Below are 57671 nucleotides of genomic sequence, written 5' to 3'. Positions count from 1 at the left end.
GCTCGTCACCTCCGCCACGCTGCCGGACACCAGCACCCTGCCCTTGTCCAGGATCAGCACCGAGGAGCACACCTGCTCGACCTCGGGCAGCGTGTGCGTCGACAGCACCACGGTCGTGCCGCGTGCCTCGGCGATCGTCCGCACCAGCACGAGGATCTCGCGCTGCCCGGCGGGATCCAGGCCCAGCGTCGGTTCGTCGAGGAACACCACCGACGGGTTGTTCACCAACGCCCGTGCGATGCCGAGGCGTTGCCGCATACCCCGGCTGTAGGTCGCGATCCTCGACTGCGCGCGGTCCGCCAGGCCCACCTGACCGAGCAACCGCACCGCGGTCTGCCGGGCCTCGTCGCGGGACAGTTCGAAGAGGCGCCCGTGGTAGATGAGGTACTCCAACCCCGTCTGGTGCCCTGGATAACCCGCGCTCTCCGGCAACACGCCGATCCGGGCCCGGATCTCGGAGGGCCGGGACGACGGGATGCCCGCGACGGAGAACGAGCCTCCTGTGGGGTCGAGCACCGTCGACAGCATCCGGATCGTCGTGGTCTTGCCCGCCCCGTTGGGGCCGAGCAGACCGATCACCTCTCCCTCGTGCGCGGTGAAGCTCACCGAGTCGACGGCCGTGCGGGACCCGAACCATTTCGACAACTCACGAGCCTCGAGAGTTACACCCGGCATGGCATCCCCTCCTCATTTGGAGTAAGTGCCATAAGTCGAGCCGATGGGCATAAGAGAACCATGAGAACACAACTCAGGAAATCAGACCGATGGGTCTCTACCTGCGGCGATTGGTCGAGCACTGGCAGTGATTCGTGCAAATGGCGTGAAACGGAATACATGACTCGACCGATTCACGAGCAGGGGTTACCGCCGCCGGGGAGGGGGCGCCGTGGACTTTCAGCTACTGGGTGCCGTTGAGGCATGGGAACAGAAGTTGCAACTTGATCTCGGGCCGCGAAAACAGCGGTTCGCGTTCGCGATACTCGCGCTGCACCCGAACCAGCTCGTATCCGTGCAGCGGCTCGTCGACCTCACCTGGCCGTCGCACCCGCCGCGCACCGCGCAGCACGCGATCCATGTCAGCGTGTCGCGCCTGCGCAAGGCGATCGCTGATGCGAGGACCGGCCAGAACGACGCGGACATCGTCACACGCGGCAAGGCCTACATGCTGAAGGTCAACCCGCTGTCGATCGACGTGCACCGGTTCCGCGCCGTCGTCACGGGTGCCCGGCAGGAGACGGACGACGCGGTCAGGGTGTCGCTGCTGCGGCACGCGCTGTCGATGTGGCACGGTCCGCCGCTCGCGGACGTGACCACACCGGACGCCGCAGCCGTGCTGTGTCAGGGACTCGAACAGGCTCGGCTGGCAGCTCTGGAGGAATGCCTGGACGCCGAACTGCGCCTCGGCAGGCACGCCGCGGTGGCCGACGAACTGACCGACCTCGTCGCGCAACACCCTGACCGCCAACGCCTGCAGGCGTTGCTGATGCTGGCGATGTACCGGTGCGGCCGGGTCACCGATGCGCTCGAGGTCTATCGCGCCGCCCGAGCCCGGCTCGCCGACGAGCAGGCGCTCGAACCCGAGTCGCGGCTGAGCGACCTGCAAGGTGCGATCCTGCGTGCCGACCCGGCACTCGACGCGCCACTCGTGCGGACCCGCGGGAGAAACCAGCTGCCACATGAGATCTGGTCGTTTGTGCGCACCAACCGGCTGTCCGACGAGATCGCTGTCGAAGTGCGTGACCTCTCGAAGTCCTACGGCACCTTGCCTGCGGTGGACGGCATCAGCTTCACCGCGCGCAAGGGCGAGGTGCTCGGCCTGCTCGGCCCGAGCGGCGCGGGCAAGACGACGACCCTGCGCATGCTGTCCACTGTGGTCACTCCGACCGGCGGCGAGTTCTCCGTCGCGGGCGTGCCAGGCACACGGCATCACGAGGTCCGCATGCTCATCGGCGTGCTGCCGGAGGACGCGGGGTATCCCGGTCACCAGACAGGTCTGGAGTTCCTGACCTACCACGGGCGGCTCTTCGGTCTGTCCCGCGGCGAGGCCCAGGAGCGGGCCGCGCGGTTGCTCGGCCAGGTCAGGCTGAGCGACCATGCCTCCGCGCGGATCGCCACGTACAGCCGAGGCATGCGGCAACGCCTGGGGATCGCGCGGGCGCTGGTGAACAACCCGGTCGTGGTGCTGCTCGACGAACCCACGCTCGGGCTCGACCCACCCGATCAGCGGGACATTCTCACCCTGGTGCGCACGATCGCCGAGGTGCGCGGCATCACGGTCGTGTTGTCCACGCACTCGCTGCCGGAGGTTGAGCGGATCTGCACGGGTGTGCTGATACTGGAACGGGGCAGGCTCGTGTCCAGTCAGGTGATGACATGACCCGAACAGGCCGGGTGCTGGTGATCGAGGACGAGGCGTCGTTCGCCGACGCGCTCGCCGAAGGCCTGCGCCAGGACGGGTTCGAGGTGGAGACCGCGAACGACGGCCTGCTCGGCCTGGACGCCGGGCTCACCCGCCGGTTCGACGCGATAGTGCTCGATCTGATGTTGCCGAGTCTGTCCGGTCTCGACCTGTGCGCACAGCTGCGCCGTGCGGGGATCAGAGTGCCCGTGCTCGTGCTGACCGCCCGCGACGGCGAGCTGGACCAACTGCGCGCACTGCGCATCGGTGCGGACGACTTCCTCACCAAACCGTTCTCGTACCGGGTGTTGCTGGCGCGCCTGCACGCCCTGCTCAGACGGACCGGTCTGCAACTGGCGGACGTCCTGACCGCGGGGGACCTCGCGCTGGACCGAGTCGCTCGGCGCTGCCGCCGGGGCGAGGCGGCGATCGAGCTGACGCCACGCGAGTTCGCGTTGCTGGAGCTGCTCATGTCGCGGCCGGGTCAGGTGGTGACGAAGCGGTTCGCGTTGGACGAGGTGTGGGACTCGGCCATCCCGACGCAGTCGAACGTGGTGGAGGTCTACGTCGCCTACCTGCGCCGGAAGATCGATCTGCCGTTCGGCAGGCACGCCGTCGAGACCGTCCGGGGGACGGGCTACCGGTTGGCGGCCGATGGCGGTTAGGCGTCGGGCGGGTGTCCGCGTCCGGCTGACCGCGCTGGCGGTGCTGGTCGTGGGACTCGGGCTGGTCGCGGGTGGCGCCGCAGCGCTGACCCTGGTCCGCGACCAACTGACCGGCAACGCCGAGGAGGAGGCCCTCCGTCAGGCTGAGTCGTTCGCCTCGATGATCACCGGCGGCTTGCCGGCGGCACTGCCCTCGCTCATCCAGGTCGTCGAACGCGACGGCAGGGTTCTCGCCGCCGGCGCCGAGGTCGCGCACACCCGGCTGCTGGCGCTGGTGCCGGAAAGCGGTGTGGTGACGGGAACAACGCGATTGCCGGACGGGGAGCACCACACTGTCGCCGGTGTCGGCGCGACGGTGCGCGGCCAACCCGTCGCGGTCTACGCGGCCGCGCCGCTGGAACGCGTCGACGAGGGCGTCGAGGCGGCCACGACGGCGTTGGCCATCATCGTGCCGATCCTCCTGATCGCGGCCGGTGGCACCGCGTGGCTGGTGGTGGGCCGCGCATTGCGTCCGGTCGAGGCGATCCGGGAACAGGTCACCGAGATCACCGCGAGCCGGCTCGACCGCCGCGTACCGGAGCCACCGGCCGACGACGAGGTGGGCAGGCTGGCCCGCACCATGAACGACATGCTGGCTCGCCTCGAAGAGGTGCACGAACGGCAGCGCCGCTTCGCCGCCGATGCCGCGCACGAGCTGCGCAGCCCACTGGCGAGCCTGCGCACCCGCCTGGAGATCGGCCTCGCGCACCCGTCCCGCACGGACTGGGTGCGCGTCGCGGGCGACCTGCACCGCGAGGCGGTCCGGCTGGGCGATCTGACCGACGAGCTGATCGTGCTGGCGTTGGCCGACGGCGTCTCGGAGCCCGTCGAGTGGGTGGATCTGGACGAGGTGGTGCTGGCCGAGATCGACGCGGTCCGCAGCCGCGGCGTCGTGGACGTCGAGCTGTCCCCGTTCTCCGCCGCCAGGCTGCGCGGCCGGGCGGGCGAACTGAGCCGCGTGGTGCGCAACCTGCTGGACAACGCCGAACACCACGCCCGGCACCGGATCACGGTCGGTCTGTGGTCGGCGGAGTGGTTCGCGGAGCTGGTCGTGGCCGATGACGGCCCGGGCGTCCCGGACGCGGACCGCACGAAGGTGTTCGAACGGTTCTTCCGCTCACAACGCGCCCGTGAACGCGACTCCGGTGGCGTCGGCCTGGGGCTGGCGATCGTGCGCGAGGTGACCGAGCGGCACGGCGGCCTGGTGTGGCTGGCCGACTCGGCCGAGGGCGCGTGCTTCCACGTCCGCCTTCCCCTGGCCGTGGAGCCTTCGGCCTGATCTTCACGATCCTCTAATCATCCCGCTGCACTGTTGTGAGGATGAGATTCCGCACGTCGACTGATGCCAGGTTCGGCATCCGATCCGTGCTGGCGCTGATGGCCTTGACGATGGTGGCCGTCCCGTTCGGCCTCCTCTTGCTCCTGGTACGAGCCAAGTGGACGCCGCTGCTGTCCGTGGACAACGGCGTCCGTGACGAGCTGCACCGCTACACCGTCGAGCACCCCGCGTTCGCCATGACCATGAAGGCGACGAGCACGGTCGGTTCTGCACCGGTCTATCTCACCGTGTTCGCCCTTGTGGCAGCGTGGCTGCTGTACCGGCGACACCCGAGGTCCGCGGCGTTCGCGGTGGTGACCGTGGCAGGCAGCGCCGTGCTCAACGCGGTGGTCAAGAGGGTCGTTCAGCGAGCCCGTCCGGTGGTGGCCGACCCGCTGACCACCGCTACCGGCCTGAGCTTTCCCAGCGGCCACGCCCAGTCCGCCGTGGTCACGTACGCGACGCTGTTGTTGCTCTTCTGGTCCGCGATGCGAACCGTGTGGCGCCGAGTCGCGGTGACCGTCGCGGCGGTGATGGTGCTGGGCATCGGCTTGTCCCGAGTCGCCTTGTCGGTGCACTACGTCTCCGATGTGCTCGCGGGATACGTCCTCGGTCTGGCCTGGGTAGGCGCGATGGTCGCGATGTTCAGCGCCTGGCGGCAAGAGCTCCGCCGAGGGTTCGCTGAACGATGACGTCGCTGCGGTTGTTGATGGACTGGAACTCGCGGGTGAGGCCGGCGACGGTCACCGAGAAGATCGAGGACCGTCTTCACTTCGGATCCGGTGACGTTCCCACTGCGGTTTCTCTCGTGTGCACCGACGATGCCAGGTAACCGGCACGCCGTCGAGCTGAACCGTTCCCGAGAACGGCTTGTGCAGCAACGCGAGAACGCTGGCCAGTGTGGACTTGCCGCGGCTGCGTGACACCAAGCCCGAAGCGGTCGACGGCAGCGCCATCGACCGCCTCGAGCAGTTGGTGCGGGGCAGTGTGAGCGTACTGGTCGAGCAGCTTTCGTTCGTGACGCTGCGGTTGCGAGTACGTGGCAACAGTGAGACGAACGACCAGGCGTCGGCCAGCGGGTCACCGGCGGTCGATGACCCGCTGGAGCTTCCCGGAGGACCGTTCCAGGGTGCCCGGCGGCAGGATCTCGACGCTCACCGTCACGCCGATGTCGTTCTTGATCTTTGCGGCTATCTCGTTGCCGGACATGGCTTGCACGGCCTCGACCCGCACGGTGAGGTGGTCCATTCGGTCCGCTTTGGACAGCACGAGCTGGAAGTGCGGCGCGGTGCCGGGCGTGGTCAGGACGATCTCCTCGATCTGGGTCGGGAACACGTTGACGCCACGCAGGATGATCATGTCGTCGGTGCGCCCGGTGACCTTGGTCATCCGGCGAAACGGCGGATGGGCGGTACCGGGCAACAACGTCGTCAGGTCGCGGGTGCGGTAGCGGATGATCGGCATGGCCTGCTTGGTCAGCGACGTGAACACCAGCTCGCCCTGCCCGTTCACCGCGTCGACCACCTCGGGGTAGAAGTGGTCCTCCCAGATGTGCAGGCCGTCCTTCGTCAGCGAACTCTCCTGCGCCACACCGGGACCGATCACCTCGGACAGCCCGTAGATGTCGACGGCGTCCAACGCGAACCGGCCCTCGATCTCGGTTCGCATCTGCTCGGTCCACGGCTCGGCGCCGAACACTCCGATCCGCAGCGAACTGGCAGCGGGGTCGAGGCCGGCGCGTTCGAACTCGTCCAGCAACGTGAGCAGGTACGAGGGCGTGACCATGATGACGTCCGGCTTGAGGTCGGTGATCAGACGGACCTGCCGCGAGGTCATCCCACCGGATGCCGGGATCACCGTGCAGCCCAGGCGCTCGGCGCCGTAGTGAGCGCCGAGGCCTCCGGTGAACAGGCCGTATCCGTACGCCACGTGCACTTTGTCGCCGGGACGGGCTCCCGCCGCCACCAGCGACCGGGCCATCACGTCCGACCAGGTGCTGATGTCGGCGGCGGTGTAGCCGACGATGGTCGGCTGCCCGGTCGTGCCGCTGGACGCGTGGATGCGGCTGACCTCGTGCTCCGGCACGGCGAACATGCCGTACGGGTAGCAGTCGCGAAGGTCCTGCTTGGTGGTGAACGGGAACTTCGCGAGGTCGTTGAGGCTGCGGCAGTCGTCGGGATGCACTCCGGCCGCGTCGAACTTGCGCCGGTAAAGCGGAACGTTCGTGTACGCGTGCCGGAGTGTCCACTGGAGACGCTCGAGCTGGAGCGCGGCCAGCTCGTCGGTGCTGAAGGTGGGAATCATTTTTCGTGGGGTGCCTTGTAGGTCTTGGCCTGGTCGGCCTCGAACAGTTGCTGCACGTACTTCTGGCCGCCCGGTGCCGAGGCGTCGGGCTGGGCCACGTACACCTGACGGGTCGCGGGTGCGCCCGCCTTGCCGAAGTCCAGTGAGGCGACCAGGTCACCGGTGTCGGCGGAAGTCGTCTGCTGCATCGCGGCGTGGATGCCGTCGCGGGTCAGGTCCTTGTTCTCACAGGCCTTCTTGAGCACAGTGCCCCAGACCTCGGCGACGGCATATCCGTACGGAACGCCGGCGTGCGGCGGTTCCTTGAACCCGGCCGCGGTGTACTTGGCCGCGATCTCCTTCGCCTTCGCGATGTCGGCGGAGAACGGTACCGTGCTGGCGACGACGTACATCTTGTCCAAAGCCCCGGCGGCGGGGCTCTGGTGCAGGACCGGGTCGAAACTCGGGTTGTTGCCCAGGATCGGGACGTTCAGCCCGAGCGCCTTGTTCGCCGCGGCGACGGAACCGGTCTGGGTGGGCGTGGTCGTCAGCAGGATCGCCTTGACGCCCTGGCCCTTGAGGCCGGTGACCACGTTGGTCAGGTCGGTGTCGGTCGACGTGATCTTGACCTCGGAGAGTTTCAGGTTGTGCTGCTGGGCGTAGTACTTCGAGCCGCGCAGGCCGTTCGCGCCGTACTCGCCGTCGACGTAGATGTGCCCGACCGCGTCACCGTCGGCGATCATGCCCTGCTTCTGCAGGTAGCTCAGGCCGTCGATCATCTCGACGTCGTAGGTGGTGCCGACGATCATCACGTACGGGTTGCTGAGCAGTTCGGACGACCACGAGGCCGGCGTGGTGGTGAGCTTGTCCGCCTCGAGGTTCTTGCCGAGCGCGGCCATGATCGGCGAGCCGACCAGCTGCACGAACCCGAGCACCTTCGGCTCGATCTGCGGGTAGAGCGTCTTCGCTGTGTCGGCCTTGTAGCCGTGGTCGACGATCTCCAGCTCGACCTGGCGCCCGCACACGCCGCCCGCCGCGTTGAAGTCCTTGGCCCACAGCTCGTTGCCGTGGGTGATGGCGGTCGACAGGCTCTTGAACGGCCCGGTCTGATCGGTCATCACACCGAGCGTGATCTCGGTGTCGGTCACGCCGACGCCGGATTTCACCCCGCCCGAGCTCGTGTCCGTCGCGGTGCCTGCTTTCGTGCTGCACGCGGTGAGCAGCAACAGCGATGCCACCAGCACTCTCTTCATCGTCTCAACTCCTTGAGTCTGCGGCCGAGGGCAGCGAGCCCGCCGGGTTCGAACAGCACGACGAGCACGATGGCGGCGCCGTAGACGAAAGAACTGACCAGAACCGGCGTGATCGAACCGGTGAACCAGCCGAGGTCGGTGGAGTACAGCGTCAGCAGCTGCGGCAGGCCGAACACGACGAGCGCGCCGACCACCGCGCCCGTCACGGAACCGAGCCCGCCGATGATCACCATGGCGAGGAACGCGATCGACGTGTTCACGCCGTAGGTGCCGAACTCGCTCTCATCGGGTTTGAGAATGTCGAACCACAGCACCGTCATCACGCCTGCCAAGCCCGCATATGCCGACGACACCGCGAACACCGCCGCCTTGGTGCGTGCGACGTCGACGCCCATCGCGGTGGCGGCGGCCTCGTTGTCCCGCACCGCCCGCCAAGACCTGCCGACCCTCGTGCGGACCGCGGTGCGCGCGAGCACGTACGAGATCCCCAGCAGCGCCAGGAACAGGTACCAAATGCGCTCGGCACCGCGGATCGGCACACCCGCGAGCACGAACTCGCCGGAGTTGGAGAACGAGAACCCGAACAGCTCGAACGCCGCCGGGGCACGCCCGGTGGAGGTGCCGCCGGTCAGCGTCTCCCACTCCTGCCCGAGGTAGAGCCCCAGGAACACCAACGCGAGCGAGGCGACGCCGAGGTAGATCCCGCGCAGACGCCCGGCCACCGGGGCGAACGCCATGCCGGTCAGCGCCGTGACCACCACCGCGCCGATCAGCGCGAGCAGCGGATCCAGTCCCAGGCCGACCAGGTTGTCGCCCGGTCCGGAAAGGACGGTGTAGGAGGTCGCGCCGACCAGCAGGAAGAACCCGTGTGCCAACGACAGTTGCCCGGCCTGACCGGTTAGGAGCGTCAGCCCGATCGCGCCCACCGCGCCGATCATCATGTACTGACCGGCCTTGAGCCACTGCGCTTCGAGGTAGAGCGGCAACGCGAGCAGCACCAGCACGCCCGCCAGCCACAGAAGTCGTCTAGACACGGGTTGTCTCCCTCGTGCCGAACAACCCGGCCGGCCGCGCCACGAGAACCACGAGCATCACCAGGAAGATCGCGCTCTTGGCGAAGGCGAACGAGATGTAGTGCGTGGACAGCGCGTCGACCAGTCCCACGGTGATGCCGCCGACGATCGCGCCCGCCGTCGAGTCGAGACCGCCGATGATCGCGGCCGGGAAGGCCGCCAGTGCGATCGAGTGCGTACCGCGGGACAGGCCGGAGCCGGAGAAGTCCTGGGTGGCGATGAACAGCACCGCGATCCCGGCCAGCAGCCCGGCGACCAGCCAGACCGACGCGGTGACCCGTGCGCTCCGGATCCCTGCCAGCGCAGCGGCCTCCCGGTTCTCCGACTGGGCGCGCATCGCGATGCCCCAGCTGGAGTACCGCTGCAGCAGGAAGAACGCGGTGATCAGCACGGCCGCGACCAGTAACGCCACCAGGTGCGTGCGGAAGAGCGTGATGCCACCGATCTGCAGGGGCTGGGCGTCCCAGGCGTCACCGATGAACGGCAGCGAGACGCCCAGTCGCCGCACCACCTCCTCGGTGATGATCACGTCGATTCCGATGGTCAGCAGCGCGAGGCTGAACGGGTCGGCGTGCCGGGACCGGGCCAGCAGCAACCGTTCGACGGCCAGGGCCAGCATCCCGGCGCTCAGGATTCCGACGACCGCCGCGCCGGCCCAGCCGAGCGTGTCCTTGGTGACCAGCACGAGATAGCCGCCGAAGAGCACGAGCGAGCCGTGGGCGAAGTTCACCACCTCGGTCGCCTTGAAGATCACCACGAACCCCAGCGCGAGCAACGCGAACACCGCGCCTTTGCCGAGTCCGTTCACGAGCAACTGCAGGAAGGTCGTCACGTCGTCACCCCGAGATAGGCCTTGATCACGCCGGGATCGTTCTGCACCTCGGCCGGGGTGCCGTCGGCGATCACCCGCCCGAAGTCGAGCACCGTGACCCGGTCGGCGATGCCCATCACCAGCTCCATGTCGTGTTCCACCAAGAGGACGGCGATGCCGAGATCGGCGCGGATCTGGCCGATCGTGGCCGCGAGTTCGGCGGTCTCCTCGAGGTTCAGCCCGGCCGCGGGTTCGTCGAGCAGGAGCAATGACGGCTCGACGGCCAGGGCCCGTGCGATGTCCACCTTCTTCACCACGCCGTAGGGGAGTGCGCCGACGGGCTGGTCGACGGTGTCACCGATGCCGAGGAAGTCGCAGATCTCCCTGGCACGCACCGCATGTCGCCGTTCCTCCCGCCGGGTCAGGCCGAGCCCGCACGCGAGGAACCCGCCGCGGGTGAGCACGTGCCGGCCGAGCAGCACGTTGTCGAGCACCGTGGAGTGCGAGGAGAGCGCGGTGTTCTGGAAGGCTCGGCCGACCCCCAGCCGGGCGAGCCGGTGCGGCCGGACCCTGGTCAGGTCCTCGTCACCCAGCCTGACGATCCCGGAGGTCGGCCGGTAGAGACCGCTGATCACGTTGAAACAGCTGGACTTCCCGGCGCCGTTCGGGCCGATCAGCGCGTGCAGCGAACCGGGGGAGACGGTGAACGAGACCCCGTCGAGCGCGACGAGACCGCCGAATCTGAGGGTCACCTCGTCGACGTTCAGCATCACGACCACCTGGCCAGCGACTTGCGGTCGTGCGCGGGCACACCCAGGTAGTGGTGGTGCACGTGGTCGGCGATCTCGGCGGACGACCCGGACGCCGCGACGGTGCCGACGTTCAGCACGACAGCGCGGTCAGCGACCTGCAGCGCCATCGCGGCGTTCTGTTCGACGAGGACGACCGCGGTGCCCTGGGCGTGGATCTCCCGGATGGTCTGGCCGATCCGCTCGACCATCTTGGGCGCCAGTCCGAGTGACGGTTCGTCGAGCAGCAACAGCTTCGGTCCCGACATCAACGCCCGGCCGATCGCGAGCATCTGCTGTTCGCCGCCGGAGAGCAGGCCGGCTTTCTGGGACGCGCGGTCCGCCAGCACCGGGAAGAGCGCGTGCACCCGTCGCCCAGCCGCCGCCCGGTCCGCCGCGGACCGGGCAGCGACCCCTCCCGCACGGAGGTTCTCGGCGACGGTCATCCGACCGAAGATCTGACGCCCTTCCGGAACGCCGACCACACCGAGACGGACGATCTCAGCAGGATCGAGCCGGTCGGTCCTGCTGGATCCATAGTGGACGGTTCCGGCGAGCACCGAACCCCGGTGCAGCCGCAGCGTTCCCGAGATCGCGCGAAGCAGAGTGGACTTTCCCGCGCCGTTCGTGCCGAGCACCGCCAGCACACCGTCGCCGGGAACGTCGAGATCCACGCTGTGCAGCGCCGTCACCGAACGGCCGTAGCGCACCCGCAGATTCCGGACTGTCAGCACTGACATCCCTCCGCTCCTGTCGGCCGACAGTCTGCGGAGAACCCCGTGCGTCTCCACACCCCCAGGTGGAGACGTCGGTTATAACAAACCGGCCTCGCTGGCCTTGCCGATGGCCTCAATCCTGTTGCGGGCGCCCAACTTGTGCAGCGCGGACTGCAGATAGGTCTTCACCGTGTTGCGAGTCAGACCGGTCGACTCTGCGATCTCCGGGTTCGTGCGACCCTGCGCCGCGAACCGGAGCACCTCGTATTCGCGCCGGGTCAACCCGCTGCGCGCCAACGCTTCCGAACGCTGGGCGTGGTGTGGCGTGATCCGCGGATCGATGATCCGCTCGCCGCGCAGCACCTGTCGCAACGCGGCCATCAGGTCCGTACCTGCGACGTCCTTGACCAGTGCGCCGTTCGCACCTGCCTCCAAGGAAGCCGTGATGCCGTGGTGATCGGCGTGCGCGGTGAAGACCACGATCTTGCCCGGCGGGTGGACCTTGCGCAGCTCCGCGATGACCTCTGGCGCCAGCATGTCCGGCAGCCGCAGGTCGAGCAGCACGAGGTCGGGCTTCAGGTGGGTGATCCGCTCGATCGCGGCGCGCCCGGACTCGGCGGAACCGATGATCCGCAGCGTCGGATCCGACCGCAGCAGCAACGTCACCCCGTCGCGCACGACCGGGTGGTCGTCCACCACGAACACGCTCGCCGTCATCGCGGCAGCCAGCCGCGCAGCGTGCAGCCTCCGTCGTCGTCCCGAACAAGGCTCACGTGCCCGCCCAGGCGCACGGCACGTTCGGCGAGAGTCCTGATACCGAGGCCGCTGCCGGGCGTGGCTGTCGCGTCTCCGGTGCCGTCATCCGCGACGACCACGTGCACACCGCCGTCCTCGCACGAGCCGAGACTGACGATCACGGACTGCGGGTTGGCGTGCTTCTCGACGTTCAGCAGGCCTTCCCTGACCACCGCCACGAGCAGCGTCGTGCGCTCGGCGTCGAGAGGTGCCACGTTGCCCAGCTGGACGAACCGCGCCGGCACACCGGTGCGGGCTTCGAACGACCGGGCGTACTCGGCGATTTCCACTGGCAGCGCTCGCTCGGGTGTCGTCTCGGCCATCACGAGCAGCGACTCCCGCAACGCGTTGGAAGCCGCGGAGACGTCGCACTCCAGCTTCCGCAGCCGATCGACCATCGCCGGATTGTCCTCAATGGACCTGTGCAGGTCGCGGACCTGGACCCCGATCAGGAACAACATCGCGCCGACCGAGTCGTGCAGGGCGCTCTGCATCCGCTGGCGTTCGGCGGCGACCGCGTCGGCCTCGCGGGCCTCCGTCGCGTCGGCGATGCGCAGCGCGGTCGCGGCCTGTCCCGCGATCTCGTGCATCCGGTCGACCGCGAAGTCCCCGAACGTGGCGGACTTGCGCATGGCGGCGTAGGCGATCGCGAGAGTCTGACCCTCCCGGTCGATGATCGGCACCGTGAGCATCCCGCCGATGCCCTCATGCCGCACCTGCGCGTCGAAGTGATGCGTGATGGCGGGTGAGCTGACGTAGTCGGTGACCCGCACGGCGGTGCCCAGCGCGAGCGCCCGGCCGCCGATGCCCTGGCCGATCGGCACGACGAGGTTCTGCAGCTGGTCGGTCCTCGTGCCGGACATCCACCTGACGACGGCTCGGTCCGGGGCCTCCACGTCCGCGACGAACCCGGAGTCGGCGCCGACCATCGTCCGGATCAGCCTGGCGGTGCCGTGCATGGCCACCACCCGGTCCATCACGGTGAGCAGCCCGTCGCGCTCGCGCAGCAGCTCGTCGAGCGCGGTGAGACGCTCGGCGACCCGGTCTGCGGCACGCTCGGCGGTCATCCGGTGACCTTCGCACATAGGGGTTCGATCACGGTATCTCCAGGTGGAGGTGCTCCTCAGTGGGTCATCCCGCCGTAGATGAACGCCGCGAGCGCGTCCTCGTCAGCCTTCGTCGTGCCGAGGTGCAGGGAGTTGTAGCAGTAGAGCTCCAGCAGACTGATGATCATCGTCGCGATTCCCGCCGCGTCGGCGATCGGCCTGCCGAAGTGGGCGCGCGTCTCGGCGACGTGGTCACGCCAGATCTTCAGGTCGCCCTCGCGGATCTGTTCGCGCAGGACAGCGAACTGGGGATCGGACGCGGCCGCCTCGTAGATCGCGACCATCTCCGGCAGGTAGTCGCGATAGGTCTGGCAGTAGGCCCTGATGTGCTTGCGGACGTCTTCTTCCGTCGTCATCGTGTGGTGATCGCCGGACGAGTGCACGACGTGCGAGCGCCGCGCGGTGAGGAAGTCGTCCGCTAGTGCCTTGAGCAGGGCAGACTTGGACTCGAAGTAGCGGTAGATCCCACCGGTGGCCCTGCCTGCCTCCTCGGTGATGTCGGTGATCTTCGTGATCGTGTAGCCCTGCCTGGCGAACACCCGCCGGGCGGCGTCCTTGAACTCCTCCGCGGCCATGGTCATGAGAAGAACAGTTCGGTGGGGGAGTCGACCAGGATCCTGCGCAGATCGGCGGGTGCCCAGCGGGTGAGCAGGTTGAGCAGCTCGCCGGTGTCCCGCTGGCCGTCTGGCAGGTGCGGCCAGTCCGAACCCCACACGAGCCGGTCGGGCCGGGCGTGGACCAGTGCGGCCACCAGTGGTTCCACAGTGGACAGCGGGAGGTTCTTGGCCAGCCGGTACGCGCCGGACAGCTTGATCCAGCAGTTGTCCTCCGCCAGCAGCCCGAGGAGCTTTGAGGTGTCGAGCCCGTAGCCGATGTGGTCGACGACGTACGGCACGCGCAGGCGTGGCAGGAAGTCCAGCAGCCGCTCCAGCACCGCGCCCGGCGTGTAGAACTGCAGGTGCCAGCCACGCGGCAGGGCCCGTTCGGCCATCCGTTCGACGTAGGCGGTCAGGTCGGCGACCGGCCAGTCGGCCCGCGCGAAGAGGTCGAGCCGGATCGCCCGGACACCCAGCTCGTGGAACCGGTCCAGCTCGGCGTCGGGCAGGTCCTCCTCGATCCGCACGACCGCGCGGCACCGGTCACCGAGCTTGCCCAGCACGTCGAGGGTGAGGCTGTTGTCGTTGCCGTAGAACGTCGGCTGCACGAGCACCATTCGCTCGATGCCGAGGAACCGCGTCACGGCGAGGTACTGGTCGAGCGTGCCGTCCGGGAACGTGTACTGCGGCTCGTCGACGTGCGGATAGCCGGCCTCGAACACGTGGAAGTGCGTGTCGCAGCTGCCCGGCGGGAGCACGAACGCAGGCCTGGAGTTGCTGTCCGCCGGACGCATCGGCGTGGTCTGGGCGATCGTCATGAGAACTCCTTCAGAACCAGTCCGGCCCGTGCGGACGCGCCGGCGTACAGGAGATCGGTGTCGGTGCCGGTCATGAACAGCGGGCAGACGCCCAGGGGGAGCAGCGACTTCAGCAGCTGGAGATCGCCGACGCCGCCGAGCTGCAGCAGCTTGCCGTGCTCCCGGCACGCCTGCGCCACCTCGGCGACGTGCGAGCGGATGCGGGTGTGGTCGCCGGGAGATCCCAGCTCCGCGGTGAGGTCGTTCGCGCCGATGCCGAGCATGTCGACGCCGTCGATCGCGGCGATCTCGTGCGCGCCGGCGACGCCGTCCGGGGTCTCGACGAGGATCTGCACGATCGTCGACTCGTCCAGCCACGGGTTGAGCTCGGCCGCGGGCGTCGGGCGCATGTCCAGCATCGGCACCATCGCGAGCTGGGAGCGCTGCCCGCGCGGCGGAAACCGGCAGGCACGGGCGACCGTCCGCGCCTCGAGAGCCGTGTCGACGCGTGGCGCCACGATGCCCTGCGCCCCGCAGTCGAGGAGCCTGCCGATCGCGCCGTACTCGCGTTCCTGCACCCGCACGAACGGCGTGAGCCCCAGGTCGGCGGCGGTCGCGCAGAGCTGCGCGGCGACGTCGAGCGACATCGTCGAGTGCTCCAGGTCGATCATCACCGCGTGATGCCCGGTGGCCCTGGCGATCCGCACCACGTCCGGGGTCCGGCCGCTGCGGATCGACAGCATCAGCGTCGGCCTGCCCTCGTGCAATCGCTGCAGGAACGAGCTCACGGTGTGCCTCCCCGATCGTTGCTTGCGTCACAGCCAGGCTCGACGCTACCGTGAAAATGAATTCAGATTCAACACTGCGAACGAGGTGGTGCGGGTGGCTCTCCTGACCGAGTTGTGGCGGATACCCACGTCGGGCGCCCGTGGCGTCACGCCGTTCACGATCGGTGACCGCGAGTTCCTGGCGATCCCGCAGCTCGCGATGGACGCCGAGGGCACCCCGCCCGGCATGAACGGCGGCGACAGCGACACGGACCTGCTGGTGCTCGTCCGTGAACCCGGCGGGTACGCCGAGTACCAGCGGATTCCAGCACCGGGAGGCGAGGACGCCGAGGTCTTCACCATCGGCGACGCCGTCTACCTGGCGGTGGCGAGCATCCGAACGGGCGGCGGGCCTTATCAGTACGCGACCAACTCGGTGATCCACCACTGGGACGGCGAGAAGTTCCAGCCGTTCCAGGAGATCTCGACATACGCGGCCAAGCAGTGGAGGCACTTCCGGATCGATGACCGGGACTTCCTCGCGCTGGCACAGGGCGTCACCGTGCGCCCGGAGGAGAACCGGCCGTCGGTGATCTTCGAGTGGAACGGCGCGGAGTTCGTCCCGTTCCAGGTCGTCGACTCGCAGTGGTCGTACAACTGGCACCACTTCGAAGTGGACGGCGAGCACTACCTGGCGCACGCGGACCACGCCGCGCGATCGGTGCTGTTCCGCTGGACCGGCGATCGGTTCGTCGAACACCAGCCCCTGGCGCCCTCCGGCGGCCGGGCGTTCGCGACGTTCGAATCGGACAGCCTGCTCTACCTGGCGGTCGCGGTGATCGATCACGACTCGCTGCTCTACCGCTGGGACCACGGCGTTTTCACGCTGCACCAGGTCCTCGGCGGCCCGGGCGGCCGTGAGTTCGCCATGTTCGGCAGCTACCTGATCCGCGTCAACTTCATCACCGGCCCGCGGGAGAACCCCGTCACCCGGCAGGAGTCGCAGATCTACGAGTGGGACGGAGAGGTGCTCGTCGACGTGGCGCACTTCCCGACGTCGGGCGGCACGGCCGTGTCGGTGATCGGTGACCTGGTCGCGGTGTCCAACAGCCTCACCGAGGACGTCAGGTTCCGCACCGACACGGTCATCTACCGGTGGACACCGTGACGAGCCCCGAGCTCACCGCGCTGTTCGAGACCTACACCGGCGGCCCCGACAACATCGGGGCCCGGCTCGCGCAGGCGCACCGGGAGCGGGCGTGCAACGACCCGCTGATCGTCGCGACCGGGCGTGACCTGGCGTTGTTCCCCGGATCCGGTTGGCCGCCAGAGGTCGAGAGCTTCCGGCTGGGCGCGCGCGGGTTCAAGGAGCTGACCGGGATCTCGCACCTCGGCCCCGCGGTCGGCTCACTCGTGATGATCCGCGAGATGCGCGGTGACGCGTGGCGGCAGGACGGCGAACAGCTGCTGGCCGATGTGCGGAAGGCGCGCGAGGCCAACAGCGTTGGGCTCTGGCAGGACGTGCTGGCCGTGGACGCGTTTCGCGGCCTCGAACAGCAGATCGCCGACATGGTCGACTACTCGTGCGCCGTCACCGCCAGATACCTCGAGCGTGCACTGTCCGAAGAGGACTATCTGTCGGCGGAGACGTTGCACCGCGACTACCTCGACGGTGGGCCCGTCCCGATCAACCACATGATGGTGGCGACGTTCTTCCTGGCCGGCATGGACGCGGCGCACCGCGTCCTGCGGTGGCTCGACGAGTGGGACCTCGACTGGCCGAACGCGATGGTCCTCATCGCGGGCAGGCAGGGCAGACCCACCGCCGGTGTCACCTGGAACACCAGCAGCGTCGCGACGTTCATCCTCGGCGCCGCCCGCGGCAAGCTTCCGCTCGAACGGCTCTACATGGCGCCGCACGCGCCCGTGTTCGACACTCCCGTCAACGGCGACGTCTCGCAGGTGGCGGCGATGGAGACCGGCCTCCGCACGCTCTGGTCCAGCATCAGGGCGACCGTGGAACTCGGCGGCACGATGTTCCCGGGCCACCCCCGGTTCGAACCCGACGGCCACACCCCGTCCGTCATCCGCTCCGCCGACGACTTCTCCGCGCTCGTCGGCAGGCTGCGCCTCGTGCTCGAGGACCCGCGTCAGCTGCTGTCCGCGGCGGTCACCGACTTCGCGGTGGACCAGCTGGTGGCGAACGACAACGACCCGGCGAAGGTGATCGTGCCGGGGCTCACCGGAGTGCACTACCCGACCCAGCTCTGACTGGAGACTCACATGCAACGGCGCATCCCAGAACTCAGCAGGCGAACCTTTCTCCTCGGCTCCGGCGCCGTGCTCCTGGCGGCGTGCAGCGGTGGCAACGCGGGCAGCGGAGGCGCAGGACCACTCCGGATAGGCGCTTCGCTGCCGTTGACCGGCCCGGTCGCGGACGTGTCCAAGCCCGGCTACCAGGGCTACCAGGCGTGGCAGAAGAAGATCAACGCGGCCGGTGGGCTGCTCGGCAGGCAGGTGGAGTTCGTCGTGCTCGACGACGGCTTCGACCAGAACACCGTGGTGGCCAACTACAACCGCCTGATCAGCCAGGACCGCGTGGATCTGCTGCTGGGCACCTTCTCGTCGTTTCTGAACCTGCCGGCGTCCACCATCGCCGAGCGGCACGGCATGCTCTACATCGAACCCTCCGGCGGTGCCGCGGAGATCTTCGAACGCGGCCTCAAACGGCTGTTCTTCGCCCAACCCGGCACGACCAAGGACGTGCCCGACCGGTTCGTCGACTACATCTCGGCGCTGCCACCGGGCGATCGGCCGCAGACGGCCGCGTACTCGACGCAGAACGACCCGAGCGCGGACGTTCCGGTGCAGATCTTCCAGCAGAAGTTCGAGGCGCTCGGCATCAGGACAGTGCACAGCACGAACTACCCGGCGGACACGGCGAACTTCGACGCCATGGCGTCGATCATCGCGCAGGCGGCCCCGGACCTGGTGGTGCACGGCGCGGTGACCGCGGACGGTGTCGGCATGATCAGGTCGTTCCAGAAGGTCGGGTTCAGCCCGAAGTTCCTGTTCCAGACCAAGTCGCCGTCCGATCCGCTGACGTTCCCAGACGGCATCGGCAAGGGCAACACCGAGGGCATCTTCACCACCGCGGCCTGGCACCCGAAGGCCAGGACACCGGGCAACGCCGAGTTCGTCGAGGCGTACAAGGCACAGTTCAACGAGGAACCGACCGAGGACGCGGCCTCTTCCTACACGGCGACCCAGGTGCTGGAAGCCGGCGTGAAGGCCGTCGGCAAGATCGACCAGGACGCCATCGCGCAGTGGCTGCACGCCAACTCGGTGCCGACGGTCTCCGGAACCCTGGCGTGGGACGAACGCGGCGTGCCCAAGGCGTCGATGCTGCTGGTGCAGTGGCAGAAGGGGCAGATCGAGGTGGTCGCGCCGTCCGAGGCGGCCACCACCCAGAACGTCGTGCGCCCGAAGCCGGGGTGGGCGTGACGTGGTCACCTTCGTGCAGTCACTGGTGTTCGGGGTGCTGGTCGGCGGGGTGTACGCGCTCGCGTCGTCCGGTCTCTCGCTGATCTTCGGCGTGATGCGGATCGTGAATCTCGCACACGGCGGCCTGATGGTCGCCGCCGCGTTCCTCACCTACACCGTCTGGAACTCCACCGGACTCGACCCGTTCCTCGCGATACCGCTGGTGTGCGCGGTGCTGTTCGCGCTCGGATGCCTGCTCTACCAAGGGGTCATGCGGTTCGCCTGGCGCGGCGGAGAGGCGTCGATCATCCTGGCGACGCTCGCGCTGGCGATGATCATCGAGGGAGTGCTGGCGCTGGTGTGGGGTGCTGAGCCGCACAACGTGTCACCGTCCTATGTGAACTCCTCGTTCCGGCTCGGGCCGATCGTGTTCCCGACCGTGCAGGCGATCGGGTTCATGATCGCCTGCGGGCTGCTCGGCGGGTTGTACCTGCTGCTGAACGGAACGTGGCTCGGCAGGGGAGTGCGGGCCGCCGCGGCGAACCCGACGGGCGCCACGCTGACCGGCATCCGGGTGGAGCGGGTCAACGTCGCCACGTACGCGATCGGTGTCGCGCTGACCGGTGCGGCCGGGGCGATCGTCTCGGTGCTCGCGCCGTTCACGCCGGACTCCGGTGACCGCTGGATCGGCATCGGCCTGGCGATCGTCGTGCTGGGCGGCATGGGCAGCCTCGCCGGTGGCCTGGCCGGCGCGTTGCTGTTCGGGATCGCGGAAACCATGACCACGACGTACGTCTCGACGGCATGGGCCACCGCCGTGCCGTTCGTGGTGATCATCGTCGTGCTGCTGGTGCGCCCGCAGGGGATCTTCGGGCGCGCGGTCCGGAGGGACGTGATGGCCGGATGAGGAAACTTCTCCCAATCGCTGTCTTGGTGATCGCGTGTGTGCCGCCGTTCTTCGTGGACAGCTACTACCAGAACATGCTGATCATGGTGTTCCTGCTGGCGATCATGGCCAGCGGCTGGAACGTCATGGGTGGCTACACCGGCTACATCTCGTTGGGGCAGAGCGCCTTCCTCGGAGTGGGCGCCTACACCACCGGCATTCTCGCGAACTCCTGGGACGTGTCGCCGTTCCTCACAGTGCCGTTGGGCGGTGTCGTGGCGGGCATGCTGGCGGCGTTGCTCGGCTTGGTGACCGCACGGGCCCGCGGCACGGTGTTCATCATCGTGACGTTCGCACTGCTCGCTTTGCTCGGCATCGTCGCGGTGAACTGGTTTTCACTGACCAACGGCAGCCATGGCCTGGTCCTGGCCATCCCGACCTGGGACGCCGCCTACGCCAACTGGCCCTTCTACTACGCACTCCTCGGGCTGCTGGCGCTGACGTTGCTGATGTCGTGGGCGATCCGCCGGAGCAGGTTCGGGATCGGCCTGCTGGCGATCCGCGACGACGAGGAGAAGGCCGCGGGCCTTGGCATCAACACCGCATGGCACAAGCTGCTGGCGTTCGTCGCGAGCAGCGTGCCGATCGGTGTCGCCGGTGGCATCTACGGCTACTACCTGTCGTTCCTCGACCCTCGCGCGATGTTCACGATCGTCGCGAGCATCACCCTGGTCCTCGCCGCCCTGCTCGGCGGCGCGGGCACGCTGTGGGGCCCGGTCATCGGCGCCCTGCTGGTCGAGCCGTTCTCGCAGTGGACCAACCAGCAGTTCACCGGTCCGGACGCGGGTGCGTGGCGGTTGGTGCTGTTCGGCGGGGTGCTGCTGTTGGTCGTGCTGTTCCTGCCGCACGGAATCCTGCCGGAGATCCAGAAAGGCCTGAAGCGGGCGCCCGCGACGGCACCAGTCGGCAAGCGCCTCGACCACCTGCCGGTCGCGCGGCCGTCCGGCCCCAGGACGTTCGGTCCGCCGCTGCTGGAGGTCATCGACCTGCACAAGAGCTTCGGCGGGCTGCGAGTGCTCGATGGGTGCTCGTTCGACGTGAAGCGCGGCTCGATCACCGGCCTGATCGGTCCGAACGGCTCCGGCAAGACCACGGTGTTCAACCTGGTCCACGGAACCCTGCGTGCCGACTCCGGCACTGTCTCGCGGCCGGCTCGTCTCGCCCGCACCTACCAGCTGACCCGCCTGTTCCCACGGCTGACCGTGCGCGAGAACCTGTTCGCCGGTGCTCGCCGGCCGGAGAAAGCCGTGGAGCTGCTGGAGTTCATCGGACTCGCGGACTACTCCGACAAACCGGCCGGCAGCCTCTCGTACGGCCAGCAGAAGCTCGTCGAACTGGCCCAGGTCCTCATGCCCGACCCGGACCTCGTGCTGCTGGACGAACCGGCCGGTGGCATCAACCCGACCCAGATCGAGCAGATGGCCGGTCTGATCCGGCAGCTCAACTCGTCCGGAACCACCTTCCTGATCGTGGAGCACAACATGCCACTGGTGCTGAGCCTGTGCGACGAGGTGCACGTGCTGGCGAACGGCCACCGCATCGCCTCCGGCACCCCGCAGGAGATCCAGCGGGACCCGCTCGTGCTCGACGCCTACCTGGGCGCCGACTTCCGGGAACTCCACGGGACGAACTCATGATCACCATCGAGGGCGTGTACGCCGGATACGGATCCGGCGATGTGCTGCAGGGCCTGGACCTCGCCGTCGAAGAGGGCTCGGTGACGTGCGTCGTCGGCCCCAACGGCGCCGGGAAGTCGACGGTGCTGCGCACCTTGAGCGGCCTGCTGAAGCCCCGGCTCGGCCGCATCAGGCTGGGAGACAAGGTGATCAGCGGCCTGCACCCCGCCGACGTGCTGACTGCGGGCGTGGTGCAGGTACCACAGCAGAACGGGCTGTTCCCCGAGATGACCGTGCGGGAGAACGTCCTGCTCGGCGGCTACGTGCGGCGGCGCGACAAGGAGTTGTTGCGCCGCCGGTACGACGAGCTGACCGCGATGTTCCCGATCATCGCCGAACGAGCGGCCGACCCGGCCGGCAACCTGTCCGGCGGCCAGCGCCGGATGGTCGAGTTCGCCCGCGCGCTGATGATCGACCCGTGGGTGGTGCTGCTCGACGAACCGTCACTAGGACTGGATCCGAAGGCGCTCGGACTGGTTCGCGACTCGGTCGAGGCCATGCGGTCGTCCGGGATGACGGTCTTGCTCGTGGAGCAGAACGTGCGGTTCGGGCTGGGCATCGCGACCCACGGCGTCGTAATGGAGAGCGGCAGGGTGCTGCTCACCGACACCGCCGAGGGGCTGCTGGCCAACCAGGAGATCGGGGAGCTGTTCCTGGGAGGTGTCCCGCGTTAGCGCGTGATGCCGCCGTAGACGAACGAGGCGAGCGTGTCGACGTGCTTCCGCGCCGCCTTGCCCTGCCGCAGCGTCGTGTAGCAGTAGCTCTCCAGCAGGCTCACCACCATGTCGGCCAGCACTCCGGAGTTGGTGGTGGGGACGCCGAGGTGCGCCCGCAGCTCTTTGATGTGGGCACGCCAGATCGTGAGGTCCTTGGCGCGGATCTGCTGCTGGATCTCGGCGAACTGCGGATCGGACGCGGCCGCCTCGTGGATCGCCACCATCTCGGCCAGGTAGTCCTGATAGGACCTCCAGTACGCCCGCACGTGGTCGCGCACGTCCTGCTCGGTCTCCATGGTGTGGCCGTGGCCCGACGCGTGTACGACCCGCTCGCGCCGCGCCTCCAGGAAGTCGTCGGACAGCGCCCGCAGCACCGCGGCCTTCGAGTCGAAGTACCGGTAGATGCCGCCGGTGGCACGGCCGGCCTCCGCGGTGATGTCGGTGATCTTCGTGGCGGTGTAGCCCTGCCTGGCGAACACCCGCCGGGCCGCGTCCTTGAACTCCTCGGCCGCGCGGTCCGACTTCGACGTGGTCACCAAGGCCTCCTGTTGAAAGTGACGTCACTTTCAACTGTACGTCTTGGCCACCAGGGTCAGGACGTCGTAGGTCGCGACCGGCGCGTCGTTCTGGTTCGTGACGACGGCGTCCCAGCGGACCTCGCCGTAGTCGGCGTTGGTGCGGGGCGTGATCTGCTTGACCGTCAGCTTCACCGCGATGGTGTCTCCGGCCTTCACCGGCGTCAGGAACCGCAGGTGATCGACGCCGATGTTGGCCAGCACGGGACCGGGCCGGGGTTCGACGAACAACCCGGCCGCCAGCGACACCACCAGGTAGCCGTGCGCGACGATGCCGCCGAACAACGGGTTGGCCGCCGCCGCTTCCGGATCGGTGTGGGCGTAGAAGGTGTCGCCGGTGAACTCGGCGAAGTGGTCGATGTCGGCGAGCGTGACCTGCCGGGTCGCGGACACGACCGTGTCGCCGATCCTCAGTCCCGCCAGGCTCTTCCGGAACGGGTGCACCTCGTCCACGACTCGCTTCGACCCGGCTGTCCACCGCCCGGTGATCGCGGTGAGCATGTCCGGGGAGGCCTGCACGGCGGTGCGCTGCATGTGGTGCAGGACGCTGCGGATGCCACCCAGTTCCTCGCCGCCACCCGCGCGGCCGGGGCCGCCGTGCACCAGCATCGGCAACGGGCTGCCGTGCCCGGTCGACTCGGCCGCGTCGTCGCGGTTGAGCACCAGGATCCGGCCGTGCCACGGCGCGGTGCCCAGCACGATCTGGCGTGCCACACCGGGATCGTTCGTCACGAGCGACCCGACGAGGCTCCCCTTGCCGCGCGCTGCCAGCTCGACGGCCTCCGAAGCTGTGCGATAGGTGAACACAGTGCTGACCGGCCCGAACGGCTCGATGTCGTGCGGCTCGGTGGCGCCAGGCCGAGCGCGGAGCAGAACGGGGGAGAGGAACGCACCGCGCTCGGTGTCAGCGTCGATCAGGTCGGCCGGGTGGTCGCCGAACACGACATCGGCGGTGTTGCGCAGGGACTCGATCGCCTTGCGGACGTCCTGACGCTGACCGAGCGACGCCAACGGACCCATCCGCACGCGCTCGTTCGCCGGGTTGCCCACGGTGATCTTGGCGAGCCGTGCGGTGATCGCGTCGATCACGGCGTCCGCGATCGGTTCCGGCACGATCGCGCGCCGGATCGCCGTGCACTTCTGGCCGGCCTTCACGGTCATCTCGGTGACGACACCCTTGACGAACAGGTCGAACTCGGGGTGGTCGGCCGTGACATCGGGCCCGAGGATCGAGCAGTTGAGCGAATCCGCTTCCACACCAAGGCGTACGCCACAGTGCTGCACGTTCGGGTGGTTGCGCAGAATGCTCGCTGTGTGTGCGGAACCGGTGAAGGCAACGGAATCCTGCTCGTTCAGTTCGTCGAGCAGGCCGCGCGGGCTGCCGGACAGCAGCTGCAGCGAGCCTTCCGGGAAGATGCCGGACTCGACGATTCGCCGGACGACGGCCTCGGTCAGGTAGGCGGTCTGGCTCGCCGGCTTCACGATGCTGGGCAGCCCGGCGAGGAACGCGGGCGCGAGCTTCTCCAGCATGCCCCACACCGGGAAGTTGAACGCGTTGATCTGCACCGCGACGCCCGGCCGCGAGGTGTAGAGGTGCTGGCCGAGGAACGTGCCCTCGCGCCCGAGCCGCTCCAGGCCGCCGTCCAGCACGACGGTGTCGTTCGGCAGTTCGCGCACACCTTTGCTCGCGTAGCTGAACATCGTGCCGAACCCGCCGTCGATGTCGACCATCGAGTCGCGCTTCGTCGCGCCCGTGCGGAACGACAGCTCGTACAGGAAGTCCTTGTCCGCGCTGAGGTGCCTGGCCAGCTCTTTGATCAGCAGGGCGCGCTGGTGGAACGTCAACTCTCGGATCGCCGGGCCACCGACGTGCCGAGCGTGCTCGACCATAGCCCGCAGATCGAGCCCGTCGCTCGACAGGCTCGCGACCACCTCGCCGGTCGTGGCGTCCAGCAGCGGTTCGCCCTCGTTGCGGGCACGGAACCAGCTCCCGGCGGCATAGCTCTCCAGCAAAGCGGTCACGGTCGAGAGTCCTTTCCCGGGAGGCGGCCGCCCAGGTATAACAGAACGATCGGTCAGTAAATCACCCCCAGAAGGAGACCCCCGATGACAGTTCCAGCCGTGGTGGGTGTCTACGGGGGTGGCCGGATGGGCGCCGGAATCGCCCACGCGTTCGCGGTCGCGGGCAGCGCTGTCACCGTGGTCGAGAACGACGACCGCGCCGCGGCGGCCGCACGAGCCCGCGTCGAGAAGAGTCTGGCGAAGTCGGTGGAACTGGGCATGACCGTCACCGGCACCGTCGAGGTGGTCACCGGCGCGGAGGCGTTGGTCGCCGCGAGTCTCGTGATCGAGGCGGTTCCCGAACTGCCAGAGGTGAAGCACGCCGTGCTCGCGACGGTCGCCCGCTGCGCGCCGGACGCGGTGATCGGCACGAACACCAGCTCGTTGCCCATCGACGCCCTCGCCGGCGCGCTGCCCGACCCGTCCGTCCTCATCGGACTGCACTTCTTCAACCCCGTCCCGGCCAGCGATCTCGTCGAGGTCGTGGTCGGCGCCCGCACCGCTCCCGAGCTCGTGGTGAGGGCGCAGGAATGGGTGGAGGGCTTGGGCAAGCACACGATCACCGTGCGGGACTCACCGGGATTCGCGAGCAGTCGTCTCGGCGTCGCGATCGCGCTTGAGGCGATGCGGATGGTCGAGGAAGGCGTAGCTACCGCAGAGGACATCGACAACGCCATGACGCTGGGCTACCGGCATCCGGTCGGCCCGTTGCGCACCACGGACATCGTCGGCCTGGACGTGCGGCTGGCCATCGCCGAGCATCTCTCCCGCGAGCTGGGCCCCCGGTTCGCCCCGCCACAGGTGTTGCGGGACAAGGTCGCGGCCGGGCACCTCGGCCGGAAGACCGGTGAGGGGTTCTACCGGTGGTGACGACCAGGCGGCGCGGCCGGCCGGGCTACGACCAGGAGTCGCTGCTGAGGGCGGCTGCCGAACTGTTCTACGAGCGCGGCTACGACAGCACGAGCATCCAGGACCTGGCGACCCGCCTCGGTGTCGGGAAGTCCGCCATCTACCACCACGTGCCGAGCAAGGAGTCGCTGCTCGGGCTTGCCGTCGGCCGCGCGCTGGACGGCCTGTTCGCCGAGGTCGCGAAGCTCGGTGACGGCCGCGCTGTCGACCGGCTGGAGCAACTCGTCCGCGGCAGCGTCACCGTGCTCGCCGAGGAACTGCCGTTCGTCACCCTGCTCCTGCGGGTGCGCGGCAACACGGAGACCGAGCGTGCCGCACTGGTCCGCCGCCGCGAGTTCGACGGCATCGTCACGGACCTCGTCACCCAGGCCGTGGCCGAGGGCGATCTGCGCGCCGACGTCGAACCGGCCACGGTCACCAGGCTGCTCTTCGGCATGGTGAACTCGCTCATCGACTGGTACCGGCCGAGCGGCGGTCTCACCGCCGCCGACCTCGCCGACACGGTGATCGCCGTGGCACTGGACGGCCTGAGACGGAGAGGCGCCTGATGGGCGGACGCAGCCTCATCGGCCGTGACGACGACCTGACCGCCCTGCACGCGTTCGTGCACCGGGCGTTGGCCGAAACGTCGGCGCTGGTGCTCGCCGGTGATCCCGGCGTGGGCAAGACGGCGTTGCTGGACGCGGCGGCCGCTCACGCCGCGAGCCTGGGCATGCGGATCCTGCCGATGTCGGGCGCGGAGTTCGAGGCCGAACTGGCGTTCGCCGGCCTGCACCAGCTGGTCAGCACACTGCCGGGGGCCGAGGTCGCGTCCCCGCTGGCGGTCGCGCTGGGCATGGCCGAGGGACCGCCACCCGGCCGGTCCGAGGTGGTGGACGCGGTGGCAGCCCTGCTGTCGGCCGCCCAGCCGCTGCTGGTGACCGTGGACGACCTGCACTGGCTCGACCGGCCGAGCGCCATGGTGCTGGACGAGGTGGCGCAGAGACCGTTGGGCCGCGTCGGTCTTCTCTTCGCGATGCGGGGCGAGCAGGCCGGTCACGTCGCCGGCGCGGAGGTGCGCGTGGTCCGCCCGCTGTCCGACGACGCGGCGGGAAGGTTGCTGGAGGAGCGGTATCCGGCGATGACCTCGGCCGTGCGCAGGCGGCTGCTGGACGACGCTCGCGGGAACCCGTTGGCGCTGCTCGAACTGCCGGCCGCGCTGACCTCGGCCTCGCCACAGGTCGGTGACACGGTGCCGGAGCGGCTGCGTGAGGTGTTCGCGGCACGGGTGAGCGCGTTGCCGGACGCCACGAGACGGGCGCTTCTGCTGGCAGCGCTGGAAAGTCCCGCGCCGCTGGAGCTGTTCGAGTCCGCGCGGGACCTCGCCCCCGCCGAGCGCCTGGGCCTGGTCGACCTGACCGGGGACGCCGTGGTGTTCCGGCATCCGCTGACCCGCTCCGCCGTCGTGGCGGTCTCGACGAGCGACGAACGGCGGCACGTGCACACCATGCTCGCGGAACGGATGCGCGGTCGGCTCGACCGGCACGCCTGGCACCTGGCGCAGACCGCGGCCGAACCGGACGAGCACATCGCGTTGCTCCTCGAGGACGCCGCTCTGCACGCCCGCAGGCGCGGTGACACCGCCGGTGCCGTCTCGGCGCTGATCAGGGCGGCCGAGCTCAGCGGATCGACCAACGATCGCGGCCGCCGGCTCGCGGACGCCGCGTACATCGGCGCGCTGGCCGACGGGCAGCTGCGGCGAGTGCCCGAACTGCTGGAGGAAGTGCGGACCGGTGACGAACTGCCGTCGCTGGAGATCGCCGTCGCCGCCGCCCACTACCTGCTCTTCAGCGGTGAGGGCGACATCGACACCGCGCACCGGCTGCTGGTGGGTGCGTTGGAGATGCAGAAACTCGACGAGCCGGACGACACCGTCACCGATGCGGTGATCACGCTGGGCTGGGTGTGCTATTTCGGTGGCGGGCCGCGGTGGTGGGAGGCGTTCCACCACATCACCTCGCGGATGGGAGAGCTGCCGCCGCTCGTCGAGCGACTGCGTGCGTTCTGCGCCGACCCCGCGCGGACCGCACTGTCCACACTGGATGATCTGGACCGGGTGATAGCCGGATGGGACGACCACGTGCCGCCGGTGGACCTGGTGCGCACCGGACTGACCGGCGTCTTCGTCGACCGGCTCGCCGCCTGCCGGGAACCGTTGCTGCGGCTGCGGAAACGGCCAGGACTGCCGGCGACCGCGGAGCTGCACACCGTGTCGCTGCTGGCGTTGGAACGGATCGCGGCCAGCGCGTGGGACGAGGCGGTGGAGTTCGCGGACGAACACGTGCGACTGGCCGACGCACACGGCTACAGCCTGCTGCGTTGCCTCGGGCTCTACCCGCAGGCCATGGTCGCGGCCGGGCGGGGCGACGACCATGCCGTCATCGAGCTGACCAACCGCATCATCGGCTGGGCGGCACCGCGCGGCGCCATGATGCTGTCGACGCTCGCCGCGCAGGCGCTGTCGCTGGCCGCGATCGGGCGCGGCGACCACGAGTCGGCCTACCGGCACGCGTCTTCTGTGTCGCCGGCAGGAGAGCTCGCGTCGCACGTACCCGCGGCGCCGTTGTTCGTGCTGGACCTCGTCGAGTCGGCGTTGCGACTCGGCCTGCGGGACGAGGCGGTCGCCCATGTGGAGGCGGCGAGGGCGGCGCGTCTGGAGGAGATCTCACGTCGGTACGTGCTGCTGGTCGGAGCGGCCGCGGCTCTGTGCGGGTCGGCATCGTTCGAGGAGGTCCTGGCCAGACCAGGAGTGGAGGTGTGGCCGTTCGAGCACGCGCGGGTTCTGCTGCTGCACGGCGAGCAGCTGCGGCGGGCCAGGAAGAACCAGCTCGCACGGGTGCAGCTGGCTCGGGCTCAGAAGATCTTCGCCGGCCTCGGTGCCGGGCTCTGGGTCGCCAGGGTGGAACGTGAACTCCGTCCCGCGGACGCGCATCGGCCCGGCGGCGAGCTGACGGCCCAGCAGCTCACCATCGTCAGAATGGCGGCGGAAGGGTTGACAAACAAGGAGATCGCGCAACGGCTCAACCTGTCCGCGCGGACCGTCGCCACCCACCTCTACCAGGTGTTCCCGAAGCTCGGGGTGTCCTCGCGCGCGGGATTGCGGGACGCGCTCGAGCGGTTGGACCGAGCATGAACCTGCTCGCCTTCGTCGACGACGCCGCCGAGTCCGGGGGAGTGTTCCTGCTGCACGAGGCCAGGCTCCTGGACGTGGCCGTGGCCCACGCGTCGGCCGCGGGTACCGAGGTCCTGCACCTGACCGGCGCGGACTTCGGCGGACAACTGGGCGACCTTGCCGAAGCGCACCACGCGTTGGCACGGCTCACCGCCGCGGCAGCGGGTGGACCGCTGCTGGTGATCGTGGACGACGTCCAGTGGACGACCGCCAAGGTGCTTCAGTTCGTCGCACGACGGGTGACCGGAACGAGAATCGGCCTGCTCGTCGTCACTCGCGAACCCGGTGATGCGCACGATCTCCCAGCGTCCCCGGAACTGCTGGAGATCGCTGAGACGACGTTCGGTGACCCGGCCCGGTCGACACAGGCGGTCCTCGACCGGCTGGACGTCGTGCTCGCCGACCTGGCCCACGAGACGTCCCCGACCCGGATCGTGCGGGCCGGAGCCGCCGCGATGTACGTCGACCGGTTGCCCGTGTGCCGCGAGCCGCTGCACCGCGTGGTGAGGCGAGGCCCGGCCGCGAAGGCCGCCGAGGCGAGGTTGCTGCTGGCCACCGATGCTTTCCAGACCGGCCAATGGGATGAAGCGGGGGATTCCAGCCGGTATCTGCGTGCGCTGGTGGCAGCTGCCCGAGGCGAAACGACGGAGAAGGGGCTCGTTCAACACCAGGCGTGGCACGTCGACGCGCTGGAAGCCCTCGGCAGGCGTGACTTCGAGACGGCTTATCGATGCACGGCCTCGATCACCCCACCTGGCACGTTCGCGCCGCACGCCCCGCAGGCGCTGTGGACGATCCTCGACCTCGTCGAGTCCGCGGAGAACTCCGGCAGGCACGCCGAAGCCCGAGCCCACGCACTCGCCGCACGGGAGATCGGCGCGATCTCACCACGTCTGGACTTCGTCGGCCGCGTGGCGGAGGCGATGACGTCGGAGCAGGGACTGTTCGCCGAAGCGCTGGCCGCACCCGGTCTGGAGCGGTGGCCGTTCGAGCTCGCCCGCGCGGACCTGTACTTCGGGGAACGCCTGCGTCGCGACAGGGACCTCGTTGCCGCCCGCCGCCACCTCGCCGCCGCTCTGGAACGGTTCGAGCGGCTCGGCGCGCAGCCGTGGGTGGTGCGAGCCCGTGGCGAACTACGTGCCACCGGCGCGCGGTCCGACCAGCCACGACCAGCCGTCGTGCTCACGGCACAACAACATCACATCGCCACCCTGGCCGCGGCGGGCCTGACGAACAAGCAGATCGGCGCCCGCCTGTTCCTCTCGCCGAGAACGGTCGGCGCGCACCTGTACCAGGTGTTCCCGAAGCTCGGCGTCACCTCCCGCGCGGCCCTGCGCGACGCGCTGACCGAGCTGGACGCACAGTCATTTGACTGAATCGCGGCCACCCGAGACCGACTTACCGTCGCCACGCATCACCGACCCCGAGGAGGAAAGATGAGTGCGCGCAACGTCGTTCTCGTCCATGGCGGTTTCGTGGACGGCGCGGGCTGGCAGGCGGTCTACGACCTCCTGGTGGCGGACGGCTACCGGGTGAGCGTCGTGCAGAACCCGACCCTGTCGCTGGAGGGGGACGCGGCCGCCACCCGGCTGATCCTCGACCAGCAGGACGGCCCGACCGTGCTGGTCGGCCACTCCTACGGCGGTGCCGTGATCAGCGAGGCGGGCACGCACGGCAACGTCGCGGCCCTCGTGTACATCGCGGCCTTCGCCCCGGACAAGGGCGAGTCGGTCAACACGCTGATCGCCGACCCGCCGCCCGGTGCCCCGGTACCGCCGATCCTGCCCCCGCAGGACGGGTTCCTGTTCCTGGACAAGGAGAAGTTCCACGCGTCGTTCGCCGGTGACCTGCCGGAGGGCCGCGCGAGGTTCCTCGCCGACTCGCAGGTCCCGTGGGGCGTCGGAGCACTGGCGGGCGCGGTCAGCGAGCCGGCGTGGCGGGTCAGCCCCAGCTGGTACCTGGTCGCGACGGACGACAAGATGATCCCGCCGCCCGCACAGCGTCAGATGGCCGAGCGGGCCGGCGCGACGGTGACCGAGGTGGCCGGCAGCCACGCGATCTACGAGTCGCAGCCGGGCGCCGTGGCCGAGCTGGTCAAGCAGGCCGCCGAGGCGGTCTGACTCATGCCTCCGGGGACCCGGACATCCGCTCGCTGCGCTCGCGTTCCAGCGCGGCGATCTGCGGGCTGGTCAGTCCGGGCTCCGGAAGCGGGGTCGGCGCCTTGCGCGACGGCCTGATGCCGTCCAGTAGAAAACCGATCATCCGCTTGTACAGCAACGGATGCGTAGGGCCGCCGAACTCGACCGCGGTCTGCACCGCCATCGACAACAGCAGCAGGTCGCCCGCCACGAGGTCGTCGCGGACCACGCCGGCCTCGCGAGCGCGTTCGACGAGCCGTTCCAAGTGCTCGCCCGTGTGGTTGTGGCTGTCCTCCACCAACTTGGCCAGCCGATGTGGTGTGCGTGGCCGTGACCAGCCGAGCGTCTCGCTGTAGGAGCCGCTCAGCAACTCCCGGAAGCCCTTGTCCGCGGCCAGCGTCGGCACCGACTGCTCCAGGTGCGCGACCACCCCGTGCCACGGGTCCGAATCATCACTCGCCGCCTTCGCCTGCTGCTGCGCCTCGGTGATCTTCGGCTCGTACACGGCGTAGATCAGGTCGTCCTTGGTCTCGAACGTCCGGTACACCGTCCCGACGCCGACCCCGGCCACCTTCGCGACGTCGGCCAGCGTCGCCGAACAGCCGCGTTCCGCGAAGACCTCGGCCGCGGCGGCGAGGACCCGCGCGAGGTTGGCCTGCGCGTCACGGCGGCGGGGCGTGCTCATCTGACCGATGCTAGCCGCGACCGCACACGAAGCTGATCACGGCCTCGGCGAAGTGCTCTCCGTCGACCACCTGCGCGAACCGGGCACGCGGGGTAGCCCTGCGCCCTGCCCTGACACGCGATAGTTGACCGGACTCCATCCCCGGTCTTGGGCCTGCGTTGATCCACTGATCGCTCCAGCTCTGCCTTTGGCCTCCGAAGCTGGTGCGCCGTGGTTGGCGCCCACTTCCGTCAGCACCGCGCTCGTGGCCTTCCTGCTGTGCCTCGGCGACGAGCTCGTCGCACACTCTCGCGGGACCGAAGCGCAGATGTGCGCGCTGGCACATCGGCAGGCCCTCGGTTTGAGCGCGGCGACTACGACAGATGTGCCTTGAGGAAGTCCGTCATCACGGTGGCCACCGGCTCGGTCGCCCAAGGGGACGCCGCGTTCGGGTCACCGGCGAACGCGAGGTCACCGTGGTCCGCACCGCGCACCACGTAGCGGGTGCTGTTCCCGCCCGCCTTGGTGACACCGTTGTGCAGCAACAAGGTCTGGCTGGGGGAGATGAGCTTGTCGCTGTCGCCGTGCAGGATCAGCAGTGGCGGGTCGCCCGGTCCGGCGTGCGTGACCGGGTTGGCCGCGACGACCGCTTCGGGACTGGCCGCGAGGGTCTTCCCGGCGCTTCCGGTGATGTACTGCGCGATCGGGTTGGGCGAGTTCGCGAAGCCCTGTTCGGCCTCAGGACCGTAGTCCGCCATGAGCTTCGTGAAGTCCGAGGCTCCGAACTTGTCGATGACGGCCTGAACGCGGCTGTCCGCGTCCGCGTCCGTCACGCCCGCCATCGATGCGAGGTAGCCGCCGGCCGACTCGCCCCACAGCGCGACCCGGTCAGGGTCGATGCCGTAGGTGGAGGCGTTGGCACGCAGGTAGCGCACTGCCGTGCGGATGTCGGCGATCCCGTCGGTGTACACCGCGCCGTCGGGCCGCACGCGATACTCGATGCTCGCCACCACATACCCGGCCTCGGCGACGAACGTGCGCAGGTTCAGCGTCTGCTTCCGGTCGGCCGAGGAGAAACCGCCGCCCGGGACGTAGATCACGAGAGGCTTCGCGCCGTCGCCCGCAGGTACCTGGATGTCGACGTGCAGCGGCTTGGCAGCTTCAGCCGTGGTGTACACGACGTCGTTGGTGGCGGTGAGCTTGGTCCGTCCACATTGGATCTGCTTGGCGCCTGCCGGGTCGATCACCTTGCTGGTGCTGGTGTCGACGGGGACTTTGAGCTCGGCCGCCTGCGGAGGCCGCTGGCCCTGGCCTCCCTGCACGACGCTCGACGGGCAGGCTGCCAACGCGGGGGCGCTCGACGGCGCCGGGTCAGTGGACGAACACGCGCTCACCACCAGTACCAGCGCGCACATCGCTACAACTGTCTTCACAACGCTCCTCTTACTCAACGGGCAGGCTGAGAGCTGATCCCGCGCAGTCGACCGTGTAGTGGCTCGGCTCGGGGTTGCGGGCGAAACGCGGGTAGGCCCCGCCGGAGATCTGCAGACGAACGCGGTGACCGGCGCGAAACCGGTGCGCGCACGAGCCGAGCGACAGCTCGACATGTCCTCTTGCGGGGTCGAAGCGGCTGAACGCCTCGGTGACGTTCCAGGACCGGCCGCGGGCGTCGACCTCGCAGAGCCGGACGAAGAGATCCGGCGTCGCACCGGTGACCTCGAGCTGAAGGACCACCTGAGGTGCACCGACGACGTCGAGCGGCTGGTCGAGCGCGGCGGAGGTGAAGGTGACGACGTCCGCACGGCGTTCGATCGAACGGTTGTCCTGTCGTCCCGCCTTCGCCGACATGTGCCGCCCACCGAGCGAGGGCGTCGGGTCGGCCGGGTCGTAGCCGAATCCGACGGTGCCGGAGCCGGGTTTCGTGCCGAGCAGCCTGCTCGCGTCGAGCGTCAGCGTGAGCTCGTTCGTCGACGGTGGCCAGGTCGGCAGCGCACGCCATTGCTCCGCACCGGTCACGTAGACGCGCACCGGCGCCTGCCGAGTGCGGCCGCGGTTGGCGACGTGCTCGTCCAACCACGCCAACGCTTCGGTGTCGGCCACTCTGGCGGCCTTGACCGTGGTGTCCATGTGGGTCCACGGGCCGATCGTCATCCCGATGCCGACCTGGCGGCTTTCGAGAGCGCGGAACTGCTCGAGCGTCTGATCGACGAAGACGTCGTGCCAGCCCCCGATCAGCAGCGTGGGCACCGCAGTGGTGCTGAGCGTCGCAGTGGCGTTGTACTGCTGCCAGAACGGGTCGGCAAGGTCCGGGTGGGCGAGCCACTCGTCGAACCACGTCTGGTCCCCGAGCGCGGAGGCGGCGGCGAGTTCGGGCGTCGGCTCGCGCAGTGCGGCCTTCACCCGCCGACCGGCCGTGACCATCGCGCTCATGCCGCCGCTGTTCAGCGCCTTGACGTTGGCGCTCCAGCCGAGGAAGTCGGCGAGTGCGAGCGAGCCCGTGCCGTGGATGGCGCGGGAGAAGTCGTGCGGCCCGACGAGGACCACCGCGGCACGCAGTTCCGGCGGGGGATCCTGCAGCAGCGCCCACTGCGTCCAGCCGAGGTAGGAACCGCCGAGCGTGGCCAGCCGTCCGCTGAACCACGACTGCTCACGCAGCCACACGACGGTGTCCTGCGAATCGGAGGTCTCCTGCGCGATCGGGCGGAATGTGCCCGTGGAGCCTCCGGTTCCACGCACGCTCTGGATCACGACCTGGTAGCCGTGGTCGGCGAACGCCCGTCCGTGGAACAGACTCTCCGGCAGGCCGCGGCCGTAAGGAGAGCGGATGAGAACCGTGCCGCGAGCTTCGCCGACTGGCAGGTAGAGATCGGTGACCAACTGCGCGCCGTCGGCGGTGGGAACGAGGACCCCACGTTCCACCGTGTACGGCACGGCTCCTGACGGCAGGCCGATCGCCTTGCGGTGGACGGCACTGACGACACGCGTGAAGAGGCCTGGAGACTTCGTCATGACCCGCTCCTCACCGGAGCTGGTTGGTCGATGGAGGCCGAACGCCGCGGATACAGCACGGCGGCGATCACCGCGGCGAGCGCGAGTGCGGCGGCCGCACCCCAGAACGCCGCGTGGTAGCCGGCCATCTCGCCGCCCGACCGCGAGGCCGACAGCGACAGGCTGGTGAGCACGGCGATGCCGATGGAGCCGCCGATCTGCTGGGTGGTGTTGACCGTCGCGGACGCGATGCCGGCCTGTTCCGGCGGAACCCCTTCCGCGCCCGAGCTCATGGCCGAGCCGAACACCGCGCCGAGGCCGAGCCCGGCCATGATCAGTCCAGGAAGGACGGTGGTGGCGTAGTCACTGCCGATCCCGGTGAGATAGAGGAACCCGGCCGCGGCGAGCGCCGAACCTCCGGCGACAGGCATCCGGATGCCGAACCGCGGTACGAGAGCCGCACCGGAAGCCGCAGATCCTATGGCGACCGAGACCGCCATCGGCAGGAAAGCGACACCGGCGAGCACGGGCGAGAACCCCAGCGTGCGCTGAAGGTAGTAGGCAAGGAACAGGTACACCGAGAACATGCCGACAGCGGCGAGCGACATGACCAGATAGGACGTTCCGCGAACACGTGACCGCAGGATCGAGAGCGGTAGCAACGGTGTCCTAGTCCGAGACTGGACGAGCACGAACGCCACCAGCAGCACGGCTCCCGCCGCGAGAGAACCGATCGTCGTGGCGTTGGCCCAGCCGAGCACCTCTGAGCGACCGAACCCGAGCACGAGCACGAACAGGCCGGTGACCACCAGAACCGTGCCCAGCCAGTCGGTTCGTTGTGAAGTGGCGCGCGTGGTCGTGGCAGGCAGGCACACCAGCGCGCCCGCGATGACGACGACCGCGATCACGACGTTGACGTACAGGCACCACCGCCACGAGATCAGGTCGGTGAGGACACCGCCGAGCAGCAGTCCGATCGCACCGCCGCCACCCGCGACCGCACCGTAGACGCCGAAGGCCCGGCCCTGGTGCCTCGTGCCGCGGAACGTCGTCGACAGCAACGACAGCGCGGCCGGCGCCAGCAGTGCACCGAACACGCCCTGTGCCGCGCGTGCCGCGACCAATGTCGTCAGACCGTCCGCCCACCCGCCGACCGCCGAGGCGATGGCGAAGCCGGCGAGGCCGATGACGAACCCCGTCCGCGCGCCGAGACGGTCGTTGAGCCGCCCTCCGACGAGCAGCAGGCTGCCGAACGCGAGAGAGTAGGAGATCACCACCCACTGCCGGTCCCCGTCGCCGAACCCCAGGTCCGCCTGCGCGGCGGGCAGCGCGATGTTCACGATGGTCGCGTCCAGCACCACCATGAGCTGCGCGAGCGCGACGACCGTCAGCACCCACCAGTGCCGTCGATCCGGTGTCATCTCCACCTCCGTAGCGGAATAGCTATTCCGGATAGTAGCACCGGGTGGAGGTCGTGAGATGGACTCGAACGTGTGACCTCGGGTCTCAGGCTTCGTGGCGCGGCGGCGCGGTGGTCGCCCGGATGATCAGTTCCGGGTCGAACAGCAGCTCGCCGGTGGGCACCTCGCGGTTGCTCATCAGCGCCAGCACCGCGTGACCGACGTGGCCGGCCAGCCGATCCGAAGGCTGCCGGACGGTGGTGAGCGGCGGGTCGACGAACTCCGTGATCATGGTGCCGTCGTAGCCGACGACGGACAGGTCATCGGGAATCGCCAGACCGAGCCGCCGGGCACCGCGGACGATGCCGAGCGCCATGAAGTCGCTGGCGGCGACCACGGCGGTGGCGCCCGCGTCGACGAGCCGGGCGCTCGCGGCCTGCCCGCCTTCGACGGTGTAGGCCTGGCGCAGCACCCAGTCCGAGGCGTCGGTGCCGCGCTTCTCCATCGCTGAGACGAAGCCGCGGACGCGACGATCGGCCGGTCCGTTGCCCTTGGGGCCGGAGACCATGGCGATGCGCCGGTGGCCGAGGCGGTGCAGGTGGTCGACCGCGATCTCGGCGGCCAGATCGTCGTCGGTGGAGAACACCGGGACGTCGTGGCCTCGCACGCCGCCGTTGATCGCCACGAACGGGATGCGTCGGGTGCGGAGGATCTCGAACGTCTCGGGGTCCGCGCTGTCCAGGGTGTTGCTCGCGGAGAGGAACACGGCGGCGCCGATGCCGCGGTCGGCCAGCTCGGCGACGAACTCGCGCTCCTGCACCCCGCCGGGGAACGCCGGACACAGGATCACCTTGAGCCCGTGCGGGGCGAGGGCCGACTCGATGCGTTCGGCCAGGTCGGCGAAGAACGGGTTCGAGACGCGTTCGGTGATCACGGCGACCAGGGGGCTCGGCGCGGTGCGTTCGTAGCCGAGCTCGTCCATCGCGCGCTCGACCGCGTCCCGGGTCGCCTGGGCGACGCCCTTGCGCCGGTTGATCACCCGGCTGACGGTCGCCTCGCTGACGCCCGCGCGGTCGGCGATCTCAGTGATTCCGATTTTCATGTGGCCCTCCGCTTGCAAGTTTCGCATGAAAGGTTTCAGTATGTTTGCAGCAACTCCGCCCCTGTCCGGAGGAACCAGATGCGTCGCTCGCTGTTGTGCGTCGCCGTCGCGACGTTGCTGTTCTCGTCGTTGCCGGCCTCGGCCGCTGTTCCCGCCCCGCTCACCCTCGTCAACCGCGGTTTCGAGAACGGGCCGTTCGGCTGGCAGTTCAGCGAGGGGACCGGCACCGCGACGAACTACCCGCACACCGGATCAGGGCTCGCCTACCTGAACGGCGGGACGGGCAGGAGGATCAGCCAGTCGATCACCGCTCACGCCGCGGGCTCGTACACCGTCTCGGCGTGGATCGCGGCCCTGGCACCGGACGGCAGGTTCGCCGTCCGCGTGAACGGGGCCGAGGTGGCCTCGATCCCCGTCCTGGCGCAGACCGCCTACACCCGTTACCGCACGTCCACGATCACCGTCGCGCCGAACGACGTCATCGAGGTGGCCGTCGAGTCCGGCCAGTCGTGGGTGAACGTCGACGACGTGATGATCGAACCCGCCGTCGCCCCACCACCGCTGTTGCTCACCAACCTGGGCTTCGAGGACGGCACGGCAGGCTGGCAGCTCGGCCCGGGAACCGGCATCGCCACCAACAACCCCCACGGCGGCGCGAAACTCGCCTACCTCGACGCCGGCGCCGGCAAGTCGATCAGCCAGACGACCACCGCGATCGCATCCGGCCGGCACGTGGTCTCGGCGTGGATCGCCACCGGTGGCAGCGGCGGAACAGTGGCGGTCAAGGTCAACGGAAAACTCAGCGGCACCACGAATCTCGCCGGCCGCGACTTCTACGCGCGCTACTCCGTCGGCCCGTTCGCGGCGAAGAAAGGCGACCGGGTGGAGATCCTGGTCGGCTCCGGCACGTCGTGGATCAACGTCGACGACCTGATGGTGTCACCGGCCTCGCCCGCCTCGCCCACGATCAGCTCGTCCGCCCCGGGGGTCGTGGAAATGTTCAACTGGGCCAAGGCGAAGGCGAACAGCTGGGTGATCGGGCCGGGCACCGTCGGGCCGGTCAACGTGGACGAGGGCCGCCCGGCGGGAACCGGAACGAACACGTACCAACCGTCGTACTGGGCGGGTTACGCCCACCGCACGGCGTACTACTCGCGCGACATGGCCCACCAGTTCGGCGGCGCCCAGGTCCTCGGCCTCAACGACGAGAACCTGTCGATGATGCACGCCTTCGCCGCGTCGTCGACGCCCGAGCACAAGTACTACCCGGTGTGGGCGATCAACTTCGACAACGACACCTATCTGCGGATCGACTACAACAACCCGAACTCGTTCGTCCGCGAGGTCCCGGCGACGTTCGAACTGGTCGAGAAGGCGAACCAGGCCTACCAGTGGAGCGGCGACCCCCGCTACGTCCAGGACCCGGCGCTCTGGGAGTTCTACCGCAAGGCGACCGACGAGTTCATCGCGCTGCACGACGGCGCGAAGCCCAACGGCGTCGCGGAAGGCACCGGCAAAGGCATCTTCCAAGGGGCAGCCAGCTACAACGAACAGAGCGACGAACCGCTCGCCGAGGCAGGCGACTCGATCGCCTCGCAGTACCAGGCATTCCGTGCGATGGCCTCGCTGGCGCGCGGACGCGGCGACAACGCTCTGGCCGAGAAATCCGACCAGGCGGCCGAAAAGCTGAAGGCCTACTTCAACTCGACCTGGACCGGTCCAGGTTCCGGCGAGGCGATGGTGCGCGGCTACACCGTCGACGGGCAGGCGTTGACGGGCTGGGGCAAGGAGAACAGCTGGTTCATGCCGATGAAGCAGATCCTCGACCCCGGACCGCGCAGGCAGGCCTACCTCGGCTACATCGACCAGCAGGCCAGGGGAGTGGGCAAGCCGGGCAACATCGAGGCCATCACCTACCTGCCGGACACGTTCTTCAACAACAACCAGCCCGACACAGCCTGGTACTGGATGAACTACGTCTACAACGCGCGCGACACCAAGCACCCGTCGTCCCGGCAGGGTCCCAACGGCGACTACCCCGAGGTGTCGTTCACGTTGCTGTCCCAGGTGGTGGAGGGGTTGCTCGGCGTCGTGCCGAACGCTCCGCAGCGCCGGTTGGCGACGCAGTCCAGGACGCCGTCGGGGATGGGCTGGCTCCAGGTGGCCGACATCCCTGTCGGACAAGGGAAGTTCACGGTGCGGCACGACGGCTCGAGCAAGACGACGGTGACCAACCAGGGCGGCGACGGCGCCTACGTCTGGGAAGCGAGGTTCCCTGGTGTCCATCCCAAGGTGAAGGTCAACGGCGCGAGGCGGCCCGCCCAGACCCGCACCGAGAACGGCGCCACCTACACCTACGTCACGGTTCAGGTCAGGCCCGGCGCGACCGCGGTGGTGGAGGCAGTTCACCGCTGAGTCCTTGCGCCGCCCCTGAAACGTGACATGGGCCCTGATGCACGGCATGATGCAGCTCATCGTGGATGTGCCGGTCAGCGCCCTTGCTGAGGTGCACGTGCCGCAAACTCGTTGCTCTCCAGGGGAGAAGTTCCTGCGGGTCGGCCCTGGGTTGGAGGAGTCGTGACAGCCTGGTCGACGTTCGCGCACGAAGCTCCGATTCTGGCCGCTGTCGTCCAGGAACGGATCCTGGACCTGCGCATCGCGTATCTGGCAACCACTGCACGGGACGGTGCGCCGAGAGTGCATCCGGTGTCCCCTATCGTCACAGAGCACGGGCTGTACGTGTTCATGGAGCCCACTTCGCCCAAGGGACACGATCTGCGCAGGGATGGGCGCTTCGCGTTGCACGCCCCGGTCGACGCACCGGTTCCGACGGTTGCCCAGGTGTTCGTTGCCGGTCGTGGGCGGGTGATCGACGACCTGGACGTGCGCGAGGCCGTTGTGCGAGCGGCCGGCTATCCGGTGCTCGATCGTTTCGTGCTCTTCGAATTGGGCGTCGAGAACGTGATGTGCACGAGGCCGGGAGTGGACGATCCGTTCGAGGTGACCCGTGAGTTCTGGCCACCGAGGTGACCAGACGGGCTGACCTCACCCAGGAAGCCCGACCCGCTCCCGGCCGCGTGCGTGCGGAGATCGAACGCGGCGGCCGCGCAAGGTCGGGAACGTGTTCAGCTCCTCGAAGTGCTTGGCCGCCCCCAGCTCGTGGTCGTCCTCGACGAGCAGCACCCGCACGAGGCGCGAGCCTGCACATCCGCGCCGCACTGCGCCACGTCACCGGCGCCGCTCGCGAGGACTTCGTCACACGCTAGGGGGTCAGGTAGCAGGACTTCGGCACGCCGTTCAGCGGATCGGTGCCGAACGCCGTTGCGGTGCAAGGCGTCCCTCCCGTGAAGGACCTGTAGACGAACGCACCGCGGGCACCGAACGCCACCGTGCGCTGCCCGCTGAACCCACAGGTGCTTCCCTCCGCCGCGCACGATGTGCCGTAGCCGGGTGGGGCCCCTTCCCTGGTGTAGCACGCCTTCGACTCACCGGAGATCGGATCGCCACCGAACGTCGCGTTCGAGCAGACCACCGGACCCGTTGCGGTGATCTGGCTGAACGCGCCGTAGGCACCGTAGGAGACCGGCTGTCCGCTGACGGCCGGGCAGGTTCCACCTTCGCCCGCGCATCGGGTCCAGCCACCCGCCGGTGGACCGTCCGGTGCCAGGTAACAGGCCTTGGCGACGCCTGCGATCGGGTCGCCGAAGACTCCGTTCGTGCACTGCGTGCTTGAAGTGAAGACGCGCTGCACAAAGGCTCCGTTGGCGCCGTAGGCCACTGTCCTGCCGTACCCGGTGAAGGAGCAGGTGCCGTTCTCGCCCGCACATTGGGTGTATCCGGCCGGGCCGCCGAGCGGGGCGACGTAACAGGCTTTGACCAGGTTCTGGGCCGGATCGCCGCCGAAGGCGTCGTTCGTGCAGTCGGTCGCCGAGGTCGCGATCCTGAAGCTGTAGCCACCGGCTCCATAGGCCACGCTGCGGGTGCCGCTGAAGGTGCATCGACCCGATTCGCCTGCGCAGTGGGTGAATCCGGCCGGGAGTCCGGCCGCGGCCGGAGGTTGCGGCGGGACCGGGTTGCCGAGTCCGGAGGCCGTCACGTCGTAGGTGCCCGCGGCCACGCCGGTCAGGTACACGTAGTCGGCGTCCTGGGAACCGCCGCCGATTCCGGGGCGCGGGGTGAAAGTCCCGTTGCGCCACACCTCCGCGCCGTTGACGGACACGGACACGTTCGTACCACTGAGCTTGGGCACCCCGATCCGGCCGGTCGTGCCGCCGGGACTCGTGAGCCGGGCGGTGTAGGTGCCTGCCGCGGGGTTGCGAACCCAGGAAGCGTTGAGCTGTCCCTGAGGCAGGGTGATGCGTCCCTCCGCACTGGTCAGGTCGCCGGGGTGCGGGACGAACCGGTACTGGCCCACCTGGGGTTCCGGTGCGGTGCCGAGCACGTGGAACGTCAGCGCGGAGGTCGGGCCGCTCGACCAGCCGTGCGCCAGGCTCATGAACGAACCGCCGTAGGCGAAGCTGCCGTCGGCGTTCATGCCCTCCCAGAAGGTGCTCCTGGTGCCGATCGGGCTGTCCAGCATGTAGCCCCAGGTGCGGCGGATCTGGTCGAGTGCGGTGAAGTCGTCGTTGGCGGTGAAGCGTGCGTGCAGCTCCATGCCGCCGGTGAACGGGTGCACGCCTCCGCCCCACTCGGGCGTTGTCGCGCCCAGGGTGTTCCACCGGCCGCGGAGCCTGCTGACGATGGTGGTCGCCTTCGCTGAGGAGTCGGTCAGGCCGAACCAGACGGCCAGCGAGTTGCCGTCCTGCGGATACAGGTTGCTGGAGGGGTTGTCGCGGTACAGGCCCGCGTTCGCGTCCCAGAGCCGGGCGTTCGCGGCGGCCTTGAGTGCGGCGGCCCGACCGGCGTAACTGTCCGCGAGCGCGTTGTCGCCTTTGACTCTCGCGAGGGTGACGCCTCCGGTGAGTGCGGCGTAGAGCAGCGCGTTCGCCTGGATGTTCTCGCCGCCCTGGCCACTGCGCGCCCAGTCCTGGGTTTGTGTCACGTTCAGCAGGTTGTTGCCGCCGATCTTGGCGATGATGAACCGCATCCCGCGGGTGTAGTTCTCCCACACCGAGTCGAGCCAGGCCCGGTCGGCGGAGTAGTTGTAGTACAACGAGGTTCCGTACAAGGTCCACGTGTGATAGGTGTCCGACCCCTTGAGGTTGAACGGCGGGCCGGACCACGGGATCTCACCGTTCCCGGCCTGCACGTTGTACATCGTGGACAGTGCGTTGCGCGTGGACTCCAGCTCGTGCATCGACGCGTAGGCGGTCGGGACCGCCAGGCCGAGGTCGCCCGGCCACACCGTCCGGTCCCGTTTCGCGCCGTCGACCAGCACGCTGTTCCCGACGCCGACGGTCGCGCTGTTGTCCCATTCGGACGGTGGTGGCGGCCAGGCGCGCCCCTGGTTCGACGCGATGACGTTGGTCTGCACGGTGTACGCACCGGCGTACCAGATCCGGTTGAGCAGGTTGTCGCTGGAGTAGAAGTAGTTCGCGTACGCGGCAGGGTTGGACTTGCCGGGCGCGGGCGTGAAGTTCAGCGAGACACCGGTGAGGTCCACCCAGCCCGACGTCCTGAGAAAGACCGTCAGGTACCGGAACCCGCCCCGCAGCCTCGGTGCGGGCATGACGTAGGTGCCGTTCGTCGTGGCGTTCCCGAAGATGGCGCGGTCCGGCTGTCCGCCGCTGCTGGCGTCGCTGTCCCTGCCGATGTACTGCGAGGACTCGCTGAACGCCAGCCCTACCTGTTGCCCGCCACTGGTGGCGCCGAAGGACAACGTCGCGATCCCGCCGACCTCCTTGCCGAAGTCCAGGGTGATCGACGAGTTCGTCCCGGAGATCCGGGTCGGTGCCCCGTTCAGCACGTTCTGCGGATTGGCCACCGACCCAGAGGTTCCCTGCACACCGGCAGGCCGCACGGTTCGGGACGTAGGGGACAGGTTGAGCGCCTCGATCGCACCGGGCGGCGGCGCCACCGCGGCCAACGCGGCGGGCAGGGCAGGCGGGTCCTGGGCAGCGGACGGTGGCGCACTGGCCAGAGCAAGCACCAGCAACACACTGGCGGAGAAGGCTGTTCGACGTGATGGCGCGCGCATGCAGCACCTCCTGAATCGGAGTGGGCTTGGCTGCGGCGGCCATGCGGAACTCAGCAGCCGGCGTGTGCGCCGAGGCTGCTTGTAACGTTTCAATCGGGCTGAACACTAGAACTTCACGACGTTGTCGGTCAAGACGCGAACAACCGCATCGGCCGTCGGGTGGTCCATCCAGCCCTCCTTCGCAGCCAACTGGCGGCGACGATCGGATCGTGGACCATGGCCGACCGGCGCTGTGTCGTGGTCGATCGGGCCGCGCGGTTCACCTGCTGCCGTTCCTAGTCTCGGTCTGGTCGAAGCCGAGAGATCGAGGGCAGTCATGGACGCACAACCGGACCACCCGCGCCCCTACCACCTGCTCGGCCGTGGCGACCAGTACCGCTGGTGGCGCCCGCTGGCCGAGATGGGTCTCTTCGCCGTGCTGTTCGTGGCGTTCGTGCTCGTGTTCTCGGGTCTGGTTCACGGCCTGGCGGCGGCGCTCGGCATCTCCAGCCACGACGACGGCGCGTTCGCCGATCCGATGTTCGACATCATCTTCGGTTTCGGTGTGGTGGCGGTGGCGCTGCCCGCCGTCCTGCTGACCGTGCGCTGGGCCGGCAGGCGACCACCGGGCACTGTGTCCACAGTGGCCGGCCGGATGCGGTGGAACTGGCTGCTGGACTGTCTGCGCTGGGCCGCTGCAGCCATCGCGCTGGTGGTGGTCATCGGGTTCTTCCAGGACGGCTGGGCGTCGGCGAAGTGGCCCGGCTGGGGCACGTGGGCGCAACTTGCGCTGATCTCCGTGCTGGTGGTGCCGTTCCAGGCCGCCGCTGAGGAGTACGTGTGCCGGGGCTGGCTGGTCCAGACGATCTCCTCGTGGACCCGTTCTCCCTGGCTGGCAGTGGTGCTCACCACCGGATTGTTCGTCGGGCTGCACGACTACACCGACCCGCTGGTGCTCGCGGACCTCACGATCTTCTCGTTCGCCCTGTGCTGGCTGACGATCCGCACCGGCGGCCTGGAAGCCGCGATCGCCCTGCACGTCGCCAACAACGCGGTCGGCGTGCTCCTGGCGGCGACACAGGGAATCCCGAATCTCGACCAGGGCGGGGACTACACGGCCGCGCAGATCCTGCCCAGCACCGCGGCCACGCTGGCCTACACGTGGTGGATCGGTAAGCGAGCGCGGTCTCTCGCTCGCTGTACGCAGGAGGCGGAACCGGCGCTACTGCGGCGTTGAAACGTTACATCCAGCCGCTGTGTCCACGGGCCAACTGCCACGCCACGACGCGACCACCTTCGCCTACCCGGCCACATGTTCATGTCGTTGAAACCAACGTGGTGCCGCGCTGACATAGTGTCTCGCCATCCTCGACGAAATTGATCCTTTCATCGGTACGGCTGCCACCTCACTGCCTGCGGCGCAGGGGCTGGCGGCCACTTGGTGGTGGCCCAAAGCGCAGGTCGGCAACACCCATCCCGGCGCGACGTCCCCGCTCGGCATGGTGTCCGCCTGCGCCTACTCCGGTGCCTATCCGACCGGATACGGCCTCTACATGAAGAACACCGAGGGGCAGCCGGAGGAGCTGTTCGACCGGCTGCAGGCGTCCGGTTTCACCCACTTTCAACAGTCCGGTACCGGAGCGATACGCAAGTACTACAACTACGTGCGGGTGACCCCGATGGTGCAGCAGCTGGACGTCCTCGGCGAGGCCTGGCCGTTGCACGACGAGACCGCTGAAGCCGGGTACTACGCGGCCACTCTCGACACCGGCATCCGATGCGAGGTCACCGTCGGCGCCAAGGTCGCCGTCCACCGCTACGTCTTTCCCGAGCATCGCAGCGCACGGATCGTCGTCGACCTGTCCTGCGGCGGGCTGGCCATCGACCTCGGCCGCACAGTGCCGCTGCGGGCGCATGTGGAAAGCCTCGGCAACGGCTGCGCCCAAGGAACTGTGGTCGTCGAAGGCGTGCCGTTGTCGGTGTACATCAAGGTCGACAGTCCGGGCTGGCGGCAGATGCTCTGGCACGACCGACGGCTGATCGAGGGTGGCACGCGGCTCGACTTCGACCGCATCAGGCAGACCACGCTGCGCCCGTTCGGGATGCTCTACATGGGCCCCACCACCGCCGGGCAGAGCGTCGAGATCCAGATCGGATTCTCTTTGCGCGGCTGTGAACAGGCCCGGGAGAACCTGTATCGCGAATGCGGTGACGGGGCGCCGGCGTTCGACGTCGTCCGCGCGCGGACCGAGGATCGGTGGCGCGACCACGTGGGCCGGGTGGAGGTCGAGGGCGGGTCACCCGCCAGGCGGCAGGTGTTCGCGACGGCCCTGTACCACTCTCTGATCAAGCCGTGCTTCGCCGACGACGAGAGCCCGTTCTGGCCGTCCTCCGGGCCCTTCGTGTTCGACATCTGCACGATGTGGGACATCTACAAGACCCAGCTGCCGTTGCTCATGGCCATCTGCCCGGACCGGGCGGTCGATCTCCTGGAGTCACTGATCCGGGTCTGTGAGGAGGAAGGCAACTTCCCCATCGGATATCGGATGGCTCGCGGCGCGGACAGGTTCTTCCGGCAGGCGAGCGCGTTGGTCCACACCGCGCTGGCCGACGTGCACGCCCTCGGCCTCGGCGACCTGGACTGGACCTGGGCGCTGGTGCACATGTACGACGACCTGCGCCGGATGTACGGCGAAGACTTCTACGAGCACGGCGTCGTGCACCCGATCTCGCACACGCTCGACCTCGCCTATGCCTGCCACTGCACCTCCGGCGTCGCCCGGAGCCTGAACGACGTCCAGCTCGCCGACGACCTCGACGCGCGAAGCCGCCTGTGGTCCAACGCGTTCGACCCGAACACCGGCCTGCTTCTCGACTCGTCGTTCTACGAAGGCGGCAAGTGGAACTACTCGTTCCGGCTGCTGCACGACATGGCCGCGAGAATCGCGATGGTCGGGGGGAACGAAGCTTTCGTCAGCATGCTCGACGCATTTTTCGGCTACGGCGCCCCGCGTGTGGTGCAGCCGGGTAGGCGGCCCGGCTCGGCGGAGATGGCGGCCGGCTACCTGCTGAACCGGTTCGAGGGGCTGAACAACGAGCCGGACATGGAAGCGCCGTGGTCCTACCACTACGCGGCGCGGCCGGACCGCACGGCCGAGATCGTGCACGCGGCGCTGACCTGGCAGTTCGGCACCGGTCCCGGCGGCCTGCCGGGCAATGACGACTCGGGCGGGCTGAGTTCCTGGTACGTGTGGGCCTCGCTCGGTCTGTTTCCCGTCGCCGGGCAGAACCTGTTCCTCGTCAACGCGCCTGCCTTCAGCCACGCCACTCTGCACCTCGGGGACCGCGATTTCGTCATCGAGACGCGTGGACACCGCGAGACGTCCATCAGTTCCGACGGGTTGGAAGCGGACCCGCCGCCGCAGTACGTGCAGTCCGCCCGGCTGGACGGCAAACCACTGGATGCGGCGCATCTGCGCGCATCCGACGTCCACGCCGGGGGCCGGCTGCTGCTCGAACTCGGCCCGCAGCCCTCCGAGTGGGGACGCAAGATCCTGCCGCCATCAGTGTCCGACCCGCTCGGAAAGGGGGCTCGCACATGAGCAGGCCAAGCCGCCGTCTCGTCATCGTGGTCCGGGCTGACCCAGTCATCTGCGGTCACTCCGGAGAAGCCCGCAACCTGGCCGAGGTCGCGCTCACCCGCGGCTTCGACGACGTCCGGCTGCTGACCTGGCCGATACCCGTGCTCCAGGCGGCAGGCCTGCCGCTCAAGCCGCTGGATCGGATCATGCCCTACAGCAAAGGCATCACCGTGGAACGGCCCGAGCCGGTCGGCGACTACCGAGTACCCGACGGCCGATACCTGGCCGGGCTGACGGGACGCCTGGTCGAGCTGCTCGCCGAGCCGGTCCCGACCACCTGCGTGTCGATGTACCTCGCTCCCCACGACGCCGTGGTACGCGACGCCGTCGACGCGGCACGCGCGGCCGGCTACGCACCTGACGTCCACACCATCGCGAAGGCGGTCGGCTCGGACGTCACCAACGTGATTCGCTCGTGCCTGCACGAGAAGCGATTCGGGGCAGCCGTCGTCCTGTTCACCCGGTTCCTCGCCAACGACCAGGTGATCGCCGTGTCGGAGTACACCAGGCAGGAGATCATTGCCTGTGCAGAGGCCATCGACACGCACTGCGGCACCCGGTTCGCCCGCCAGTGCGTGCGCCGGGTATCGGTCAGCTACCCGCCGGTCGACACCTCGGCCTACCTCGACCTCGATCCGGCGCTTGTGGACACCGCCCTGAAACGACGCGGCCTGGAACGCGACGGGTACGTGTTGTTCCTGTCCCGGGTGACACGGGCCAAAGGCATCTACGACCTGGTGGACGCGTTCGCCCAGTGCCAGGCGCAGTCACGGCTGAAGCTCGTGGTCGCCGGTAACGGCCCCGAACTGGAGCACCTCCAGGCGATCACTCAGCACAACGACCGGATCGTCTTCCTCACCGACGTGGAGGACGAGGAAAAGCCGCTGCTGATGAACGGCTGCGCCGTGTACGCGCTGCCGACCAAGCCCGAACCCGACTTCGTCGAGACCTTCGGCATCGCGCTGATCGAGAAGATGCTCGCAGGCGGCGGGCCAGTGATCACGACCACCACCGGAGGCGTCGGCGAAGCGGTGGGCGGAACGGCCATCCTCGTCGAGGCAGGAAACACCACCCACATCGCCGCCGCGATCGACCGGGCGGTGTTCGACATGTCAGCCGAGGAACGGCAACTCATGGCGGACCGAGCACGCGAGCACGCCCTGTCATTCGACCGTGTCCGGGTGTTCGACAGCCTCTTCGCCACGTCCAACCCAGCTGTCGTCCTAACGGGATGAACCCGTGTCCCGCTTCTGGCACGCAGCCCTGTCCAGGCTGATACCTCGTTCGCGCCGGCGCGAGATCTTCCCAGTCACTGCCGGCACCTTGCTCGGCGGTGTCGAGCCAGCGCTTCAGTTCCAACGCTGTCAGCGTTGACCGCGTCGGCGAACTCGCTCACGATCTCCGCCGCAGCGCGTCGGGCATGCGCTCGACGTTCTTGCCTGCCTGCAGCGCCGGAATTCGCCGACATTCGCTCCGCTACGCATTGACCTTCGCGGGATCACTCGATCCGGCGACCTCACGCCCTGCCCAGGCGCGCCGACTCGTCCGATGTGGACACAACCGGCAGGCTGTCACAGCGTTGCGACGGAAACACGGGGAAGGAACGACGAGCGGATGATCCGAATCGTGCCCGCCAAGGACCAGCACGTGCGGGTGACCTGGGCGCTGCCCCGGCATGAGCCGCCAGGGCCGGTGAGCGTGGTCGGTGACTTCAACGGCTGGACACCGGGAGCGACCGAACTCCGCGCCCGCTCCAACGGCAACCGCACCGCGGCCGTCGTCGTTCCGCGTGGCACGACGCTGCGCTTCCGCTACCTCGGTTCGAACGGCCACTGGTTCGACGACTTGGACGCGGCGGCACAAGACGACCACGGCTGCGTGATCACCGTCTGACGAGGCTCCAAGTCAGCCACCAAGCGTCAGTCGCACCGGCGAGGTTGATGGCTCAACGCGCCGGGCGAGGTCGCCTGCATCTGCAGGGCGCGAACTCGCCGGTCCGTGTTTGCGTCCCACCAGGCCCGCGACCCGTGGAGGGGCCGCGGGCCTGGTGCGGTCAGTGTCGGCGAGGTCCGGCTTGCGCGCGTGCCTCGGCGGCGTCCAGGTCGGCGGCGTCGGTCAGGGTCGTGTTGTCCTCGTAGGTGACCGAATCCGGGACGGCGTCGCTGCCGACCGGGTCGGCGTCCCACACGTTGCCGCGGTAGACCACGTTGTCCAGCGGCGGGTGGACGTGCAGCACGGCGGTGTTGTCGGCGCGCCGCACCACGTTGTCCGCCACCGTCACCCACGCCGCGCCGTAGTCGGTGTAGAGGGCGAAGTTGTACGGGGTGCGGGTGTCGGTGACGACGTTGCCGCTCACCACCGCCCCGTTCTCGTGCGATTCGCCCTGCGGGCCGGACACGTAGATGCCGCCGCCGTCGGCCAGCACGCCCATCGCGCCGGTGACGTGGTTGTGCAGGATGCGCGTGCCCTTCGCCGGGCCGCTCACAACGCCGCAGTGCGGGACGTCGTCCACGCGGTTGTGCGCGACCGTGCAGTCCACCGTGGCGAGGAGGGCGATGCCGGGTGAGCCGGAGTGGTCGAGCCCGACGCGGTGGACCTCGTTGTCCTCGACCACCGCCCGGTAGGTGCCGGTCAGGGTGATGGCGCCGGCGCCGAGGGTGTCGAAGCCGCACCCGCGCACCACGGTGTTCGCGCCACCGGTGACGCCGAGCGCGGTCGAGCCCAGGCGGGTGAAGTGGCAGCCCTCGAACCGGATGCCGGTGGTGTCGACCAGGGACACGCACGCCGGGACGGTCTCCGGCTCGCCGGTGACGGTCAGCCAGGACTGGCCCTCCACGACGACCACGGTGTCGATCCGGCCGCCGTCGTGGAAGCCGCTGCCGTGGTAGTGCAGGAAGCCCCGGTCGCTGGTCGGGCGCAGCCAGGTGGTGTCGGCGAAGGTCAGGCCGCGGAAGGAGATGCCGCCGGCCCCCGTCGCCACCAGCAGGGTGTCCCGTTCCGGAGCGACGACCTGGGTGGCGGCGGGATCCTCGCCGGTGCGCGGGAGGTAGTGCAGGACGTGCTCGCCGGGACGGGAGCGGTCCAGGGCGAACGTGCCCGGTTCGGTGAGGAAGGACGGGTCGTTCTCCACGCGGGTCGGCAGGCCGGGGCCGGAGGAGGTCTGGCCGTCCCAGGAGGAGTTGTAGAGCTGCCGGGCCCAGGAGAAGGCGGGCTGCTTCATGGTGATCGTGCCGTCCACGACCGACTCGACCGCGAGCCGGGCCTCGGTCCACGGGTAGACGCCCCGGTGGACGAACTCGACGCCCGCTCGCCAGTCGAGGCGCGCATCCGTGACGTAACCCGACTCGTTTTCACTCACATTGCCCGGGATCCCGTCGATGGCGGCCCTGTCGACGCGCCGACCGTCGACGGTGAGGTGGCGGGTGTCGAGCGTGCCGACGTCCACGACCCAGGCGCCGTCACCGTCCATCCGCCAGCCGGTGATCACCCGTCCGCCGCCGATCACCACCTCGTCCTGCGCGGGTGAGCCGAAACCGTTCGCCTGATAGGTGATCCGGCTGCCTTCCTGCGCGGAGTCCTCCTCGGTGAACTCCCACGGCCCGGGGTAGGTGCCTGCCCGCACGTGGACGACCACGTCGCCCGCCGCCTCCCTGGCCGCCCTCCGCGCCCGGTTGATCGTGGCGAAGGGCCGTTCCGGGGTGCCGGGGGCGTCGTCGTCGCCATCGAGTGCCACGTGGACTTCGGTTGTGTATGCCATAAACGCATTTATACTATAAACAGGAGGTATTTGGTGACGCAGGACAACGAGCGGGTCGAACTGCTGTGGCGCGACGAGGACGCCCGGCCGGGGTTGAGCCCGGACCGGGTGGTGGCCGCCGCGGTGGAGGTCGCCGACGCGGAGGGCCTGGCGGGCTTGTCCATGCGCAAGGTCGCCGAGCACCTGGGCTTCACCACGATGTCGCTGTACCGGCACGTGCCCAGCCGGGAGCACCTGGTCGACCTCATGCGTGACGCCGTCCTGGACGCGCCCGCGCCCGACGACACCGGCGCACCGTGGCGCGAGCGCATGGAGACGGCCGTCCGGCACGGCTGGGAGCTGCGTAAACGCCACCCGTGGCTGGCTGAGGAGCGCAGCACGCGGCACCTCCCGGGGCCGAACGCGCTGACGCATTACGAGCACCTGCTGAGCATCCTGGCGAGCACACCCCTCCCGCCGGCGGAGGTCGTGGCGGCGGCGGGCCTGCTCGGCCGCTTCCTCGACGCCGAGGCCCTGGCGCTGGTCGAGGCGTCGCGCGCCGAGCGGGACAGCGGGGTGAGCGATGAGGAGTTCTGGGGCGCGCGCGATGGGCTCTGGTCGCGGATGAGCCGCTACCCAACCCTCACCGCGCTGTGGGAGGCGGGCGGTTTCGAGCAGCCGGACCCGTTCGAGTTCGGTCTGGCGCTCCTGCTCGACGGCGTAGAGTTGCGCATCGCGCAGCGTGAGGGAACGCGTGACGAAACCTGCGCGATGTGCGGCGGGCCGATCGAGCAACCCGTTTCGGGTCGTCCGCGCGCCTACTGCTCGCGAAGTTGCCAACAACGCGCCTACCGCAGCCGGAAACGCTGACACCACCGGCATCACGCCGGCGCGGTCAGGTCCTCCAGGCGCGCACCGTGCGGGACGCGACCTGCACTCAGATCCGGGGAGGCGGACTAATATCGCTGCGCGTACCAGGTCGGTGGCTCGCCGAACATGCTCTTGAAGTCGCGGATGAAGTGGCCCTGGTCGGCGTAGCCGAGGTCCGCCGCCAGCGCGGCCCAGTCGATCACCCCGCCGGCGGCCATGCGTGCGGTCACCTCGTGCAGGCGGTAGCGGCGGATCACCCACTTGGGTCCGATGCCCACGTGCTCCGCGAACAGTCGTTGCAGCCCCCGCATGCTCAGCCCCAGCTCGGCGGCGAGGCGTTCGACTCTGGTCATGGCCTTGTCGTTGGCGATCAGCTCGACCGCGGCCACCGCCTGGCGCACCTGGGGGTCGTCGTCCGGCAGGTGTTTCAGCAGGAACGCATCCACGGTCGGCACGTCGAGCGTCGTGGGCAGGTCCGGGCCGAACACCTCGGTCGCCGGGACGACGCGGTCGGTGATCGTCGAGACGGAGGCGCCGAGGAACGGGCGGAAGCAGCCCGGCCGGAACGAGACGCCGAAGACGTGGGCGCGGCCCTCGAGGACCTTGAGTTGGTAGCCGCTGCACACGCCGTTGACGTTCGCGCGGCCGCCGCCGAACGACAGGTGCACGTTCGGGTACGGCACGATCTTCTGCCGGTAGGGCTCGGCGTAGTCCCAGTGAGCCTCCCAGTACCGCTCCACCCATGGCGCGAGCGCCGGCGACGGGTCGTGGAACGCGTGGCGTTGATATTTGGTCCACGCACTCCGCAGCTCTCGAACGTCCCGCCCCACACAGCAGAGTCTATGTCGCCTTTGTTCAATACCCCTACGGCCCGCGCCGCCTAGCGTCGTCGCCATGTCACACCTGTCCAACACGGCCGAGGCCATGGCGGCGGTCGCCCGCGCCGTCACCGACGACCAGCTCGCCAACAAGACTCCGTGCACGGAGTACGACGTGCAAGCACTGGTCAACCACCTCCTGTTCTGGGGCCCGTCGCTCGCCGGCGCAGGCCGCAAGGAATCCGTTCCGCAGCCGGCGGCCGCCGAGTCCGATGTGGACCTGGCGGCCGGCGACTGGCGCGGCCGCCTGCTCGCCCTGCTTGACGACATCACGTCGTCGTGGGCGCCGCCGAGCGCCTGGGAAGGCGAGACGAGCATGGGCACGCCGCACATGCTGCCCGCCCCGGTCATGGGCGACATGATCGTCGGCGAACTGGCCCTGCACGGCTGGGACCTGGCGGTCGCGACCGGGCAGCGGCTGGAACTGCCCGCCGACCTGCTGGCGCATCTGCACGACACGGTGCTCGCCGGCGTGGAGCAGGGACGGGAGATGGGCATGTACGGACCGGAGGTCGCGGTGCCAGCCGACGCACCTGCCTTGGACCGCATCCTCGGCCTGACCGGCCGTGATCCCGCCTGGATGTAGCACCGATCGTTGGTTTGGCAACCGGTGACCCGCCGGACGCGACCGATGACGTGGTGAAGATCAGCCCGGTCGGGGCTGGGTCCTGCACCCCGCAGGGTGCAGGACACTTTCCCGTCAGCGCGCCATTCTGACCGCCCGGTCGATCCCGAGCCACACCGTGCACCCCACCACGATGCACACGGCCCACACGATCGGCGACGGCATCTGTGGTTGCAGGTGCGGAAACACCGCGTAGTGCGTGAGGTAGATGGAGAGTGACGCGCTGGCCAGCAGGCTCACCGGGGTGAGCAGTCCGCGCGGCACCGGTACGCGGGCCAGCGACAGCAGCAGGATCACGCCGGCGATCACGACGATCTCGCGCGAGAGATCCTCCATCCGGCCGGGAACCATCGAGACCAGCACCACCACGACGAGGCACTTCTGCCACAGCGCGGGGGAGCGCTGGGCGAGCCAGCCGAGTGCCACGAACCAGGCGGCGCCGAGCGTGGTCATGTTGCGTACGAAGAAGTCGCCTTCGACGGTGAACCTCGTTGCGAGCGTCAGGCCGAGCAATGCCAGCGCGAACGCGTAGCCGTGCTGTTGTTCCCAGCGCCGGATCGCCGGCACGGCGAAGACCAGGGCGCACAGGACAAGGACGTGCACGACGACCTCGACGAACCAGTACCCGGCAGCGCCGACACGGGTGAAGTTGTTGACCAGCAAGACGTTGTCGATGGTCACGTCGTTCGTGACAGCCATCCGGTAGACGAGCCAGAGCGAGGTCGGGACCGCGATGAACGCCGCCGCCCGCAGGATCCGCAGCGGGTCGGGGGGAACCAGGAATCGGGCGAGGTTCCAGCCCGCGACCACGAGCAGCAGGTGCGCGCCGCCGAGCAGCTTGAAGAAGCCGACATGTGAGCCCACGATGAGCAGGATCGCCAACGCCCGCAGCACGATCGTGGTGTCGATCAGCGGGACGCGGCGGTGCCTGGCGCGGAGCTCCTCCAACGACGACACCGGCATCGTGGGCCAGGAGGGCGGCAGGTCGCCGAGCAGCCGTTGCAGCTGAACGGTCATCTGGACGTAGCGCAGCGAGTCGCCGCCCAGCGAGTTGAAGGTTGCGTCGGACGGCACCGACCGCACACCGAGAACTGAGCTGAACACCTCGCGCACGGAGTTCGAGTCGCGGCTGGACGGTGCCGCGACGGCCCGGTAGTCGACTTTGCCGTTGGACAGCAACGGAATGGCGGTCACGGCGTAGGCGTGAACGGCGGTCGCGGGCAGGCCGGTCAGGGCGCGAATCAGCCTCACCGCGCGGTCCGCGTCGCCGAGCACCGCGACGACAAGGCCGCTGTCGTTACCTGTGCAGGCCACGCGGAGGCCGTCGGCGGCGAGCGAGTGTTCGACCTGGTCCAGATCGACGCGCAGTCCGAACGGCTTCACGAATCGGTTCCTGCGGCCGGTCACCGAGAACAGGCCGTGGGATTCGACTCCCAGATCGCCGGTCCGCAGCTCGAAGGTCGTGCGCCCCAGTGTCAGGTCTTCGGGCGTGTGGGCGTAGCCGAGCATGACGTTGGGGCCGCTGTAGACGAGTTCGCCGTCGTCGATGCGCAGCTTTCCGCCGGAGATCGCGACACCGATCGCGGACGGATGCGAGGCGGCGAGTTCAGGCGGAAGGTAGGCCATGCGCGCGGTGGCCTCGGTCTGGCCGTACATCACGAAGAACCGCCAACCGCGCGAGGCGCCCAGTTCGGCGTACCGGAGCACGTCCGCGGGCGCCAGCCGCCCGCCGGCCTGCGTCACGTAGCGCAGGCTCGGGAGGTCCATGGACTCGAAGCCGATGCCGTCCAGCAGCCCGAACGTGTGCGGCACGCCGTGCAGGCTCGTCACGCCGTGGGAACGCACGAGATCCCAGAACTCAGGCTCGATCACCGATCGCCCGGTGAGCACCAGCCCGGCGCCGCGCGCGAGGTTGCTGTTCACGACCGACAGGCCGTAGCAGTAGTGCAGCGGCAAGGAAGTGACGGCGCGGTCCGTCTCCCGGATGTCGAGGTACGAGCCGATCGAGGCGGCGTTCGCGGCGAGGTTGTCCGCGCTCAGCCGCACCAGCTTCGGTGATCCGGTCGTGCCGGATGTCGACAGCAGCAGTGCCAGCTCGGGGTGCAGCGCGTGGACGGTGCCCTCGTGCCGTTCCGTCCACGAGCCCGAGATCACCACGTCCGGGTCGTAAGCGGAGGTCAGAGCGGGAACCTGTGCGGTGGACGCGAGCACGACCGGGTGCCTGCCGCGCAACGCGGCCAGGTACGCCACGACCGAGTCGATGTCGTTCTCCGCGGCGAGCAGCACCAGCCGCCGCGTCGTGCCGAGCCGTTCCGCCGCGGAGCTCACCCGCTGGTCCAGCTCGTGATAGGTCAGCGAGCCGTCGGGTGTCACCAGGGCGAGCCGGTCGCCGTGCTCCGCGAGACGATCAGCGAACCCGAGGTCCGCGGTGGCCGTCACGGTGTGCCCGCGAAGAACAGGGCGGTCCCGTCGACCGACACGGAGACCGAGTCCCCGGCCCGCACCGAGATCCGGCCCTGCACGCGCGCCCGCACCCGCGTGCCGTCGGCGAGCCGCAGCAGAACCGTCGCGTCGTGCCCGTGGAACAGCACATCGTCCACAGTGGACGGAACACCCGTGCTGCCGAGGATCAGCTGCTCCGGCCGCAACAACACCGTGCCGGGACCGTCACCGGACGTCGGCAACGTCCCGAGCGGCGTCTCCACCAGGCCGGAGCGGGCGACGCCTGCAAACGTCACCGCCTCGCCCACGAACAACGCCACCCCGAGATCGGCGGGCGATGCGTAGATCGTCTGCGGTCGCGCGAACTGTGCCACGGCACCGTCTCGCAGCACCACCACGTGGTCCGCGATCCCCAGTGCTTCTTCCTGGTCGTGCGTCACGAGCAACGCCGTCGCGCCGGCCGCCTTCAGAGTCGCGCGAACGTCAGCCCTCAACTCCTCGCGCAGACCGGCGTCCAACGCCGAGAACGGCTCGTCCAGCAGCACGACGCCGGGACGCGGCGCCAAAGCGCGGGCCAGCGCCACCCGCTGCGCCTGGCCGCCGGAGAGCTGTGCGGGCATCCGCGAGCCGAACCCGCCCAGTCCCACCAGGTCGAGCAGCTCTTCGACCCGGTCACCGCGGTCACCACGCCTGAGTCCGAATCCGACGTTCCCCGCCACGCTGAGGTGCGGGAACAACGCGCCCTCCTGCGGCACGATCCCGATCCCGCGCCGCTCCGGTGGTACGTCGGAGGTCAGCTGCCGCTCGCCCAGCCACACCTCGCCCGAGGCGATCGGGTGGAAGCCGGCGAGAACCCGCAGCAGCGTCGTCTTGCCGCACCCGGAAGGCCCGAGCACGGCGAGCAACCCGCCTTCCGGCACCTCGAAGTCGACCTCGCGCAGCACGGGTTCGCCGCCGTAGCCCGCGACCAGTCGCTTCACCGTCAAGCCGCTCATCGCTCACCTCCCGAATCGTCCTGGCGCAAGAACCGGTCCAGCACCACCGCGGGAATCGCGGCCACCACGAGCAGCACCGCCGCATACGGCGCCGCCGCGGCATAAGCGGCGACTTCGGTGCGGGTCCACAGCTGGGTTGCCAGGGTGTCGACCCCGGTCGGCCGCAGCAGCAACGTCGCCGGCAACTCCTTGGCACACGTCAGGAACACCAGCGCGGTGCCGGCCAGGATGCCCGGCGCGGACAGCGGCACGGTGACCCGCAGCCCTGTCCGCCAACGCCCGTGGCCGAGCGATCGCGAGACGTCCTCCAGCACCGGCGGTGCGTGCGCCACGCCGGTGCGCACAGCTCCCACAGCCAAGGGCAGGAACAGCACCGCGTACGCGAACGCCAGCATGGGGATGGTCTGGTACAGCGCCGGCGCGAACCTGATCCCGAAGAACACCAGCGCCAGCCCGACGGTGATGCCGGGCAGCGCGTGCCCCGCGAAGCTGGCCAGCTCGACCCCTCTGGCGAGCCGGCCCTGGTGGCGCGCCGCCAGGACTCCCACCGGCAGCGCCAGCAGCAGCGTCAGCACCGCGCCGAACGCCGACACGGCGACGGTGTTCCCGGTGGTCGCCAGCAGGTCGGACACCTCGAACGTCGAGGTACCCACCACCAGCCACCACACCAGGCTGACGACCGGCACCCCGAGCGTCAGCACGAGCAACACCATTGTCCCGGTCAGCGCGGGCACCCGAGCCCGCCCCAGCGGCACGGTCAGCGGCTGACGACGCCCGCGGAGCGCGACCACCCCGCGCGCCCGGCGTTCACCGACGGTCAACGCGACCGCCAGCACCACCAGGACCAGCCCGAGGACGGCGGCCGGTGTGCGGTCGAACGTCGCCCGGTAGCTGGTGTAGATGCCAAGGGTGAACGCCTCGTACCGCATCAGCGACACCGCGCCGAAGTCGCTCAACACGTACAACGCCACCAGCAATCCGCCGGCGAGCGTCGCGGGCCGGATCTGCCGCAGCGTCACGGAGAAGAACACCTGACGACTCGTCCTGCCGAGCGACCTCGCGACCTCCTCCACGGCTGGATCGGCCGTGCGCAAC

Annotated in this window: 49 protein-coding genes and 1 pseudogene (2 of these 50 running past the window's edge); 24 read left to right on the top strand and 26 right to left on the bottom strand. The window is 69.1% G+C overall.

The genetic code is table 11. The features are described 5' to 3' along the window. On the bottom strand, positions 1-675 hold the 5' portion of the coding sequence (locus ACWGE0_RS12820) for an ABC transporter ATP-binding protein (protein ID WP_452261056.1). Its footprint begins 258 nt before the window's first position; the window shows 675 of its 933 coding nt (coding positions 1-675); the start codon lies at positions 673-675; its stop codon lies beyond the left edge, outside the window. 211 nt (positions 676-886) lie between these two features. Between ACWGE0_RS12820 and ACWGE0_RS12815 the strand changes: the two genes are divergently transcribed. The 5 genes and pseudogenes from ACWGE0_RS12815 to ACWGE0_RS12795 all read left to right on the top strand — a co-directional run. Continuing rightward, complete coding sequence (locus tag ACWGE0_RS12815; RefSeq protein ID WP_452261055.1) at positions 887-2377, top strand: BTAD domain-containing putative transcriptional regulator; 1491 nt, start codon at positions 887-889, stop codon at positions 2375-2377. Then, positions 2374-3063 carry a response regulator transcription factor gene (locus ACWGE0_RS12810; protein WP_452261054.1) on the top strand — a complete coding sequence of 230 codons (690 nt, stop codon included), beginning with the start codon at positions 2374-2376 and terminating at the stop codon, positions 3061-3063. The genes ACWGE0_RS12815 and ACWGE0_RS12810 overlap by 4 nt, the downstream gene beginning before the upstream one ends. Next, a complete protein-coding gene (locus tag ACWGE0_RS12805) occupies positions 3053-4381 on the top strand; it encodes a sensor histidine kinase (protein ID WP_452261053.1) in 1329 nt (442 codons plus the stop codon). Before ACWGE0_RS12810 ends, ACWGE0_RS12805 begins: the two co-directional genes overlap by 11 nt. A gap of 41 nt (positions 4382-4422) precedes the next feature. After that, entirely contained in the window at positions 4423-5112 is a 690-nt protein-coding gene (locus tag ACWGE0_RS12800; RefSeq protein ID WP_452261052.1) for a phosphatase PAP2 family protein, read from the top strand. Positions 5113-5353: 241 nt separating this feature from the next. Further along, positions 5354-5494: pseudogene (locus ACWGE0_RS12795) on the top strand (TetR family transcriptional regulator); the annotation flags it as partial. Positions 5495-5500: 6 nt separating this feature from the next. On the opposite strand, the gene ACWGE0_RS12790 reads toward ACWGE0_RS12795, so the two are convergent. The 11 genes from ACWGE0_RS12790 to ACWGE0_RS12740 all read right to left on the bottom strand — a co-directional run bounded on the left by ACWGE0_RS12790 (position 5501) and on the right by ACWGE0_RS12740 (position 15426). Then, entirely contained in the window at positions 5501-6724 is a 1224-nt protein-coding gene (locus ACWGE0_RS12790) for an AMP-binding protein (RefSeq protein WP_452261051.1), read from the bottom strand. Beyond that, a complete protein-coding gene (locus tag ACWGE0_RS12785; protein ID WP_452261050.1) occupies positions 6721-7956 on the bottom strand; it encodes an ABC transporter substrate-binding protein in 1236 nt (411 codons plus the stop codon). The genes ACWGE0_RS12790 and ACWGE0_RS12785 overlap by 4 nt, the downstream gene beginning before the upstream one ends. Then, positions 7953-8990, bottom strand: coding sequence for a branched-chain amino acid ABC transporter permease (locus ACWGE0_RS12780; protein WP_452261049.1), 1038 nt, complete (start codon positions 8988-8990; stop codon positions 7953-7955). The genes ACWGE0_RS12785 and ACWGE0_RS12780 overlap by 4 nt, the downstream gene beginning before the upstream one ends. Beyond that, on the bottom strand, positions 8983-9861 hold the full coding sequence (locus ACWGE0_RS12775; protein WP_452261048.1) for a branched-chain amino acid ABC transporter permease: 879 nt from the start codon (positions 9859-9861) through the stop codon (positions 8983-8985). The genes ACWGE0_RS12780 and ACWGE0_RS12775 overlap by 8 nt, the downstream gene beginning before the upstream one ends. Then, positions 9858-10610, bottom strand: a complete 753-nt coding sequence (locus tag ACWGE0_RS12770) for an ABC transporter ATP-binding protein (RefSeq protein WP_452261047.1) — start codon at positions 10608-10610, stop codon at positions 9858-9860. Before ACWGE0_RS12770 ends, ACWGE0_RS12775 begins: the two co-directional genes overlap by 4 nt. Continuing rightward, positions 10610-11362, bottom strand: coding sequence for an ABC transporter ATP-binding protein (locus tag ACWGE0_RS12765; RefSeq protein ID WP_452261134.1), 753 nt, complete (start codon positions 11360-11362; stop codon positions 10610-10612). The genes ACWGE0_RS12770 and ACWGE0_RS12765 overlap by 1 nt, the downstream gene beginning before the upstream one ends. A 78-nt stretch (positions 11363-11440) precedes the next feature. Beyond that, positions 11441-12061, bottom strand: a complete 621-nt coding sequence (locus ACWGE0_RS12760) for a response regulator (protein WP_452261046.1) — start codon at positions 12059-12061, stop codon at positions 11441-11443. Continuing rightward, the gene (locus tag ACWGE0_RS12755; RefSeq protein ID WP_452261045.1) at positions 12058-13206 is read right to left on the bottom strand and encodes a GAF domain-containing protein; all 1149 of its coding nucleotides are present in this window, start codon (positions 13204-13206) and stop codon (positions 12058-12060) included. Before ACWGE0_RS12755 ends, ACWGE0_RS12760 begins: the two co-directional genes overlap by 4 nt. Before the next feature lie 56 nt (positions 13207-13262). Beyond that, entirely contained in the window at positions 13263-13826 is a 564-nt protein-coding gene (locus ACWGE0_RS12750; protein WP_452261044.1) for a TetR/AcrR family transcriptional regulator, read from the bottom strand. After that, a complete protein-coding gene (locus ACWGE0_RS12745; RefSeq protein WP_452261043.1) occupies positions 13823-14659 on the bottom strand; it encodes an amidohydrolase family protein in 837 nt (278 codons plus the stop codon). Before ACWGE0_RS12745 ends, ACWGE0_RS12750 begins: the two co-directional genes overlap by 4 nt. Continuing rightward, on the bottom strand, positions 14656-15426 hold the full coding sequence (locus tag ACWGE0_RS12740) for an HpcH/HpaI aldolase family protein (protein ID WP_452261042.1): 771 nt from the start codon (positions 15424-15426) through the stop codon (positions 14656-14658). Before ACWGE0_RS12740 ends, ACWGE0_RS12745 begins: the two co-directional genes overlap by 4 nt. A gap of 94 nt (positions 15427-15520) precedes the next feature. On the opposite strand from ACWGE0_RS12740, the gene ACWGE0_RS12735 reads away from it, so the two are divergent. Genes ACWGE0_RS12735 through ACWGE0_RS12710 form a run of 6 tightly spaced genes read left to right on the top strand, consistent with a single transcriptional unit; the run spans position 15521 to position 22184 of the window. Then, a complete protein-coding gene (locus tag ACWGE0_RS12735; protein ID WP_452261041.1) occupies positions 15521-16573 on the top strand; it encodes a hypothetical protein in 1053 nt (350 codons plus the stop codon). Further along, the gene (locus tag ACWGE0_RS12730; RefSeq protein ID WP_452261040.1) at positions 16561-17676 is read left to right on the top strand and encodes a DUF5624 domain-containing protein; all 1116 of its coding nucleotides are present in this window, start codon (positions 16561-16563) and stop codon (positions 17674-17676) included. Before ACWGE0_RS12735 ends, ACWGE0_RS12730 begins: the two co-directional genes overlap by 13 nt. A gap of 12 nt (positions 17677-17688) precedes the next feature. Continuing rightward, complete coding sequence (locus ACWGE0_RS12725) at positions 17689-18909, top strand: amino acid ABC transporter substrate-binding protein (RefSeq protein ID WP_452261039.1); 1221 nt, start codon at positions 17689-17691, stop codon at positions 18907-18909. Position 18910: 1 nt separating this feature from the next. Next, positions 18911-19795, top strand: coding sequence for a branched-chain amino acid ABC transporter permease (locus ACWGE0_RS12720; protein WP_452261038.1), 885 nt, complete (start codon positions 18911-18913; stop codon positions 19793-19795). Then, positions 19792-21471, top strand: coding sequence for a branched-chain amino acid ABC transporter ATP-binding protein/permease (locus ACWGE0_RS12715; protein ID WP_452261037.1), 1680 nt, complete (start codon positions 19792-19794; stop codon positions 21469-21471). The genes ACWGE0_RS12720 and ACWGE0_RS12715 overlap by 4 nt, the downstream gene beginning before the upstream one ends. Further along, entirely contained in the window at positions 21468-22184 is a 717-nt protein-coding gene (locus tag ACWGE0_RS12710; RefSeq protein WP_452261036.1) for an ABC transporter ATP-binding protein, read from the top strand. Before ACWGE0_RS12715 ends, ACWGE0_RS12710 begins: the two co-directional genes overlap by 4 nt. Here the strand turns inward: ACWGE0_RS12710 and ACWGE0_RS12705 are convergent. Together ACWGE0_RS12705 and paaZ are read right to left on the bottom strand one after the other, a co-directional pair. Beyond that, the gene (locus ACWGE0_RS12705; protein WP_452261035.1) at positions 22181-22762 is read right to left on the bottom strand and encodes a TetR/AcrR family transcriptional regulator; all 582 of its coding nucleotides are present in this window, start codon (positions 22760-22762) and stop codon (positions 22181-22183) included. The genes ACWGE0_RS12710 and ACWGE0_RS12705 overlap by 4 nt on opposite strands. A gap of 30 nt (positions 22763-22792) precedes the next feature. Beyond that, entirely contained in the window at positions 22793-24823 is a 2031-nt protein-coding gene (gene paaZ, locus ACWGE0_RS12700) for a phenylacetic acid degradation bifunctional protein PaaZ (RefSeq protein ID WP_452261034.1), read from the bottom strand. Between the two features lie 84 nt (positions 24824-24907). Between paaZ and ACWGE0_RS12695 the strand changes: the two genes are divergently transcribed. The 5 genes from ACWGE0_RS12695 to ACWGE0_RS12675 are packed head-to-tail and all read left to right on the top strand — an operon-like array spanning position 24908 to position 31102. Continuing rightward, positions 24908-25732 carry a 3-hydroxyacyl-CoA dehydrogenase family protein gene (locus ACWGE0_RS12695; RefSeq protein WP_452261033.1) on the top strand — a complete coding sequence of 275 codons (825 nt, stop codon included), beginning with the start codon at positions 24908-24910 and terminating at the stop codon, positions 25730-25732. After that, positions 25729-26319, top strand: coding sequence for a TetR/AcrR family transcriptional regulator (locus ACWGE0_RS12690; RefSeq protein ID WP_452261133.1), 591 nt, complete (start codon positions 25729-25731; stop codon positions 26317-26319). Before ACWGE0_RS12695 ends, ACWGE0_RS12690 begins: the two co-directional genes overlap by 4 nt. Next, positions 26319-28943 (top strand): AAA family ATPase, encoded by a 2625-nt coding sequence (locus ACWGE0_RS12685; protein WP_452261032.1) that lies wholly within the window; start codon positions 26319-26321, stop codon positions 28941-28943. The genes ACWGE0_RS12690 and ACWGE0_RS12685 overlap by 1 nt, the downstream gene beginning before the upstream one ends. Continuing rightward, positions 28940-30358, top strand: coding sequence for a helix-turn-helix transcriptional regulator (locus ACWGE0_RS12680; protein ID WP_452261031.1), 1419 nt, complete (start codon positions 28940-28942; stop codon positions 30356-30358). Before ACWGE0_RS12685 ends, ACWGE0_RS12680 begins: the two co-directional genes overlap by 4 nt. A 60-nt stretch (positions 30359-30418) precedes the next feature. Continuing rightward, positions 30419-31102, top strand: a complete 684-nt coding sequence (locus ACWGE0_RS12675) for an alpha/beta fold hydrolase (RefSeq protein WP_452261030.1) — start codon at positions 30419-30421, stop codon at positions 31100-31102. 1 nt (position 31103) lies between these two features. Here the strand turns inward: ACWGE0_RS12675 and ACWGE0_RS12670 are convergent, their stop codons facing one another. From ACWGE0_RS12670 to ACWGE0_RS12650, 5 genes are all read right to left on the bottom strand, one after another. After that, a complete protein-coding gene (locus ACWGE0_RS12670) occupies positions 31104-31805 on the bottom strand; it encodes a TetR/AcrR family transcriptional regulator (RefSeq protein ID WP_452261029.1) in 702 nt (233 codons plus the stop codon). 353 nt (positions 31806-32158) lie between these two features. Then, positions 32159-33217: an alpha/beta hydrolase fold domain-containing protein gene (locus ACWGE0_RS12665; protein WP_452261028.1), complete on the bottom strand. Its 1059-nt coding sequence runs from the start codon at positions 33215-33217 to the stop codon at positions 32159-32161. 10 nt (positions 33218-33227) lie between these two features. After that, entirely contained in the window at positions 33228-34793 is a 1566-nt protein-coding gene (locus tag ACWGE0_RS12660; protein ID WP_452261027.1) for a CocE/NonD family hydrolase, read from the bottom strand. Then, positions 34790-36193 (bottom strand): DHA2 family efflux MFS transporter permease subunit, encoded by a 1404-nt coding sequence (locus tag ACWGE0_RS12655; RefSeq protein WP_452261026.1) that lies wholly within the window; start codon positions 36191-36193, stop codon positions 34790-34792. The genes ACWGE0_RS12660 and ACWGE0_RS12655 overlap by 4 nt, the downstream gene beginning before the upstream one ends. A gap of 85 nt (positions 36194-36278) precedes the next feature. Beyond that, complete coding sequence (locus ACWGE0_RS12650; RefSeq protein WP_452261025.1) at positions 36279-37274, bottom strand: LacI family DNA-binding transcriptional regulator; 996 nt, start codon at positions 37272-37274, stop codon at positions 36279-36281. Positions 37275-37352: 78 nt separating this feature from the next. Here ACWGE0_RS12650 and ACWGE0_RS12645 point away from each other — a divergent pair, with 78 nt between their 5' ends. Both ACWGE0_RS12645 and ACWGE0_RS12640 read left to right on the top strand, forming a co-directional pair. Beyond that, positions 37353-39689 (top strand): hypothetical protein, encoded by a 2337-nt coding sequence (locus tag ACWGE0_RS12645; RefSeq protein WP_452261024.1) that lies wholly within the window; start codon positions 37353-37355, stop codon positions 39687-39689. Positions 39690-39851: 162 nt separating this feature from the next. Beyond that, positions 39852-40304, top strand: coding sequence for a pyridoxamine 5'-phosphate oxidase family protein (locus ACWGE0_RS12640; protein WP_452261023.1), 453 nt, complete (start codon positions 39852-39854; stop codon positions 40302-40304). 15 nt (positions 40305-40319) lie between these two features. Here the strand turns inward: ACWGE0_RS12640 and ACWGE0_RS12635 are convergent, their stop codons facing one another. Both ACWGE0_RS12635 and ACWGE0_RS12630 read right to left on the bottom strand, forming a co-directional pair. Continuing rightward, positions 40320-40463, bottom strand: a complete 144-nt coding sequence (locus ACWGE0_RS12635) for a hypothetical protein (protein ID WP_452261022.1) — start codon at positions 40461-40463, stop codon at positions 40320-40322. Positions 40464-40536: 73 nt separating this feature from the next. After that, positions 40537-43410: an alpha-L-rhamnosidase-related protein gene (locus ACWGE0_RS12630; protein ID WP_452261021.1), complete on the bottom strand. Its 2874-nt coding sequence runs from the start codon at positions 43408-43410 to the stop codon at positions 40537-40539. A gap of 316 nt (positions 43411-43726) precedes the next feature. Here ACWGE0_RS12630 and ACWGE0_RS12625 point away from each other — a divergent pair, with 316 nt between their 5' ends. The 4 genes from ACWGE0_RS12625 (at position 43727) to ACWGE0_RS12610 (ending at position 48923) form a co-directional block, all read left to right on the top strand. Continuing rightward, a complete protein-coding gene (locus ACWGE0_RS12625; protein ID WP_452261020.1) occupies positions 43727-44626 on the top strand; it encodes a CPBP family intramembrane glutamic endopeptidase in 900 nt (299 codons plus the stop codon). Positions 44627-44753: 127 nt separating this feature from the next. Beyond that, the gene (locus ACWGE0_RS12620) at positions 44754-46991 is read left to right on the top strand and encodes a glycoside hydrolase domain-containing protein (RefSeq protein ID WP_452261132.1); all 2238 of its coding nucleotides are present in this window, start codon (positions 44754-44756) and stop codon (positions 46989-46991) included. Beyond that, positions 46988-48265 (top strand): glycosyltransferase, encoded by a 1278-nt coding sequence (locus tag ACWGE0_RS12615; protein WP_452261019.1) that lies wholly within the window; start codon positions 46988-46990, stop codon positions 48263-48265. The genes ACWGE0_RS12620 and ACWGE0_RS12615 overlap by 4 nt, the downstream gene beginning before the upstream one ends. 379 nt (positions 48266-48644) lie before the next feature. Beyond that, the gene (locus ACWGE0_RS12610) at positions 48645-48923 is read left to right on the top strand and encodes an isoamylase (RefSeq protein WP_452261018.1); all 279 of its coding nucleotides are present in this window, start codon (positions 48645-48647) and stop codon (positions 48921-48923) included. A 160-nt stretch (positions 48924-49083) separates the two neighbouring features. Here the strand turns inward: ACWGE0_RS12610 and ACWGE0_RS12605 are convergent, their stop codons facing one another. After that, on the bottom strand, positions 49084-50787 hold the full coding sequence (locus ACWGE0_RS12605; RefSeq protein WP_452261017.1) for a right-handed parallel beta-helix repeat-containing protein: 1704 nt from the start codon (positions 50785-50787) through the stop codon (positions 49084-49086). 33 nt (positions 50788-50820) lie between these two features. On the opposite strand from ACWGE0_RS12605, the gene ACWGE0_RS12600 reads away from it, so the two are divergent. Beyond that, positions 50821-51636 carry a TetR/AcrR family transcriptional regulator C-terminal domain-containing protein gene (locus ACWGE0_RS12600; RefSeq protein WP_452261016.1) on the top strand — a complete coding sequence of 272 codons (816 nt, stop codon included), beginning with the start codon at positions 50821-50823 and terminating at the stop codon, positions 51634-51636. An 86-nt stretch (positions 51637-51722) separates the two neighbouring features. Here the strand turns inward: ACWGE0_RS12600 and ACWGE0_RS12595 are convergent, their stop codons facing one another. Then, positions 51723-52466, bottom strand: a complete 744-nt coding sequence (locus tag ACWGE0_RS12595) for an AraC family transcriptional regulator (RefSeq protein ID WP_452261015.1) — start codon at positions 52464-52466, stop codon at positions 51723-51725. Between the two features lie 64 nt (positions 52467-52530). Between ACWGE0_RS12595 and ACWGE0_RS12590 the strand changes: the two genes are divergently transcribed. Further along, entirely contained in the window at positions 52531-53100 is a 570-nt protein-coding gene (locus ACWGE0_RS12590; protein WP_452261014.1) for a TIGR03086 family metal-binding protein, read from the top strand. A 114-nt stretch (positions 53101-53214) separates the two neighbouring features. Here ACWGE0_RS12590 and ACWGE0_RS12585 read toward each other — a convergent pair whose 3' ends face one another. The 3 genes in view from ACWGE0_RS12585 to ACWGE0_RS12575 are tightly spaced (each overlapping or abutting the next) and all read right to left on the bottom strand, a layout consistent with a single transcriptional unit that may run on beyond the window. After that, positions 53215-55578 (bottom strand): non-ribosomal peptide synthetase, encoded by a 2364-nt coding sequence (locus tag ACWGE0_RS12585; RefSeq protein ID WP_452261013.1) that lies wholly within the window; start codon positions 55576-55578, stop codon positions 53215-53217. After that, positions 55575-56576, bottom strand: a complete 1002-nt coding sequence (locus ACWGE0_RS12580; RefSeq protein WP_452261012.1) for an ABC transporter ATP-binding protein — start codon at positions 56574-56576, stop codon at positions 55575-55577. Before ACWGE0_RS12580 ends, ACWGE0_RS12585 begins: the two co-directional genes overlap by 4 nt. Beyond that, positions 56573-57671, bottom strand: partial view of an ABC transporter permease gene (locus tag ACWGE0_RS12575; RefSeq protein WP_452261011.1) — the 3' portion only. 362 nt of this gene lie beyond the right edge of the window; only the last 1099 of its 1461 coding nucleotides appear in the window; its start codon lies beyond the right edge, outside the window; the stop codon is at positions 56573-56575. Before ACWGE0_RS12575 ends, ACWGE0_RS12580 begins: the two co-directional genes overlap by 4 nt.

Source organism: Lentzea sp. NPDC054927 (assembly GCF_053610285.1).
The sequence above is the reverse complement of the archived record's forward strand: the minus strand, read 5'-3'. Positions and strand labels throughout refer to the sequence as shown.

Excerpts from the sequence above, each read along its gene's own strand:
- ACWGE0_RS12800 (WP_452261052.1), top strand. The coding sequence starts at position 4,423 with ATGAGATTCCGCACGTCGACTGATGCCAGGTTCGGCATCCGATCCGTG.
- ACWGE0_RS12770 (WP_452261047.1), bottom strand. The coding sequence starts at position 10,610 with ATGCTGAACGTCGACGAGGTGACCCTCAGATTCGGCGGTCTCGTCGCG.
- ACWGE0_RS12710 (WP_452261036.1), top strand. The coding sequence starts at position 21,468 with ATGATCACCATCGAGGGCGTGTACGCCGGATACGGATCCGGCGATGTG.
- ACWGE0_RS12810 (WP_452261054.1), top strand. The coding sequence starts at position 2,374 with ATGACCCGAACAGGCCGGGTGCTGGTGATCGAGGACGAGGCGTCGTTC.
- ACWGE0_RS12660 (WP_452261027.1), bottom strand. The coding sequence starts at position 34,793 with ATGACGAAGTCTCCAGGCCTCTTCACGCGTGTCGTCAGTGCCGTCCAC.
- ACWGE0_RS12685 (WP_452261032.1), top strand. The coding sequence starts at position 26,319 with ATGGGCGGACGCAGCCTCATCGGCCGTGACGACGACCTGACCGCCCTG.
- ACWGE0_RS12655 (WP_452261026.1), bottom strand. The coding sequence starts at position 36,193 with ATGACACCGGATCGACGGCACTGGTGGGTGCTGACGGTCGTCGCGCTC.
- ACWGE0_RS12680 (WP_452261031.1), top strand. The coding sequence starts at position 28,940 with ATGAACCTGCTCGCCTTCGTCGACGACGCCGCCGAGTCCGGGGGAGTG.
- ACWGE0_RS12650 (WP_452261025.1), bottom strand. The coding sequence starts at position 37,274 with ATGAAAATCGGAATCACTGAGATCGCCGACCGCGCGGGCGTCAGCGAG.
- ACWGE0_RS12605 (WP_452261017.1), bottom strand. The coding sequence starts at position 50,787 with ATGGCATACACAACCGAAGTCCACGTGGCACTCGATGGCGACGACGAC.
- ACWGE0_RS12790 (WP_452261051.1), bottom strand. The coding sequence starts at position 6,724 with ATGATTCCCACCTTCAGCACCGACGAGCTGGCCGCGCTCCAGCTCGAG.
- ACWGE0_RS12785 (WP_452261050.1), bottom strand. The coding sequence starts at position 7,956 with ATGAAGAGAGTGCTGGTGGCATCGCTGTTGCTGCTCACCGCGTGCAGC.
- ACWGE0_RS12675 (WP_452261030.1), top strand. The coding sequence starts at position 30,419 with ATGAGTGCGCGCAACGTCGTTCTCGTCCATGGCGGTTTCGTGGACGGC.
- ACWGE0_RS12625 (WP_452261020.1), top strand. The coding sequence starts at position 43,727 with ATGGACGCACAACCGGACCACCCGCGCCCCTACCACCTGCTCGGCCGT.
- ACWGE0_RS12695 (WP_452261033.1), top strand. The coding sequence starts at position 24,908 with ATGACAGTTCCAGCCGTGGTGGGTGTCTACGGGGGTGGCCGGATGGGC.
- ACWGE0_RS12805 (WP_452261053.1), top strand. The coding sequence starts at position 3,053 with ATGGCGGTTAGGCGTCGGGCGGGTGTCCGCGTCCGGCTGACCGCGCTG.
- ACWGE0_RS12715 (WP_452261037.1), top strand. The coding sequence starts at position 19,792 with ATGAGGAAACTTCTCCCAATCGCTGTCTTGGTGATCGCGTGTGTGCCG.
- ACWGE0_RS12645 (WP_452261024.1), top strand. The coding sequence starts at position 37,353 with ATGCGTCGCTCGCTGTTGTGCGTCGCCGTCGCGACGTTGCTGTTCTCG.
- ACWGE0_RS12725 (WP_452261039.1), top strand. The coding sequence starts at position 17,689 with ATGCAACGGCGCATCCCAGAACTCAGCAGGCGAACCTTTCTCCTCGGC.
- ACWGE0_RS12630 (WP_452261021.1), bottom strand. The coding sequence starts at position 43,410 with ATGCGCGCGCCATCACGTCGAACAGCCTTCTCCGCCAGTGTGTTGCTG.
- ACWGE0_RS12750 (WP_452261044.1), bottom strand. The coding sequence starts at position 13,826 with ATGACCATGGCCGCGGAGGAGTTCAAGGACGCCGCCCGGCGGGTGTTC.
- ACWGE0_RS12755 (WP_452261045.1), bottom strand. The coding sequence starts at position 13,206 with ATGACCGCCGAGCGTGCCGCAGACCGGGTCGCCGAGCGTCTCACCGCG.
- ACWGE0_RS12610 (WP_452261018.1), top strand. The coding sequence starts at position 48,645 with ATGATCCGAATCGTGCCCGCCAAGGACCAGCACGTGCGGGTGACCTGG.
- ACWGE0_RS12580 (WP_452261012.1), bottom strand. The coding sequence starts at position 56,576 with ATGAGCGGCTTGACGGTGAAGCGACTGGTCGCGGGCTACGGCGGCGAA.
- ACWGE0_RS12670 (WP_452261029.1), bottom strand. The coding sequence starts at position 31,805 with ATGAGCACGCCCCGCCGCCGTGACGCGCAGGCCAACCTCGCGCGGGTC.
- ACWGE0_RS12615 (WP_452261019.1), top strand. The coding sequence starts at position 46,988 with ATGAGCAGGCCAAGCCGCCGTCTCGTCATCGTGGTCCGGGCTGACCCA.
- ACWGE0_RS12745 (WP_452261043.1), bottom strand. The coding sequence starts at position 14,659 with ATGACGATCGCCCAGACCACGCCGATGCGTCCGGCGGACAGCAACTCC.
- ACWGE0_RS12760 (WP_452261046.1), bottom strand. The coding sequence starts at position 12,061 with ATGACGGCGAGCGTGTTCGTGGTGGACGACCACCCGGTCGTGCGCGAC.
- ACWGE0_RS12590 (WP_452261014.1), top strand. The coding sequence starts at position 52,531 with ATGTCACACCTGTCCAACACGGCCGAGGCCATGGCGGCGGTCGCCCGC.